Here is a 44,665-nt window from a genome sequence, read left to right as displayed (position 1 = left end):
CATTCCGAACAGAGAAGTTAAGCCCGCCAGAGCCGATGGTACTGCAGTAAAATGTGGGAGAGTAGGTCGGTGCCAAATCTTAAAGTTAAACCCCCGTGCATATGCATCGGGGGTTTCTTTGTTTATAGGCTTTTTGTACACCTGTCCAGTCTGAGTGTATCGAAGACCTGAGCACACTACTAATGGTTCGACAAGCTCACCAGGAAAAATATAACAATTAGCACTATAGTCGTATAGGTGATGCTGAACAACCAACGAGTTAGAGTGATTAATTTTCTGCTTTCTTAACCATATCTTTAATTACCTTATCCAACTGCTCAGTACTGTCAGAAAGCATATCACATATGTTGCTCATGTTTTGATCCAGCTCCATATTGCTGAGAATACCCGTTAGCCCCTGTATGTTGGCTAGCGGCCGGCGCAATACATGAGACTGCTCCCAACCTATTTGCTCCAGCATGGTAGTTTTGTCTGCCAACTCTATTTTTGTCTTCTCCAGCTCAGTGTTTGAATTTACCATTTCTGTAATGTTATGACCAAGGCAAAAAACACCTAAGGGCTCACCATTATCGTCCATCATGGCGCGGAACTCCCATTGAGTAACCACATAGCCGCCGTGCCCATCATGTTTACGTATGGTTGCTGGGAAGGACCTGTTTGGTTCGTTAAAGCAACGCACAGATGTTTCTTCGCAAACACGCCGATCGTCATTATGCATGGTGATAAAGTAGGGCTGGCCTACCAGGTCTGAATAACGGTAGCCAAAAGTACGTGCGTAATGCTTATTCACATAGGTATAAGTGCCGTTCATACCGGTTGTAATCACGTAGTAAAAAACCGAGTCTTCGAGCAGATGTATGGTAGAGGTAACCTTGTGCATTATTATTGTTAACAGCACGACACATTCCGTGTTTTAACTGCATCGTAAATTACTTACGGAAAGTATTAAAAATTCTTTTAATTGTAAAACCCCACTTAAAATCAACAAGAATGTTACATGCTCACTTAGCTTATGTATGCAGGTTTAGTGTTCAGTTTTTTGCGTCAAATCGAAAATGAACACTTGAGCTAATCGCTTATTTACCAGCAAGAACCACACTTTTTCACACCGTTTGCAATAGCTATTTTCATGATTATTTGCATTAAAGCAGATTTTTTTGTATATTAACTATTCAGCTGCTATAATGGTTTTCAGATCTATCTCAATTATGTTTCCTGAAAGCTCTGGCGATTCTCTCCCCAATTTTCCAAGTGTGGTCGGCATAGATTGCAAAATTTCCTATCTTAACGGCTCAAACCTTTTATACCAAAACTTATGAAAATTGCTATGCTCGGCTCCGGCTTTATTGCGCGGTTCTATGCCGATTCGCTGGTGGCGCACCGCCGTGTAGATCAGCTTTTTGCTGTGTACGGCCGGAGTGCAGATAAAGCCAAAAAGTTTGCTGATGATTACAAGCTATCCTTCCACAGCACCAGTATGCAGGAGGTGATTGAACACCCTGAGGTGGATGTAGTGGTAATATCTCTCCCCAACGATCTGCACCTTGCCGCCGTTGAAGCCTGCGCTAAAGCAGGTAAACATGTACTTTGTACAAAGCCGCTTGGCCGCACGGCGGCAGAGGCAAAACAAATGCTGGACCTTGTAGAACAGGCTGGCATTATGGGCGGTTACCTGGAAGACTTATGTTACGGACCAAAGTTCCTGAAATCGCTGGCAAGTGTTAAGGCAGGCGCCCTGGGCAGGATACTATGGGCCAAAAGCCGCGAAGCGCACCCCGGCCCGCACAGCAACTGGTTTTGGAACAAAGAGCAAAGCGGGGGCGGTGCCATTGTAGATCTCGGTTGTCATTGTATCGAGATCGCGCGTAACTATATTGGTAAGGACATCAGACCGGTTGAGGTGATGTGCTGGGCAGCTACCCAGGTACACCCTATTGATGCTGAAGATAATGCAATAGGTATGGTGAAGTACGCTAATGGCGCTATCGGCCAGTTTGAGGTGAGCTGGTGTTTCCGCGGCGGAATGGACCTGCGCGACGAGGTGATGGGCACCGAAGGTACCATCTGGCTTAATAACTTTTTACGTACAGGGTTCGATATGTTCAGTACAGGTAAAGGTGGCGGCTACGTTGCCGAAAAGGCGGAGAGCAGTAGCGGCTGGCTATTCCCGGTTGGCGACGAAGTAAATGAACTTGGATATAATCACATGTTTACCGACATGTTTGAAGCGATCGAGCAAAACCGTGAGCCGGCTGAGACCTTTTACGACGGGTATGTGGTGAACGCCATTATTGACGCGGCCTACGCATCTGCCAAAAGTGGTGTGTGGGAACCTGTTCAGCTTGAGGACTGGCGCGGTAATAACGATACCAAAATTGCTACTGAATTCGCCAGCTATGATGAACAATATTACCTTATCAAAGAAGAAATACTTCCGCACGGCGATAGAAAACTTATTCTGAAAGATAAAACCACTGGAGAGGTTATCGTAAGGGACTTGTAAGCTCACAGCTACCACCTAACCTCTGCCGCGGAACTTTAAAAAGCTTAAGTGCGTATGTCAAATAAAGAAAATATTCAACTCTTGCTCCCCCTTTAGGGGCTATGGGGTTAAAGGCTTAAGGCTTATGAACAGAAGAAACTTTTTATACAGCAGTGGTATACTGGCTGCTGCTATGCCGTTGCCGGGCTTGTTAGCGTTTGGTGAAGCACCGGCGTTATCAAACCCGGGCATACAGCTCTATATGGTAAGAGAGGAAATGGCGAAGGACCCGGAAGGCACCTTGAAGCAGCTGGGCAAAATGGGCTATACTCAGCTGGAAAGCTATGGCAGCGACAAGGGCGTGTTTTGGGGCATGAACAACAAGGCTTTTCAAAAGCTTGCCAACGGATACGGCCTTAAGCTGGTATCTACCCATCATAATCCGATGCCTGTTACGGAATTTGAGCAACTTGCCGCTCAATCGTCAGAGATAGGCATGAAGTATTTGATATGCCCGTGGCTGGGACCTCAAAAGTCGATAGACGTATTTAAACGAGCGGCTGATGATTTTAATAAGCGGGGCGAGATTTGCAAAAAGCACGGTTTGCGCTATGGCTACCATCCGCATGATTACCCGTACAAGCTGGTAGACGGGCAACTACCAATTGATGTGCTGTTGGCGAATACTGATAAACAGTTGGTAGATTTCCAGATGGATGTTTACTATACGGTCAGCGAAGGGCGCGATCCATACGCCTACCTGTTTAAGCACCCTGGCCGCTTTAAACTGATGCACCTGCGGGATGTACTGAAGCGGCGACTGCCAAAAGGCAGTAAGGAGGAATCGGCTTGTGATTTGGGCGAGGGTATTATCAACTTTCCTAAGCTTTTATCAGCAGCGCAACACAGCGGCTGCAAATACTTTTTTGTTGAGCAGAGCCGCTATGACCACGAAACACCGCTGCAAAGCGCTGCTAAAAATGCAAAGTATCTTAGCCGGAGCCCCCTAGCCCCCTAAAGGGGGAACTTTGAAAAGCTAGGTTAATTATGTTATTGAAGGACTTGTCCATTACCTGTTCCCCCTTCAGGGGGTTAGGGGGTAACAACAAAGCCCTTTGATAACTCAAAGGGCTTGTTCATTGTATGCAGTTTAGGTTATAGCAAAAATATTTTAAAGTAAATCTGTCCGTATTCTCCCCAGTCCTTCAATGCTGATTTAAGGGTAGTTGCCAGGCCTGCTGCGTTCACCGCTTTTCCCTTGTTAGGTACTTTAAGTGATGTTTCGGCAACCGGCAGGTCGGTAACTTTAGTAGCAAACCAGGTTACATTCTCGTGAGGCAAGGCTACACCCAATATCATACCGGGTAAGCCGGTGAAAGTTTCGGGGCCGCCGCTTACCGGGATCTCCTCAGAATAAAAAGCTACCACGTATATGGAGTCCATTACCACGGCATTGGCGCGGCGGCATTTGTAACCTGCTATTTCGCGGGTCTCGTCGGTTATCTTCCAGTTAATTCTACGTACGGTATCTTTTACCAGGAACAATTGCTCAAACACCTTTTTATTGGCCGTACTAATGGTGGTGTTCAGGTCGGTGAAGATGGTATTGTTTTGCTGCGCAATAGGCTCATTACCAAAAAAGTTGTTATTGTTTGTTTCTGGTGGTTCCTCAGGTGTAAACAGGGTTTTGTTATTGGTAAAAGTTAGCGTGCTTTTTAGTGTTTTAAACTGCGGCTGCGTTTTTTTGTATTGCTCCAGTGCAGGTGCCAAAAAACTCTCGTTGTCAGGCGTCATGCGTTTTTTCAGGAAGGCATACATATTTACCTTTTTCTCAAACTCAATAGTACCGCTGGTAGTAAAGTGGGCGTTTTGAGCCAGTAAGCTGCCGCTGAACAGGCAGGTAATAAGGGCTATAATTGATATTCTTTTCATGATCGTTATTTCTTTGCAGGTGCTCCGCCACCCATTTTGTTAAAGTCCCATTGTACCGAAAGCATAAAGTACCTGCGTATTGTAGTGTACCTGCTTTGAGAAATGTATAACCCGCTGGCATTGCGGCTAAAGCCAGAGTTTTGGTTCAACAAGTCATTACCGCTAAGTATTAACTTCAGGTTTTCTGCCTTGAAGAATGTCTTAGTGATGTTAGCGTTGATGATGGTTTGTTCAAATGGGGTATCAAACGACTGGGTTGCTGCCTGGTACTGGTATTCGCCATCTGCGCCCACTTGTATCTTACCGGGCAGGTATACATTAAACCTGCCGTTTGCATTAAAGCCGCGGCCGTTGTTGTTACGGTTGGGGTTAAGTGATGATTGACCACGGGTATACGTTGGACCGGCGCCAATATCAAAGGAAAATTTCTTTTGAACGTATTTATTAAAGTTTAAGCGGCCACTTATGGTGTTAGATGTTGTTTTATTCTCTGCACCATTTTTTAAACTGTAATAAGTATTGCCATTAAGGTTAGCGCTTAAGCCAACATTAAAATCAAGCGCCGCGATTTTCCTGTCAAAGTAAAAACCACCATAGTAGTTTGCCTGCTTCCTGTTCGGAAGGTTAAGGTACTGGATGGTGTTCTTGCCAGATGTATCGGTAGTGATATTGTTTACTATCGGATCTGTAGTGAAGGAGTAAGAGCCGTACCCCGACAAGTACTGGCCGGTAAGCGTTTTGTAGGAGTTGAAATTGATGTTAAAGCGGTGCGTAAATGACGGACCCAAATCCGGGTTACCTATTGTAATGTTCAATGGGTCATTGTTGTTACGGATAGGCTGTATCTGGTCAAACGTTGGCTGTGTTGGACTGCCATTGTAACGCAGGCTAAATGATTTTTGCTGAGAGAACCTGTACTGATAAGTAGCTGTAGGGTTCCAGTTGGTGAAGCTTCGTTTAAAGTCGTCTCCTGTTACCTGGTCTACCTGTTTAAAGCGCACGGCCGATACCTTTGTACCAAAGTTGATAGTTTGCTTACCCTTTTTATAGTTGAAGATAGCGCCACCCTGGTTAGCCAATTGATTGAACTTGTAATCGCTGCTGAGTGAATCTACAAGGGAATTATATACACCAGGTGAGGTTTGGTCGAATGATTTGCGGTCAGCCTCGCTATTGTTAATGTTCAATCCGTAATTAAGCACCACAGAGAAGTACTTGCTAAACGGTTCGGTATAGGTAACGTTGGTAAGCACTTTGGTGCTCATCATATCGTTAGTTTTATACTGGTCTATAACGCGGCTGCTATCCAGCAGACCCGCTTTAAAGTAGTCTGTAGTAGCATTAAGGTTACCCTTTGATTTGCTGTCGCTGGTACCTACAGTAAAGTTGACAGAGAAAGTACGGCCTGTTTTCTTTAGTTTTTTGTTGTAAAAAGCCGTTGCGTTAAATAATTGCGCATCGGTGTAGTTACGTAAGCTGCGATCCTGGCGGTTAAGTAAGGTATCATTCTGCATACTTTCAGACAGGTTACTACTGCGTGTACGGGAGTTTTTTAGCGTACCATCTACCGTCACCTTTAAGTTAGAGGTGGAGTCGATTTTTACCTGGTACATCGCGTCCAGTTTCTGACGGAACATGTAGTTGTTGTCGGTTCCGTCGGCATTGGTTTTTAATGAACGGCCCGGGAGGTCATTTTGTGTTTGGCTGTTATTTGTGCCATCAACCTCCAGCGAACCTGCTTTATAGTTGGTGTTGATAGACTGCTTATCAGCATCAAATTTTTTGTCGTAGTGTAAACCGCCGGTGTATGCTTTTGGCAGGCCCTGGCCGTTGTATCTTCCGTCGAAAGAATCCAGGTCATCGCCGCCGCCACCAAAGATGAATATCTCGCCGTTATCGCCAAACTGCAAACCGTCAGAGTTGCCCAGCTTGTTGTTATCTTCCCAGCCTAGCCCGGTTTTACCTGTGTTAGCTGCTGTAGCATAGCCCGAGAATTTTTCTTTGCCTTTAAAGCGATTGAACAAAGCCTGGCTTTCGTAAAAACCATCAGTACCAACACCGCCGTTTACCTTACCAAAGTAGCCGTTCTTTTTATCTTCTTTTAGTTTAATGTTAATGGTTTTGGTTTTTTCACCATCATCAATACCTGTGAAGGTAGCCTGGTCGCTTTTCTTGTCGTATAGCTGCACCTTGTCCACCATATCTGCACGAAGGTTTTTAGTAACCAGGGTAGGGTCGTCACCAAAAAATTCTTCACCATCTACCAGTACCTTTGGTACGGCTTGTCCCTGCGCGGTAATTTTACCGTCCTTATCAACCTGCATACCTGGTAGCTGCCTAATCAGGTCTTCTACTTTTGAATTTGGTTCTATCTTAAATGCAGCCGCGTTATACTCGGTAGTATCGCCTTTAATTTTTATGGCGGACACGGTACCTTTAATCAGTACCTCTTTAAGCAATCTGGACTTGAGCTGCATGTTGATGCTGCCAAAGTTGTGATCGGTATGGGCCGAGTCAAGCGTAAACTTTTCTACATAATCTGCATAATCCGGGTAGGTGACCATCAGGATGTAGTTTCCTTTGTTAAGCCCCGAGATACTAAAAGCGCCGCCGGTACCTGCGCGGGTAAACTTGCGTAAGATGGAGTCTTTAGCATTTAAAACGCTGACGCTTGCATTAAGTAATTTTGCGTTTGATGCGGAGTCGATAGCGGCACCTTTAACAGAGTAACTTTTTTGCGCAAATGCCGCTGCAGAAAAAAGAAAAAAGAGCAGGAGGGTAGAAATTGTGATCTTCATACTGATGGTTTACGGGGGAACAAGATATAACTAAATTCTTAGTAATAGAATTTTTAATTGTTAAAATCTGTTAAAAACATCATTAGGATTGTTAAATCACAATATTGTTACTAAAGCTTCACAATTTTTCCCTGGTATAAAATTTTGGAGTTTGCGCTAACAGTGCAGATGTACATACCCGGCATAACATTCAAACTTATAGCGTTTTGTAAGCCATTTAACGTTTTGCTAAAGCGAAGTATACCCATGGCATCGTACAGTTTCAACTCGTAGGTGTTCAACTCACCGGTAAGGATATTTAATTGCGTGCTTACAGGGTTTGGATATAGGGTGATTTGGTTCGATTGAAGCAAAATAGCGCTTGCAAGATCAGAGTAGATAGCGCTTCCATCTGTTTTGGTCAGCCGCGCGCGGTAATAGTTGATCCCCTTTTTAGGATTTGTATCAATAAACTGGTAGCTCAATGCTGTTTTAAGGGCCGAGTTGCCAATATCTGTATACATGTTAATACCGGTTTGTTTTTCCCAGGTAATACTGCTTAGGTTGAAAACGCTGCCCACGTTGAGCGTTAGTTTTATACTGTTGTTGTTATTTACCTCTGCCAGTATGTTTTTAACATAACAACCGGTACCCTGTGTAGTGGCATTAATGGTATAACTGCGTACTCCCTCAAAACCATTCCCCGTTGCGCTTACTGCAAAGTATTTAGAGGATTGCATACCGGTTGGAATAATAACGGTGGTGTCGGTAACTGTAGTAAGTTGCTGTAGCTGGTTATCTTTTAAGTTATAAACGATGTATTTGGTAGCGCCGGGCTGAGGGCTCCAATGAAGCAATGTGCCATCTGTACAGTCGAAGCCTACATCCAAAGCTAGCGGTTTGGAGATGATAAACTCTTTACTCAGATGATCATTACCGTTAATGCTCATCTTTAGTATGGCTTTGGTGAAAACGTCGGGAACGTTCCATTTATAATAACCTCCGGAGAGCGGGACGGAAGCAATGGCCTGCCAGGTGGCGCCATGGTCGTAGCTTATGCTCAGTTTTCCGTTGGTAGCTGTAAAAGTATTTTGCCACCGCAGGTAATTGTCTTCTGTTGCCAGAATTTTGTCGGCGGGTGATGGATACGTCCATTCAAAACTGTTTGCCTGCTTTGTATTGTAGGCAATATAGAACGGTTGGCTCGCGGTGATAACCCGGCTGCCATTAACCAAAATAGTATAAGTACCAGCTGCTGGATTTTTGAGCGTGATCTGTTCGGTATTATTTAGAGTATCGCGCTGTCTGGTTGCCGGCTTGGTGAGTGAGTCGGTATTCGGATAGCTGCTTAAAACCCAGGGCAACAGTGTTTCGCCGGCAGGAGTTTGTATTGACAGATCAAGATCATTAATGAGCGCATAAGGCGCATTCAGCGTAGCGGGTGCATCGTTCCACGCTAAAGCTATTTTCAACATACTGCAATTGGCTGGTACGGTTACCTGGTAAGTGGCTCTGGTTTGGTTGCTTACCGTGCCGGAGAAAAAGCGATTGTTGTTGATGGATCTTACCGCCTCAAGGGCATTCATTTTTCCATAACCGGTTTTGAAGTCTACTTCGGGTGTGCCAAGGTCATCGGCAGTATTAATCAGGATGCTTTTTAAAAGGGCGGCGGGTGGCTTTTTGTTAAACTTTAGCTTGTAAGCTTGTTGCATTAACGCTACCGTGCCCGATGCAAGCGCCGCGGCACCTGAGGTGCCATCTTCACCATCGGCAACGAGTTCGGGTTTTACCCGGCCGTCGTAGGTCGGGCCGGCGGAGCTTAGCGCCTCAGGAATGTTGGTGCGCCCGGTACCACCTACAACCAGTACGTTCTTGGCCTGCTTAAAGGTGCCAGACAGGTTAGCTACGTTTGCTAACCCATTGTACAGGCCTGTGGCAGGTGTACTTGTGCCAATATTGCCAGATGAAAAAACATGTATGAGGGTGTCATTCTCGTACAATTGTTTATCGTACGCCACAGCTTCGATACCATAATAATTTTCGATGCCGGTGCCGTAAGAGTGGTTTTGCAGCGCAATGTTAAAATTGGTAAAGTACGGTAGGCTGTCTGGCAGCAGTGTAATAAAGTCTGACGAAGTAAGCTTTACGGCAGGAGCAGCGCCCAGCCCTTTTATGTAAGATATGCCGCTGCCACCAATAAGCGTAGCCATAACAGTGGCGTGGTTAGATATAACATCGGACCGGGGCGCAGAAATAAAAGAGCGGCCAAGGAGATCAAGGTCGGTTTCGTCGTAGGTTTGTTCTTTCAGGCTCACGTTTATGCCTGTGCCGTTTAGCTCAGGGTAGGAATCTGTAACAGCAGCTATGCTGTTCACACCTAAATCCAGATTACCTATGGCAAGTTCTTCATGTGCCTTTCGAACCGGAGATGCAAAGATTATGTTTTCGTCCGCCAGTAAAGCGGGGAGTTGTTTCAGAGGGACATTTACAACGACGTTATTGCCGTTGGCAGAGACGATATTAGCAACGGCCCTGATGTTGTTAACGCTTGTTGCGTTTTGCCGCCGAAGCACCAGGGTAACTTGCCTATTGCTGTTTGGGTGCGATGCAGCTTGTAACGCGAGGTCATCTGTGGCTTTCCATAAGGCATTTGCGGGTGCAACGCTAAGCAGGTTTTCGCCAGTATTTATTTTGGACGTAGAAGCAGCAATGTAATAATCATAAGAAAGGCGTTTAACAAGCCGCAGTTTGCTGGCATCTGCAGGGCTTTTAAGTTGAACCAGGAAGTATTTATTGCTATCAGCTTTGTTTTGCTGGAGATCGGCCTTATTTGTATAAACGCTATTCAGCTGTTTTTGATATCGGGTAAGTTGCGCCCTAGATAAATTGGCACAAAGCGTCAAAACTAATAAAAGGCAGCTCCCTTTTTTTAACATAGCAGGCAGAAATAATAAAGGGGAATTTTCACTCCCCTTTACCAATCAATAAAATTAAACATTAACTGTGAAATACGTTTTGCTTAGTACAGGTAATTCAAAGCTATTTTATCATTTGAATTAAAGGTGCGATCGCCGCCGTTAGAGCAGGCCAGCATCCACGAAGCAGCATCAGCTCCGGCTGGTGTACCCGGAATTAAAACTGCACCCACGTTTGATGCACCTTCGTTTGTTGCAGTACCACCGCAGCTGTAAGAACGATCAAAATAATCGGTATGGCGGAAACCAATGCAATGGCCCAACTCATGTTGTAATACCGAGGTTAGGTAATTAACATCCGGATTAGTACCGTAAGCTTGTGCGTTAGTATTCATTTGTATTTGGCTGTAAGGATTGCCTTTACGAGTAGGGAAACCTGAAGAGCCTAAGGTGATGTAACCGCCGCTAGGGCCTTCGTTAAAGCCAATCACCTGGATCTGCCCGCCGGTGCTTACAAACTGGAACTTAAGTGTTAAGTTAAGTGCATTGTAGCGGGCAAGTGCGTTTTGTGTTGCCGTAGCATACACGGTTGGCAGGTTTGATACCGATACAGTTACTGTTCTTGGCAGGTTTTTTACCAGGTTAGTGGTACGGTACTGCTCAGCTTCGGCAACACGGAGGAAAGAGCTGGTAGCCGCATCAGCCATATTCTCATCGGTAAGCATAATGTCGCCTTCAACTAAATAGCCGCCGTTTACCTTGTGTACATCATCTGTACTAAAGCCCATGTTGGCAATGGATTGAAGCGCTTGGCTGGAAACTTCGGTTTTAGCTACTGGTGTAGCATCTGTAGTTTTAGTGTTTTTCTGGCAAGCTAATAATACGCTCGACAGCAGGGCTATTGATAAGCCTGTTCTTGTTAACAAATTAGTTTTCATGTAAGTGTAGAGTTAATTCAAGTTAAGTTAAGTGAGTGAAACAGTTAGATGTGTTAATTTTCGTGATTGTTGTTGACTGGCCGGTCAATTTCTAGTACGTTAATTGTAACGTGTAAGTTACGTATTTTTTAACAAAAAAGAAAAATCCTGATGAAACACGAAAAGGTTAAATAAGCTGTATAGCAAATTTAACCCATGGTAAATATTACCTGTAGGAAAGGAGACTTTACCGGCTAATGTTACGCCTGGTAAGTAAAAGGGCTTTTAAAAGATTTAAAATCCGGAAGCTCCAGATCTTTTGCAGATAGTACCGCATTTGCCTCGTTAATTCCCCACCCGATAGCAAGTTCAGGATCGTTCCATACTACTCCTGTTTCTGACGCCTTGTCGTAGTAGTTGGTTACTTTGTAGGTAAATATGGTATTGTCTTCCAGTGTTACAAAGCCGTGCAGGCAGCCAGCTGGTACCCATAGCTGCCGGTTGTTAGCCGCTGTAAGCTCAACTGCTACATGGCGCCCGTAAGTTGGCGAACCCACCCTTGCATCAACTGCAACATCCATTACACTACCCTGTAATACACGTACAAGTTTACCTTGCGCAAACGGATGTGCCTGAGCATGCAGGCCCCTTACAGTGCCTTTTTGTGACATAGACTGGTTGTCCTGTACAAAATCAGCTTCAATGCCCAGTTCAGCAAGGGTGCGCTTGCTGTAGCTTTCAAAGAAGTAACCACGGTCGTCTGTGAATACTCGTGGCTCAAGTATCAATACTCCGGGAATAATAGTTTCAGTAACGTTCATAAGTTAATCTACAGTTTTCATCAAAGTGTTAAACAATACAAACCGCTCGGCAAATTGTTGTTGATGAAGCTCCTGGAAGCCAAAAAGATGGGTGCGATAATAGTCCTGAAAATTTTCGATGGTGTCTGCTATAAACTGTACGCAATAGGTTATGCCATCGTTAGGAGAGTCAATAACGGTGAGTATTTGGTGTGAGCTAAAGCAGCCGGTGGCCATGATATCAGGAATATGTACTTCCCTCATCCAGGTGAGCCATTCCTGCTCAACAGTATCTTCCAGTATATAGGTATCGTTATAGATTATCATTCGGCAAAAGTAGTAAATGATTTTAGACGAAAGAATGTTGAATAACGACGGGAAAGCTTAGGACGAATTCTTATCGCCTCTTAAAAGCCTAAACCTCTTACGGGCTTCGTTAAGCCACAAACTACCCGGATAATCGGCAATTATTTTCTGATAATAAGTTTTGGCGAGATCGGGGTTGCTAAGACTGTTCTCGTAAATGTCGCCCAGCATGTACACCGCATCATCAGCCCAAAGGTTGTCGGGGTATTTATCTGCAATTTGTTTAAGAAGCGTAATAGCATTAGCATAATCTTGCTGTTGCATAGCAATTTTTGTTTTTGCCATCAATATATCAGCTGCAAGGCCGTTTTCAGGATATTTTTTGCCTATGCTGTCCAATGTTTTAATCGCTTTTTCAGTCTGTTCCGAAAAGATCAGTAAATCGGCCCTGGCATACATCTTTAATGCTGCGCCTGTACTGTCCGCTGCTAAGTTGTCAGATATCAATAATGATAAATTTAATGCATCATTAGCAATCAATTGCGTAGTGGCTGCTTTTAAAACATCCAGTTGGCCTCGGCTCCACGTAAAATCGCCCATATAATAGGCAAGCTTCGCATTTCTGAAAAGAGCCTCTTGCCCAATAGCCGTGCTAATTGCAGAATTGTCTTTCTCTACCTGGCTGTATTCCAATGTGGCATCCCAAGGACGGTTATTAAGCAGGTAGACGTCGCCAAGGTCAAGTTTACAGGTCGCAATGAGGTTGGGCCTTGCACCTTGAATGTTAACTGCAGCTTGTAGAAGAGATTGTGCCTCTTTTAACTTGTGAAGTTTAAATGCCTGTAGTGTTGCCAGTTTTTCCATGGCGAATAGTGTACCGCGGTTCCGGCCGAATTCTTCTAATAAAGTAAGATAATCCTGTTCCAGGCTAAGCAAATCTGCCTGGGTGTATTTACCACTGGTAACCTTTAGATTTCTGGTGTTTAAAATTTCAATCTTAGCAGAAACGTAGTTGGGGTTTTCTTTACCTTTTGAAATAACGTACTCATACCCTCGTATAGCAGCATCAAAAGCATTATTGGCTACTAATGTGCTGCAGAGTTCAAATACACTGCTTCCATCATCGTTTGTACGGCGGCTTAAAGCAAGCGCCTGGTTAAGCGCCTGGTCGTATTCTTTCTGTTGTAAAAACTGCCATGTAAGCAGGTTAATGTATACTACCTGCTGCGGATCTTTTTGTATGCGCTTAAATAAGCTAAACTTAAGCGCTTCATAATCCTGGCTTCCTTCATAAACTGTTGCCAATACGCTTTGCGCCTGGTTTATGAAAGATGGGTTTGACGGTAGAAAGTTAAGGTACTCTTCTGTTAGAGCAGGTTTATCTCGCTTATAGCGGTACAGATTGATCAGCTCAAAAGAAAAAAGTGCATCGTTGCGCAGCACTTTTCTGCCTTGTAAAAAGATGCGTATCGCGTAATCTACATTGGCATTTTGGTAAAACTGGGCGGCAATGGATGATATTTCATTCTGATCTGCCGGGAGGTTCTTTATCAGGTCCGAGTAAACAGCATCTGCTTTGTCTGCCTGGCCCTGCTGCGTGTATACCGATCCAAGCGCTATGACATACTCATTGCTGCCCGCGTGCCGCTTAATCATCTTTTTTGTGATGCTTTCGGCTTCGTCAAACTTTTTGTTGTTCAACAAGGCGCTTAAATATTGTTGAAAGTACAACTCGTTATCCTGTTTATACAACTTCAGATAAATATCCAACGCTTTCTGTTGTTCGCCATTTTGAGCATATTGGCGGGCAAGCAATAAATCATTATCTTGAGCAAAAAGCCTGGTGGCAGATACAAGTGTGAATATTAAAATGGCTAAAAACCGCTTCATTTATGTTGTATATTTATGTGCGCCCAGGCATTGTATATAACGTTGTTACAGGGTAAAATTGTAGTGACATTTAGATTTGCGTTGTTTTAAATAGGTACTTTGACCCTGATAATTAATAAGCCACATACAAATGCCCGGCCGCTTAAGAACTTTATTATTTTTTGCTATTGCTGTACTACTGGGTGCGTGTAAACAACAAGAAGACCAGCAAATACCTATTGGCAATTTTTTCAGAACGCCGGAAAAGAGCTTCTATAAGATCTCTCCCGATGGGCAGTTCGTGTCGTACCTCAAGCCTTATAAAGATAAACAAAATATATACATCAAGTCGTTAAAAACGGGTAACGAGCAAATGGCTACATCGTACACCGATTACTCTGTACGCGACTACTCCTGGACCTTTAACAATCAGATTGTATTTACCCAGGACATTATTGCTAACGATGAGTTTAGGGTTTTTACACTGGATGTTGCCAGCCTGAAGATTAAGAAGCTGCTTAACCTGAATAATGCGCGCATACGTATATTAAACCGCAATAGACTAAGACCTGATATTATTACCGTTGCTATAAACAAGCGTGACCCTGCTAACTTTGACGTGTACCATTTAAACGTTAAAACAGGTGAATTAAAGCTGTATTTACAAAACCCTGGTAACGTAACAAAATGGTACCCCGAGCCTGATGGTACCATCAGGCTGGAAAAGTTATCTGACGGTGTAAACGAAACTATACTGTTCCGCTTAAACGAACAAACAGCTTTTAAGCCCGTAATCAGAAATAACTTTAACGATAAGGTAGAGCCGATTGCTTTCACAGGTGAAAAGAACTACTTCTACGCGTTATCCAACGTTGATCGAGATAAAACTGCCCTGGTTGAAATTGATGCTGAGAGCGGTCGTGAAGTAAAGGTGTTGTATGCCAGCGCTAACGCGGACATTATGGATGTGGCCTATAGCAAAAATAAGCGCCGCGTGGAGTTTGTTTGGTGGGATGAAGCAAAGCCCCAAAAGCATTTCCTGAGCAACGATATCGAAAAAATATACAGCAGCCTTTCTAGCAAGCTTAAAGGTGATGAGGTAAACGTGGTAGATCGCGATAGCCTGGAGAATAAATTTGTCATTAATACTTATACTGACAAGTCGCCCGGAACCTATTATTTATATGAGCGTAATAGCGATAAACTAACCAAACTCGGCGACGTTTATAGCGGCCTTACCCCGTCGGCGTTTTGCGCCATGCAGCCGGTTAGTTTTAAAGCGACTGATGGGCTAACCATTAACGGATACCTAACCGTACCAAAGGATAAAGAGCGCAAGAATTTACCTGTGGTTGTAGTGCCGCATGATGGTATTTGGGGACGCGACTCATGGGGATATGATCCGGAGGTGCAGTTTTTGGCTAGCCGCGGGTATGCCGTTTTCCAGGTAAATTACCGTGGATCTGCAGGGTACGGCAAAGCCTTCAGGCGGGCCGGCTTTAAACAAGTTGGCGGAAAAATACAAAGTGATATAACTGATGGCGTACACTGGCTTATTGAGCAGAAAATAGCTAACCCTAAGAAAATTGCGATTTTCGGTGGGGGATTTGGCGGCTTCTCGGCGCTTTACGGTGTCTCGTTCCATCCGGAACTTTACAACTGCGCTGTGGTGAAATACGGCGTGATAAACTTTTTTACTTACCTGAAGGATGCACCTGCGTTTTATAAGCCTTATCTTAAAATGACCTATGAAATGATAGGTGACCCTGAGAAGGACGCAGAGCAGTTGAGGGCAATATCGCCGGTTTTCCATACCGATAAAATTAAAAGTCCGCTACTGATTTTTCAGGGCGCTAAAGATCCGAGGGCGAACATAAGCGAACTAAATCAGTTTGTTAGAGAGCTAAAGAAGCGTAATGTGCCTGTAACATATCAGCTTAAAGAAAATGAGCGCGCCTTCTTCCGTAGCGAGCATAATCGTATGGAAATGTATGCTGAAATAGAAAAATTTTTGGCAACAAATATGCAGGTTAAACCTTAACCTGCTATGACGGCGCCTAAAAAACACGTTTACCGAACCAACTTTACACTGATCACTGCTTTTTTAGTACTGATAACGGTAACGCTTGTCATTGCTATTTTTGTAAGCTATAAGCTCACGGCCAAGTATGTCGAGAATGAATTTACATCCAAGAAGATAGAGGTACAGGAACAAACCATAAAACCCTACAACGATTTTTTCCAGATCAAGATCCCGGAAATTACCTCTTACAACGGCTTTCTTGATTCGGCATCGGCCGCTAACTATGCTTCTACGGTGTTTAAAAGTTACCCTTTTGTACGCAAGGTACTTTTCTACGATATACAAATAGGGAAGCCAGTAAGCCAGGTTGTAGCAGATCAAGGCATATTTGTTAAGGCTGTTTACCGTTACAAGCCTAAGCACGGCAAAGTTTTCGGCCAGAAAGATATGTCGGTGGCTAACGACGATGACTTTAAACAGATGGCCTTAAAGCTGCACAACTTTATTAATGTAGCGGATACCACAAGGCTGCCCTCGCAGGATGAGATATTTCGCACCTTTTACAACGTTAACCCGGACAAAATAAGTTACCTCAACATTCCGCGCAGGGAGGATATAAAGATTTACCGGGCGGTGCTCAAAAACCGTAAATCGCAAAACTTTGGTAAGCAGAACATGCTTACATTTTCGCTTGACCCTCATTTTTTAAAGGTAAACAATACCCATCCCGAGCTTTACCAAGATGTTACCATTCAACCGGTTGTGTATGATCCGCTGGATGTAGAAAAGGAAAAGATCATTACAGAAGTTGCCTTGCCTGGTGCCTTCTCCAACTTCAAATTATACTTCAGTTCCGAAAGAAGCCACCTAAATCGCGAGATTGATAAAAGGTATCTTCCTATAGGTGCGGTGTTGTTCCTGATATACTTTTTCCTGGTGCTTATTAGCTACCTTATTTACCGAAACCTAAATGTTAACCTCAAAATATTTAAGCTCCAGTACGACTTTATAAACAACTTTACACATGAGTTTAAAACGCCTGTAAGTGTTATTAAAATAGCCGGCTCGAATTTAAGGGGTGATGGAGAGCTTAGTGAGCGGCAGCGTAAACACTATGGTAAAATATTGGACGAAGAAGCCGATAAGCTGAACGAATTGATGAATAAGCTGTTGTCTTTTACTCAACTGGAAAACCGCTCTATACGTATAAAGCGCGAGGAGATAGATATTCAGCACTTTGTTAAAGGGTATATAGATACTTTTAAGATAAAGTATCCGGACTTTAACCTCAAATATATTATGGATAACGTTAGTACCTTTTACAGCGATCCGGTATTACTGGGCAGCGTTTTCCAGAACTTAATGGAAAACGCGTACAAGTACTCGCATCCTGGTAAGAAGGAATTGCTGATCAGTATAAAACAGGATAAAAGAAATATCGTATTTTCATTTGCAGATAAAGGTATTGGAATGGATAAAAGTGAGCAGGGGGATGTGTTTAAGAAGTTTTACCGTATAGAGAACCAATATAATCAAAACGGAAGCGTTGGTCTCGGGTTGGCTTTCTGTAAGGAATTAATGAATTTTATGAACGGCAGCATTACGGTGAACAGTAGACCTAATGAAGGTTCAACGTTTATTGTTACATTGCCACTTGAAAGCTAAAGCGATACATACAAATAGCACATGAACAAAGAAATTAAGATAGCGCTGGTTGAGGACGACGAGAACCTGCGGTTTTTGGTAGCGGAACGCATGCAGAGCGAAGGCTACAAAGTGTTAGAATCTGGTAATGGCGTCGAGGCTGAAAAAATGATTCTTGTCGAGCAACCTGATATTGTTCTATTAGATTGGATGCTACCTGGCAGGCAAGGTTCCGAAGTTTGTGCTAGCTTAAGGGAAAAGGGCTTTGATAAGCTGGTAATTATGATGACCGCTAAAGCGCAGGATATAGATAAGATAGACGCCTACAACTTTGGCGTGTCTGACTACATCACCAAGCCTTTTAACATGGATGTGCTTGTTGCCATGATTGACAGCAAGATAAAGTTTTCTTTAAACAGCGGTGAAAAAACCGAGTCGCACAAGTTTGGCAATATGGAACACCTGCCAAATACCCACCTTTTAATACGTGACGGACGTAAGACCGAGCTTACAATTCTGGAGAACAGGATATTGCTTTATTTCCTGAAGAACAAGAATAAAGTGATCAACCGCGAAGAGTTGATGATGGAAGTATGGGGTTACAACGCCGATGTTAATACCCGTACGCTTGACATGCACATAGTACGCTTAAGGAAAAAGATTGAGAACAATCCTGATTCGCCAACTTACCTGCAAACAGTTAGAGGGATTGGTTACAAGTTCGTGTACTAGCAGCCTGTTAAGCGGACTTTTGGTATACTTTTGAAATGATAAAGTCTTTGTAGAAAGTTTTAACAGCTAGTGTTTCGTAATGAAACTTTGCGAATTGTCCTTTTGCATCTGGCAAGTGCCACGACTCTACTCCGCAGAGTAATTTAAAAAATGACAGCATGCTTTTAAGCATTGCCTGCTGCCACCATTTGCCGGTAAGCTGGAAATCAGTATACAACCATATTCCGGAAGGTTTGAGCATTTGGTGTATGTGGTTGAAGGTTGCCGGGAGATGTTCTTCGGTATAGTTGTCCAGTAAGAATGGGGTAATAACCACATCAAATTCTGTGTTTAATTTCAGTTCTTCAATGGCGGTGTTAACAAAGTTTACCTGGTTGGCGCCATAGCTTCTTTTCCGCGAAAGCTCCATCATATTTGCGGATATCTCCACATAGGTAATGCTTAAAGCATGGGGATGCACCCTTGCTATTTCTTCCAGTATCCACCCCGTTCCTCCACCGATAACAAGTATATTGCTGTGTGCAGGAATATGACCTAGTAAAAAGGTTTGCGCGTTAATAATCGCTTTCCCGAAAACCAACCCTGATAGCCGGTCGTAAAAGCATGCAGAATTATCATAATTAGCCTGCATTTTAGAAGAAGTTGAATATTACCAATACTACATACTGCAGCACCAGTACACCGTCCAGGTAAAAAAAGTAGTAGTATTCGTTCTTTTCCCATTTAGAACGGAAGATAAGCCAGCCCATTAAAGCCGCGGTAAGCGCAAGTGCGAAGAAGTCTTTGTTGAAGCCATTATTTCTGAACAAGAATAGCAGTACAATATATCCGGCAAGCAAAAACTGGCAAAATAAGTAAGCGTTCTTTTCTCCCCAGGCAACAGGGATTGTTTTGAGGCCGGATTGCCGGTCCTGGAAAAGGTCGCGTATATCAAACGGAACGGTTAGCGCACCAATAAGCAGGAAGCGCTTTGCTACCAGGATCATGGTATCGCGCATGCTCACATCAGCTATATGCAGGTTCTCTGCTTCCAGTATCGGCAGCAGTACACAACTGAGCGTCCATACTACTGTTATCAGGAATGGCTTTAGGCCAGGAATATTGCGCAACCCAAATTTTTGTTCGCCAACGGTAAACAGTGGTAGGCTATAGCAAAATGACAGTACCGACAAAAACACCAGCAATATGCGCGACTCCATTGATAGCAAAAAAAACAGCGGAATAAGCGACAACAGTGATACAATTGTAAAGGTCACCATCAAACGGTTGTGGCTGAAAAACCATCGTACACGCCTGTAAGGGGAGAGCTCGGGCCGCTTGGGTTTACTTAGCAGAATGCTGAAGTTGTAAATACCGAGGGTTGATGTAAAGAGAAGCCCGATAGCTGCGGGAACAGGCTTTGCATCAATCAGGTGAAAAGTTACCAGTGCCTGCGCTACTGCGCATAAAGACATGAATATATTACTGAAGAGCAAAAAATCTAATGCAGCAAGCAGTAATTTCTTCATAGATGCGAAAGTGTAGCTAGGCTTTGTAGTTAGGGTCTTCGGCGGCCCTTAGTGTAAATATAGTTATCTCGGGCAATATACCAACACGGCCGTCAAAGCCGGCGAAGCCATAACCAACATTCACATAAATTTGCTGATGCTTCTCCCGGTATAATCCGGCCCATTCCTGGTACACGTATTCTATCGGGCTCCATTGAAAGTCATTTGTACGGATACCAAACTGCAAACCATGTGTGTGGCCTGCAAATACTGCATCAATCTGCGGGTACTTTGGTAAAACTTCTGCGCGCCAATGCGATGGGTCATGAGACAACAACAATTTAACGGGCAGGTCATTAGTATTAACAACCGCTTTATCCATGCGTCCGTACTTAGGGAAACGGCTCATTCGCCCCCAGTTGCCTATGCCCAGCAGCCCTATCTCTTCACCATCAACCTTCAGGCGGCGGTGTTCATCTATCAGGATATCCCAACCCATATTTTTGTGGGTGGCAATTATAGCGTTATTGTTCTTCTGTTTAGCAGCTGGTGAACTCCAGTCGCTGTAATCGCCATAATCGTGATTGCCCAGTATGGAGTATACGCCTAACGGCGCTTTTACCTTAGTAAAAATGTCCTGGTAATCTTTCATCTCCCAGGCTTCTTTGTTAACAAGGTCGCCAGTAAAAAAAATAACATCCGTTTTCTCGCGCAATAACATTTCTACGCCGCCTTTTACGGCGGTTTTGTTGTAAAAGCTACCGGAATGGATGTCTGATATCTGCCCGATACGCATTCCGTCGAAAGCCCTCGGCAGGTTTGGCAGGTAGAGGTTTACCTGTCTTACATGATAATCATAACACCCTTTAGACATGGTCAGTTTAATAGCTGCCAGGGGTACCACACCTGCCAGCAAGCCGGCCTTCATCAAAAATTCTGAACGGGGGATGTTGTCGGTGTTTTCTTTAGCCGGCGCAGGTTGTTCCATTATGGGCTGTGCTTTATGCTTCTTTCTGCGTAAGATTACCCAACGGCGCACTTCATCTATCAGCATTGCTAAAAGGAAGCAAAACTTAAATATAAATACCAACGCGAAACCGAAGAGGAACGCGGCACGTATGCCGGCACCCAATGGTGAATAAACACCCAATAACGCGGCAGTGATCAGCGCAACGGAAAACACCCAGTAAGAAACTACAAAGCCGCTTTTCCCAGCGAACTTACGTTTGGGAAAAGCGGCTTTTAAACCTTTAAGCAGGTAAGCATCAACAATTAAAATAACGGGAATAAGGAGTATGGTAGCCAGCGAACCTTGCATCAACAAATGTTAAAATGAGCGGCAAAGTTAATAGCGATCGTCGTCATTATCAAGGTCGTCCTCATCCGGCTGCAAATTGAACAAGCTGTTGAACATATCCGAGAAGGCAAAGCCGTTATCAAGGAAACCTTTATTTAGCTGTGAGAATTCCGCAAGTCCGTGAAGAATGAACTCCATTAATAACAATTGCTGATTCTCGCTTAAGCGTGGATGAAACTTCTTGACAACGTCTTTTAAACCCGGTACGCTGTTCAAAAGCTTTTTATAATCCTGCTGAGGCAGATCGTCTACCAGCGAGATACTGTTGCCATCGCTAAACCAGTTTACAATTTCTGCATATGGGTTGGGCGCTTTCGATTTCTTGGCTTTTTCAGGATCAGGGAAAAATTGCAGCATCAGCGTTTTTATTGCCTTGCCAATTAATATATTGGCCACTTTGCCCGGCCCTTCTAATTCGCCTTCATATACCAGTTCAATCTTACCGGTAATTGCAGGGATTACACCCAGGAAATCAGAAATGCGCACAAAAGTAGAGCTTTCACCATTAATGATCATGCGGCGCTCGGCATTGCTGATCAGGTTCTCATAAGCGGAAATGGTTAAACGGGCTGATACACCTGATTTCTTATCAATGTATTCTGAATTACGTGCTTCAAAAGCTATTTGCTCCACCAAATCTTTCACTAGACCATCAGCTTCAACGTTAGTACGCTGCTCTGGCGATAATAATGCTTCCTGCTGGGTGATCTTACGGGAGATCTCCACCGTGCGCGGATAATGCGTAAGTATCTGGCTTTCTATACGGTCCTTAAGTGGCGTTACGATTGAACCACGATTGGTATAATCTTCCGGGTTAGCGGTGAATACAAATTGCAGGTCTAGCGGCAGGCGTAATTTAAAACCACGTATCTGTATATCGCGTTCCTGCAGGATGTTGAATAACGATACCTGTATACGCGCCTGCAGATCGGGAAGTTCGTTGATAACAAATATGCCCCTGTGCGCACGCGGAATAAGGCCAAAGTGAATTACCCGCTCGTCAGAGTAGGTCAGCTTCATGGTGGCCGCCTTTATGGGGTCAACATCACCAATTAAATCGGCAACGGTAACGTCGGGAGTGGCCAGCTTTTCTGTATAACGTTCGCTGCGATGTACCCACCCAATAGGTGTTTCGTCACCTTTTTCTTTGATGAGGTTATGTGCGAACCAGGAAATTGGCGCCAACGGATCGTCAAACAATTCCGAGCCTTCAACATAAGGCACATACTCGTCCAGCAGGTTTACCAGCAAACGGGCAATACGTGTTTTAGCCTGACCACGAAGACCTAGCAGTAAGATGTTGTGGCGTGACAGGATAGCGGTTTGCAGATCTGGAATAACGGTATCCTCAAAGCCGACAATACCCTCAAACCCGCCTTCTTTTTTTTGAAGTTGTTTAATAAGGTTAGCACGCAGCTCGTCTTTAACAGACCGGCTTACATAGCCAGATTGTTTAAGCTGCCCTAGTGTTGTTATATCTTTATAATTCATTCGTTAGTTTGATGTCATCGGTTTATATGATCTCACCGATAGATGATTGTTTTTGATTAGCCCTGCTTTATATGCTACTTCCCTTCAGGGGATTGAGGGGCTTACCTTACGTTTTTTCTTCTGTTCCTGGCGTAATCTTCAAAAATGTATTCGCCAAGGTTATTTAATGAGCTGTAGAATGCTTTACCACCGTTGGTCTCTGTAAACTTACGTACAAACTGCTGCAGGTAAGGGTCCTTAGCAATCATAAAAGTGGTAATTGGTATTTTAAGCCTTTTGCATTGCGCCGCCATGTTCAAGGTTTTGTTCACCACCTTTCTGTCCAACCCTATGCTGTTCTTATAATAACGGGTACCTTCCTTTAAACAGGTTGGCTTACCATCGGTTATCATGAAAATTTGTTTGTTGTGCGTTTTGCGCCGACGCAGCATATCTGTTGCCAATTCCAAACCCGCATAGGTGTTGGTGTGGTACGGGCCAACCTGCAAATAGGGGAGGTCCTGCAACGAAATTGGCCAGGCATCGTTACCAAATACAACTATATCCAATGTATCTTTAGGGTACTTGGTCCGTATAAGCTCTGCAAGGGCCATAGCAACCTTTTTAGCAGGCGTAATCCTGTCTTCGCCGTAAAGAATCATAGAGTGCGATATGTCTATCATCAGCACGGTTGAGGTTAGAGTTTTGTAATCCATTTCCTCTACCTCTAAATCCCGCTCCGTCATCATGAAATCGCCGCCTATACCATGGTTTACCTGCGCATTCTGTATAGATTGCGTCATGTCTATCTGGTCCAGGCTATCGCCAAATTCAAACTCACGCCGCTCGGCATTTTTTTCATCGCCCTGACCGCTTTGCGGTGAGCGGTGATTGCCCTTACCCGATTTCTTTAGCTTGCCGAAGATCTCCTCCAGTGCCGATTGCCGGATGCTTTGTTCTGTTTTAGCAGTTATGTTAAACTCACCGTTCTGCTTATCTTCGTCAAGATAGCCCTTCTGTTTAAGCTCATCAATAAAGTCGCCAATACCATAGTCATCATTGGTAATGCCGTATTGTTTATCCAACTCGGTAAGCCAAGATAATGCCTCACCGGCATCGCCCGATGTATAGTTAAGCAGCTCCAGGAAAAGTTTTAGTAATTCTTCAAATCCGCCTTTGGGGATCTGGTTGGGTTTGAAATTCGAAAATCCGTAACCACGCATGTTGTACCCTTTCTGAATATAAAGTAACGGATTATTTGCTGCAAAAGTTTCCCTTTCAGCCCAATAAAGTCAATTGTTAGCCTGTTATGACAATTAAGACAAGGATGCCATTACCTCGTCTATTTTGTACTCAGGATTGGCGCCCCGCTTGCTGGCAACAAATGCACCTACTGCGCATGCTTTGCATAGGATGTCCGGGACAGGTTCGTCGTTTATTAAACCCGTAATAAGGGTTGCCAGAAACGAATCGCCCGCACCCACTGTATCAGCTACTTCAACGCTGTAACCCGGATGCTCGAAAAACTGGAAATCTTTCCAGATAATAGCGCCTTTGTCTCCGCGGGTTACACATATAACCGTTGCGTTAAATTTGCTCTGGAATTCCATTATCATTTCCTTGAGGTCGCCGGTTTTGCTGCTGTGGATTAATAGCTGCGCTTCTTCCTCGTTCATTTTAATAACATTCGCCCGGGCGGCCAAAGCTTCGATGGTGCCAAGTGTAAAGTGCGGCGGGCGCAGGTTCACATCAAAAATCTTGATAGCGTCGCTTTCGTCAAGCACTTGTACAAGCGTGTCCATAGTGGTATCGTAGCGGCAAGCCAAGCTGCCAAAAACAATAGCACCTGCGTTACGTGCAGCAGTATTCAGCTCATCAGTAAACTGGATGTTGTCCCAGGATACCTTTTCCGGAAAAACGTATGTAGCCGTATTGTTTTCGTCCAGTTGCACGGCCACCTCGCAAGTGGGGAGTTGCTCATCCTGCTGTAGCAGGTTGCTGTAAAGGCCGCTTGTTTTTAGAAAGCCTGTTAGTTCCTCACCGGATGGATCGGCGCCTACTCTGCTGGCAAAAAGTACATTGTTGCCTTGCTGCACCAAATGGCGTGCAACATTCATAGGCGCGCCACCTGCCTTTTTACCATCGCCAAATGCGTCCCATAAAACCTCGCCGAAGCACAGTATCTGTTTATTCATATTTTGGGGCTGAAAACGTAAAGCTAATTAATTTTTAATGATTGGGCGTTTACTTAACGGGCGACTTGCAATTAATGTTTCTTAAATCTATATCTTTAAAATATGAAGAACACACTGCTTTGTTTAGTATTATCATTTGCGACAAGTTTTTGCTTTGCACAGGATAAAGAAGCTATACAGCAACTGATGCACGACCAGGAGATTGCCTGGAGCAAAGGCGACCTTGAGGGCTTTATGCAGGGCTATTGGAAATCCGATTCGCTGATGTTCATCAGCAAACGCGGACCAAACTACGGATGGCAGCAAACTTACGACGGCTACAAGAAAGGCTATCCGGACAAAGCGGCGATGGGGCGGCTTACTTTTAGGCTGGATAAGATAGAACTACTTGGCGAAAGAGACGCTTTTGTTATGGGCGCGTGGTCGCTTAAGCGGGAAAAGGACCAACCCGGTGGCTACTTTACTCTATGGTTCCGTAAAATAAACGGCGAGTGGAAGATAGTTTGTGACCATACTTCCTGACCAGACTAAATTATTGCCTCGGCTTTCCGGCGGCTAATTCCTTTTCTGCCCATTTTACTGCTAACCTTTCGCGGTATTGAGCGTAGTTTTTCTTAAGTCCCATCTTCAACAGACTATCTAAACCTCCCTTTATAGCGAGGTTGTAGATGCTTGCAGCTTTTCGGCTTAAAGAGGCATCCCATGCACGCAGGCTAAGCGAGTAAGACCCATCTATATACTTCATCCAGTGCCAGTAGCCTGTGGGCATAAATAACGTATCGCCATGCTCCAGGAAAGCTTCGGTACCTTCTACACCCTCTAAAGCTGGAAACTTTTTGATATCCGGATTTAGTACATCGTAATCCTCCAGCGCGTAGGTAGCGTTAGGGATGCAGTACAACCGGCGTTTCCATTTATTTTCAAAAAGTATCACATGCTTACGGCCGCCAAAGTGCGTGTGAAAGATATGTGGCAAATCAATATCATAATGCAGGAAAGTAACAGAGTTGGACCCTCCGAAGAACATAGCAGGCATGCTCTCCAGAAAGCCACCCATAAGGTCTTTAGGCAGCACAATATCATTAAGTAGTTCTGGCGCTTGCTTGAAAATGTTGAAGAAGAAAATACGTAGTTCAGTAGGGGTGGATCTTATCAGGTCGATGTACTCATCAAAAGGCATTTCTTTCACTGATGAGTTAATGGGCTTGGATGGATCGGCTTTGGAGTTATCATATAAAGGTACCACCTTTTTGCCGACAACCTCCTTAAGGTATTCCGGTGTCCATTTTTCACGTGCAGGCCAATTATTTGTAAGCCCCTTTATAATGAGCGGGCGGCGTGGTTTAAGATAATGCTTTCTAAAATCTTCAGCAGAAATCGTGTCGACAGTATCAATCGGACCTAGTTTAAAGCACATATAGGGATACAGGTTAAACCGCCAACTGTTATTAGTTAAAGGTTACCCCGATATATCAAAATAATAAATTTAAAATGAATAACCAGTTAAAATGGTGTTAAAGTTACGTAAGCACCACACGTGAACAAGTATAGCCACTTTCAGAGGTGGGGTTAATTTAACGGCAGTGTAAAGTAGAAGGTTGATCCAACACCGCTTTCGCTTTCGGCCCATATCTCCCCATCATGCTGTTTAATGATTTCCGCACTTAGATATAGCCCTATACCAAAACCGGATATGTGACGTGTGTGGTTCGATTCTACACGGTAGTACCGGTCAAACAACTTGTCCAGGTCTTGCTGTTTAATGCCCATACCTTCATCACGGATAGCAACTTTTACTATGTTGTTTTGCACCTCGTAACTAACGTCTATTTGCCTGCCTTTAGGAGAGTATTTTATAGCATTGCTGAGAAGATTAGCTAAAACCGAGCCTATCTTTTCTTTGTCGGCAAAAACATTTATTGGTTGGCGTGATAAATGCGAAATTTGATGGTTTTGGGTTGTCAATTGTACCTCGTCGATAACGTCATCCAGCAACTGGTCCAATCTAAATTGTTGCTTCTCTATCAAAATTTTACCAGACTCCAGCCTGGAAATGTTGAGAAAGCCGTTAATAAGGTTGCTCATTTTCTTAACCTGGGCGGTTGCTTTACTTAGCCCACCGGATATAAAAGGGTCTGTTGAATCTTTAAGCTTTGCTGTAAGTACCTGTATAATAGCTGATAATGATGTCAGCGGCGTTTTTAACTCATGGCTCGCAATACCTATAAAGCCGTCCTTTTGGCGTTGCAGCTTATGCACGTCTTCAAGGCTTTGCTCAAGCTGCCTCTCGCTTTGCTCAACACGCTGTTTGGCTAATACCAGATCGGTGACTTCCGCGGCAGTATTCATAACACCATAAATATTGCCTGCGGTATCATAAAGCGGAGTAAAGCTATAGTTAAAATAGTAGGGCTGTAGCTTGCCATCAACTACAATGTCAACCCGTTGGTTACGGGCGTGGAATGGCACGCCGGTAGTATATACATCATCCAGTTGAGAATAGATTTGCTGATTAGACAGCTCAGGTAATATTTCTGAATACAGTTTACCTACAACATCGTTTCCTTTCCCCCAAACATCCATAATGGATTGGTTTGCAAGTATGATGCGCATCTCCCGCCCCTTATACACACCTATCGGGAACGGCGCACTTTCTACCAGACTGCGAATCTGGTGCTCGCTTTCTGCAAGTTCGCGTATAGTATTCTGGAGTTGTTCCTGACTAATTACAAGCCCGTCATTAGCAGCAGTCAATTCTTCGTTGGTGGCTGCGAGTTCTTCGTTCAGCGCCTGTTGTTCCTGCTCACTCTGCTCCAATTCTGCGGTACGTAAAAGTACTTTTTCCTCCAACTGACTGTTCAGTGCAGCAAGTTTGCCCTGGGCAGACACCAATTGCATGTTTATTGATGCCAGTTCTTCATTCGCGGCTGTAAGTTCCTCATTTGTTGAGGCTAACTCTTCATTTAGAGCTTGCTCGTTCTTAACGGATTCACTGCTTATAAAATCTGTTTTAACCCGTTCAGATTCTAAAACACTGTCTATATTTATACAAGATCCGATATATCCTGCGAACTCCCCATCCTGAGTATATCTGGGTACGCCATGATCTATCACCCAGCAGAAACGACCATCGTGCCTTTTGAGCCGATACTCTATTCTGAATTCCTCGCGAGCATCAAATGCATGAAAATATGTTTTCAAACAGCGCTGCAAGTCATCCGGATGTACACCTTCTGTCCAGCCAGTTCCAACTTCCTGCTGCATTGATCGTCCTGTAAAATTTAACCAGCCAGTATTAAAAAAATAGCACAACTTGTCCACACCAGATATCCAGATTAGTACCGGGGCAGTATCGGCTATTATTTTAAATTGTTCCTCTACCGGAATTAAAGGCTGGTTTTGGCTCGACATTTTCTGTTATTAACACTCAACAAACAACAGCCTTTTACGAAAGTTTGGACTGTGGGTTTTATAACTTATAGTTTTAGAACTAAAGAAGTTTTAGCATGTTAAATAACAGCCGATCAGAAAGGTTTACCTTGTGATAAGGCTTTGTTCGCGCGTTTTATTGCAAGCTCTTCTTTCCAATCCATGTAACGTTTTTTGAAGTTTTTTTTCATGACGTCGTCAAACTTGCGTTGCAGGGTTAAATTGTATAAACTTTTTGCTTTGATAGCCCACGAGCTATCCCACGCACGTAATGATATAGAGAATGATCCATCAAGATATTTCATCCAGTGCCAGTAACCAGTTGGCATAAACAAAGTGTCGCCGTGTTCCAGAATTGTTTCCTGGCCTTCAATACCATCCAGTGCCGGAAATTTGCCAAAATCGGGGTTTTCAATGTCGTAATCTTCCAGCGCGTAAGTAGCAAACGGAATGCAATAAAGGCGTTCGCTCCATTTCTGATCAAAAAGAATCACGTGCTTGCGGCCATTAAAATGAGTGTGAAATATATGAGCGAGGTCAATGTCGTAATGCAAGAACGTTACCGAACCTCTTCCGCCGAAAAACATGTTGGGGTATTTGTCAAGGAAGCCGCCCATTAAATCGGTAGGGGACCGGTAGTCATCCAGTAACTTGGGAGCGTGCTTAATAGGGTCGAACAGAAATATCCGCAGATCTGTTGGTTCCCTTTGAATGAGATCTATGTAGTCACCAAACTTCATCTCTGCAGCAGAGGCATTTATCGGCTTGGATGGGTCTGCCTTACTGCTGTCGTAAAGCGGAACCTTAATGTCGCCTACTACTTCTTTAAGATAATCAAAGGTCCATTTTTGTAGTGCCGGCCAGTTCTTTGTTGCTTTGGTAATTACAAGCGGTTTACGCGGTTTTAAGTAGTTGTTTATAAAGTCCTCTTTACTGATTTGGTCTACTCTGTCTATAGCGGTTAACAACAAACTCATAATACAATTTCTTAACAAGCAAAATTATTAAATTAACAACTGGTATCGCCGCCAAAGTCTATTTTGATTTTTTGCTGACAAAAGCAAACCCGGCGTTTATAGCGTCGGGCTTGCTCTTAATTGTTTGTTTTTCGGAGTTATTCCTGCACTTAGTTCGGCATCAACACTGTATTTACTACGTGTATTACACCGTTTCTTTGGTTTACATCAGCAATGGTTACCCAACTTTTTCCGCCTTTTTCATCAACCAGGTAAACCTTTTTACCTTTAACCATTGCAGTTAAAACACCGCCACTCACGGTAGTTAGTTCTGCTTTGCCACCACCGGCTTTAATTTTCGCTAAAAGATCAGCTGCGCTTAGCTTACCGGCAACTACGTGATAAGTTAATATTTTGGTCAATGTAGCTTTGTTCTCTGGTTTAACAAGGTTATCTACAGTTCCTGCAGGCAGTTTGTTAAAAGCCTCGTTAGTAGGTGCGAACACCGTAAACGGTCCTGCTGATTGCAAAGTTTCTACCAAACCCGCTGCTTTCACGGCTGCGACCAAAGTAGTGTGGTCTTTAGAGTTTACAGCATTCTCTACAATGTTTTTGGTAGGATACATAGCTGCACCGCCAACCATTTTAGTTTGAGCAAAAGCTTTTGGAGCAAACGCTAAAGCTGCTATTGCCAGCGCTCCCATAATTAGTTTTTTCATTTTATGATGTTGTTTAAATTATATTGGGAGATACGCCTTAAGTGAAATAGCGGTTTCCGTTTTGCGCGCTACTTATAACAACCGGTGGGGATAATAAACTAAAAACCAGAGGGAGTTAGATATCGTACTACGCAAAGAATAAATCTGCTGCAATGCTGTCGGCATATAGCTTGCCGGATTTTGTAAGTGTAATAACATTATTGTTCAACAATAACTTATCGGAGTTAACATATTGTGCGGCTTCCTTTAAAAATATCGCGGAGGAACCAACTGCAATTGCTTCAAGCTTTTCAATGTCCACACCCCACATTGTGCGCAGCGACGTCATAATGTATTCATTTAACCTGTCGTTCTCACTTAATTGCTCAATTTCTGCCGGGATAGATGCCTGGGATATCGCATCAAGGTATTTTGCATTATTGGCAATATTCCATTGGCGTGTAACACCGTTAAACGAGTGTGCCGACGGACCTATCCCCAGGTATTTTACACCTTTCCAGTAGTTGGAGTTGTGCTTTGAGTGTTTTCCCGGTTTGCTAAAGTTAGATATCTCGTATTGATCGAAGCCCCGCTGCTCCATTTCATCTATCATAAAGGTGAACTGTTCAGCGCTTTGCCTTTCGTTCATTGGTGGTTGTCTTTTTTTACTAATAAAAGATGCCAATGCTGTTTGAGGTTCTACAGTCATGCTATACGCAGATATATGAGGTATATCTAATGTGAAAACCTTGTCAAGGTTATGCTTCCACTTTTCGTTAGTAAGCAGCGGATAGCCGTATATCAGGTCTATAGTTATATTTTCAAAGCCAGCGTCCTGCACCCGCATTATTGATGCTTCGGCTTCCTGGCTGCGATGCACGCGGTTCATCCACAGCAGGTCTTCATCAAAAAAAGATTGTGTGCCTATGCTAAAGCGGTTAATAGCAGTAGCCCTAAGTTCCATAACCTTAGAGGCGTTCAGATCATCCGGGTTTGCTTCAAGAGTTATCTCTGCGTCGCTACTGACGGTATGAGTTTTTGTAATTGTATCAATAAGCCGGTTTATGTCTTCAGCACCAAGTAACGACGGCGTGCCTCCGCCAAAATAAATTGTTTGTACAGGTTCACCGTTTAAATAGTCCTTTTGAAAAACAGCTTCCCTTAACAACGCCATAACCATGTCTTCTTTGTATTTAAGCGAAGTGCTGAAATGGAAGTCGCAGTAGTGGCAGGCTTGCTTGCAAAATGGAATGTGTATATAAATACCGGCCAATGCTTTTAAGAGTATATAATCCCATAAAGAATGGGATAGGTTAATGATGTTAATGTATTGATTATCAATGTTAAAAATGTTTTAATAGCCTTCTTAATCTTTTGTTTTTTATTCTATTTTATGTTACTTTTGTTACTCAGGTGTTACTATTCAGGTTTGACGAGTAACAAAAGTAACAAATAAACAGTAATTAATAAGTGATGGTAACTATTAGATACAAAAAGCTAAGCACAGGCAAATTTAGTGCTTATTTGGATGTCTATTCCAATACCGGTGAGGGTAAAGGTAAACGCAATTACGAGTTTCTTAAGATTTATGTAGATAAAGACTATTCTGATGCAGCAAGCCGCGTTAGCGAGCCTGATAAAGAAAAACTGAAGATTATTAAAGCACTTCGTAATAAAAGAGAGGACGAACTGAATTTCTCGGAGCATGGCTATAAGCAACCTGCCAAGATCAATTATTATCTTCAGGACTATCTTGATCAATGCCTTGCAAAGAAATTTAATTATAAACTGGAATGTCTGATCATTCATCTTGGAAAGTATTGCCCCAAACGAACCATATTATTCCAGGAAGTAGATGAAGAATTTTTAGATAAGTTTCAGAGTTACCTGCTTAATCAGGTTAGCAGAAATACAACTAATGCCTACATGTCCGTATTCAGGCAGCATTTCAATAAACTGGTAATTAAAGGGATTATTCAAACTTCTCCTTTTGGTAGTTTTAAGATTATCGAGGAGGAAGACTCGGAGCGCACCACGCTCACTATTGAAGAAGTAAGAACCTTAGCTAATTACGTTCCCAAAAGAGGAAACAGCCAGATCAGGGAAGCTTTTATATTTTCTTGTTTTACTGGTTTGCGGTTTTCGGATATTAAGAAATTGCATTACGATGAAATTGTTAACGAACAGCTGATTTTTCGACCGGCAAAAACGACAAAGAAAATTGTTACTGTACCATTGGCCGATGAAGCAAAAACGATTATTGCAAAAGTGGTCAAGCATCCTACAAATAAGAAAGTGTTTTGGGATTTGCCAACGAGTCAGGTGGTGAATGTTTACTTAAAATTCTGGGCATTGGAAGCCGGTCTGAAAAAAAACCTCCATTTCCATGCTGCCCGGCACACTTTTGCAACCATTGGCCTGACTTTTGGAATCGATATATATACCATGAAAGAACTGCTGGGACACAGTAAAATCGAAATGACCCAAATCTATGCTAAAATCGTTGACGAAAAGAAAAGAAACGAAATGTTGAAATTCCCTAAACTTTGAATATGAAAAAGGTTTTTTTTGAAATCGGTTTAGTAATAGCGTTTACCCTGGTCTACCTTTTGGTTCCGGGAATACGCTTGCCGCTGATTATTACCTTTGGCGTATTAGGCATTTGGCTATTGCCCGTCCAATTATTTTTATCGGTAAGTTTTAAAAACTGGCAGGATGAGCTTAGTGGCCGTTTTCATCATTTGCCGACACAGGAGCGTTTATTGCAGGTTAAGGGTACTTTTAATGGTCTTGACCCGATAGAAGTTAGCAAGCTTCGATTGTTTTATATCAATGTAAGTTTTTTTCACTACCTGCTGATGGTTTTCTATGGCCTGTCATTTTTGTTGATCGGCCTTTTGTTTTTGGGTTTCGGTGTCTATTCTAAAGGCACGTATTTTGTTGCAATAAGTCTTTTGGGATTTATTATTACCTGTTTTATCGGCTACGTCTTGATCGGTCAGATTTTTCCCGCCGGAAACAAGAAAAATATCGATGCTGTTTTCTATCTTTTTTGGAGCAAGGACTGGCAAAAACAACTTTTTGCACTTGGTCAGATAGACAAGGAGGATTTTCAGTTATTGCGTAAACCGCAGTCATTTTATGATTTTTGGCGGCAAGGTAAAACAATAGAAGAAAAGGAAATGGCATTTAAAAAATTAATAGATGACCTGAACAGGCACAGTAAAAACGGGCCACTTTTTAAATATAACGAGCAGGGAAAAATAGAGCTTACCGAAATTATACGTAATGGTGCACCGGACAAAACGCTGGCAGGTTTCCTTAAATACTGCATTAAAGACCGCAAAATACTTTCGGAGGATATTTTAAAAAAAAGTCACAGGGGATTATTGCATTCCGTTTTTATGATCGGTCAAAACAAAGGTCTTGTTGTATTGGAGAATGAAAGATTTAAAACTTTACCCGATGATTATGTCGAGGTATATAAATCAATCCTAAAAGAATAAACGTTTTGGATAGAACTCCATAATGTACCCAAGCATGACATAAAGTACGTTCGTACGATACCGCCCAATCGGTCGTATAGGTCTATTTTGTTCTATTTTTTTGCTTCCGTTAACCAAAACGGAGGTCGAATGAATATCAATGAAAACACCAGGGTAATAGATCTTAAAGTATCAGATCTGTTGACCATTTTAAAAGAATCCGCAACAGCTTTGCCCGCACCACTACCGGTACCGAGTGACGAAGATGAAATAGGCGGCTATGAGGTAGCAGAGAAAACTACAGGTTACGCACGCCAAACCCTTTACCAGTTAAAATCCGCAGGAAAGATTCCCTGTATTGTTCTTCCTAATGGTGGTGTCAGGTTCTCTAAAAAGGAGATCGTTAGCTGGCTGATGTCCCATAAAAGGCTAACCGACACAGAAATAGTCGAGAAAGCAGAAAATTTTGTTTTTAAACGCCGTTTGCGCAGAAAATAAAAGGAAATATGGAACAGGAATATCCTTATCTCCGAATCGGCACGGCCTATTACAAGATCGTTCAAAAGCCCCTCGCTTCGGGTGACCGCATGACACTGCTCCTTCCCTGGTCGGTAGAGTGCATTAAGCAAGATCATGGCAAGAGCTATCTGTCCGGCATACCGAAGTATGATGGCTTTTGTTTTGTACCATCACACCTGCATTACCAGCGCTTTATCGGCAATTTTTATAATCGGTATCATCCATTTATACATATTCCGAAGATTGGACAGCCGGAGCGGACGTTGGCCTACCTGGGTCATATTTTCGGCGACCAGCTCGAATACGGTTTGGATTATTTAAAAATCCTGCTCGAAATGCCGATGCAGATGCTGCCCATCCTTTGCCTGGTCAGCACCGAGCGGAATACAGGAAAGACCACTTTTTTAAATCTGCTGAAAGCGGTTTTCGGGGATAACATGACCATCAACACAAACGAGGACTTTCGTTCAAACTTTAACGCAGAATGGGCGCATAAGGTCATCATAGGAGTGGATGAAACTTTTTTGGAACGCCGGGAAGACTCCGAGCGCCTGAAAAATCTAAGTACTGCCACATTCTACAAATCCGAGGCCAAAGGACAGGACAGACAGGAAATCGAATTTTTCGGCAAGTTCATTTTATGCAGTAATAACGAGGACAATTTTGTACTGGTTGACCCCGGCGAAACCCGGTACTGGATACGCAAGATACCAGTACTGGAAAAGGAAGATCAGGGCTTGTTGCCCGCTCTTAAAAAGGAAATTCCTTTACTCATTCACTACCTGACAGGTAGGAAGCTGTCTACGCCAAAACAAAGCCGGATGTGGTTTACCGCCCAGCAGATCGCTACACCCGCACTCAAAAAAGTTATCCGGCAAAACCGGAACAAACTGGAGATGGAAATTGCCGGGCTACTATTGACAATAGCGGACGGAAAGGAAGTAGAGGAAGTGAAATTTTGTGTGGGCGATGTGCAGGACTGGCTGAATAAAAAAGGTTTCCGCAACCATGATACCACCGCTATCCGCAGGGTACTACAGAACGTGTGGAACTTGAAACCGGCTGCCAATTCCAACTCCTATAACCAGTACAAAATTGGGCTGGACGGTACTATCTATGAGAGCACACAGAAAGGCCGCTACTTTAACATGAGTATCAAAGTGATTGAAAAGATCAACGATTCCTGATGATTTGATGACAGGTAATGTAATTTATTGATAATCAAAAAAATACAGTCATCAAAACTTCATCAAAGTATCATCAACGCCAATTGCTGATGAAAGAAAAAAACACCAAAATGATTTGATGACAAATTTGATGAATAAATGATGATGAATAAATGATGATGAGTTAACTAATTGAAAAACAAAATATTAAGTGATGATTTCATCAAATCATCAAAAATAAACATTAAAGCGTATGAGAACATTGAGTTGCGGTGAAGCCCGGCAAATCCCGATCATCGAATACCTGGCAAAATGCGGTTACCAACCACAATTTATCAGGGGTAATAACTACTGGTACCTTTCCCCATTACATGAAGAAAGCCACGCTTCTTTTAAGGTTAATACCCGGCTTAACGCATGGTTTGACTTCGGCATAGGTGAGGGCGGTAATATGATTGATTTGGGTATCCGGTTATACAAATGCAGCGTAAAGGATTTTTTGCCGCTGCTCAGCAGCGGCTATACCCATCTTTCTCCTGATGCGAAAATGATAATAACTTTTACACCCGGACCAAAATCTCCGGCTGCCAAAGAAAATCATATCGAAATACTGGACGTAACGGAACTTCAAACCCCGGCGATGGTGGCCTATATCAAAAAAAGAAGTATCAGTCAGCCACTGGCAAAAGCATATTGTAAAGAAGTTCGCTTTGCCATCGCAGGTAAGAATTATAACGCTATCGGTTTTGCGAACCGCTCCGGCGGTTACGAATTGCGTAATGACTGGTTTAAAGGCTCGTCCTCGCCAAAGGATATCACCATACTTAAGAATCACAACGGCACGCAAGCGGTTTGCATAATTGAAGGTTTCATGGACTTTTTGTCACTATTACAATTGAAGCAATTGCGCAGGCCCGAAACCGATGTGATCATCCTTAATTCAGTCGCCCTGATTGGGCGGAGCATCGAAATACTGAAAAGTTACAAAGATGTATTTCTGTTTTTAAACAACGACAAGGCCGGACAAACCGCCGCAGAAAAGTTGAGACAAGCAGGTATCAACGGCATCGATACCAGCGAGTTTTACAAAGGCTATAACGATGTGAATGAATACCTGAGTGCCCAACAAAGAGGCGCTTTGCAAGCGCAGATCAGGGGCGAAGCGCCTGAAGAAAGGGGGCTGGGAATTGGGCGGTAAACCGCTTTTTTTTCACCAGCAAAATACCGCTTGCGGTATAGATGTATATCTATATAAAGGGCGAACGGCCAATGGCCGTTTTTTATCCGCTGTAAGGAGCAAGTTTGTGTTTTTGTTGCCACAAAAACTTCCCGGATGCCTACGGCACCGGGCAAACTTGCCTTTTGCGCCCGATGGTTGCAAAAGGGAAAAATGGAAGAAGGATTAAGGAATTAACCGATGGAAGCAACAGTAAAGACAAATAATAAACAACCGGTAACCCAGCCCAAAAACAAAGGTGGTGCACCGAAGAAAAGGGTTAAACGGGAGTTGATTATCCGCATTAGGATGACAGCGACCGAACGCTTTTATATCGATAGTAAAGCCAAGACCGCAGGCATGCGGTCAAGTAGTTGGATAAGGGCAGCAGCCAAAAGCGCTAAGGTGGTTCCTCGATTAACAGACGATGAGCGGCGCATCCTTTGGATGCTCGCCGAGCTTGCCAATAACTTAAATCAATTAACAAAGCTTGCGCATCAACTTGGACTATTAACTGTAGCGAGGGATTGCATTAAAATTTTGAACGAGATAGATATTACTTTAAAACGTCTCAATAACAATGATAGGGAAAGTGATAACAGGTAGCAGCTTTGGCGGATGTATTCGGTATGTGGTGCAAAAACATGATGCGGTCGTATTGGATGCCGCAGGCGTAAGAATGCAGCAGGTTAATCAGATCATCAATGATTTTAACCTGCAACGAAAATACAATCCCAATTTAGGAAAAGCAGTCGGTCATATTGCATTAAGCTGGAGCGTAAACGATGCCGCTAAGTTGAACGATGAGGTAATGGTGATGTTGGCGAAAGAGTATCTGAAAAAAATGAAGATACAGGACACGCAGTACTTAATCGTAAAGCACCGGGATAAAGATCATCCGCATATCCATATCGTTTACAACCGGGTAAGTAACAATGGTAAAACCATATCCGATAACTTTCAAAAGCAGCGGAATGTACAGGTAGCAAAAGAATTGACCTTAAAACATGGTCTTTACCTGTCACCGGGTAAAGAGCGTGTTAACCGCCAACAGCTAAAAGGCGAGGACAAAATCAAATATGAATTATTCGATGCCATCAAGGCAGCCAGCAAAAAAGTAAAAAATATCAATGACCTAAAGCAAGTATTGGCCAAGCAGGGTATTGTTACCCATTTGAAATTCAAAAGCGGCACTACGGAAGTACAGGGCATCAGTTTCAGTAAAGGCGAATACAAATTTAAAGGGTCAGAGATCGACCGCAGTTTAAGTTATGTAAAGCTTAACCAGGCCATAGAGCAGCAGAAGGTTAAACCGGAAAAGAGCTTGGCAGATCAGCTAAGGGAAGTGATGGAAACCGCAAAGCAGGAAAGAGAAAGCCAGGACAAGACTGAACAAACGGTTTATTTAAAGCCGGAACCTGAAACCCATTATTTGAGGCAATCGCTATCAGCAGGAGCGGATTTATTAGATGACTTACTTGGCAATATTGCAGACGATGATGATAGCCCGGAAAGAAAGCGGCGAAAGAAAAATGAACAACAACAAAGCAGAGGAATATCAAGATGAAAGAGATAGATGAACTAAAGCAAAGAATGGATAACAACGACGAGATAGTTGATAGCCTTGTAAAAAAGAATACAGAGATGGAAAAGCAGGTAACAAAAATTACCGATAATCCAGTCCCTGACTATTCAATTGCGATAAATACTATACTTACTGAAGTAAGGGAAATCAAGCAGAACATCAAACAGAATGACGAATTGACCTTGCTTAAACAGATCTATGAGAAATTGAGCAAGGTGCCAACATCCGTCACTAAACAAATACGGATATTATTATTTCCTGAAACCAATCAGGGCCAGTACTATAAAATCGTATTTGGTAGACTTATTCCTTGGGGTTTATGCTTCGTAGTTATAACATACCTATATTCTTTAGGTGGCAGAGCAATTGATGCATACGGCCAGCACAAGCAAAGTGAGCAATCAGCCCACTATCAACGCGCATGGATTTATTTAAAGCAAATCGCTAAAAAGAGAACTTTATCCGCTATGGATACCGCTTATTCAAAAACAGAAAATAAGTAAGCTAAATACTTATTGCAATTATTAAAACAACGCCCGTCCGAGCGTTCGAACATTTGTAAGCCATTAATAAGCAAGAAATGAAGAACTTAATGCGGTTTATCACATTAAAATAGGTATAAAGTTGCTGCTATGACCGTAAGAAATCTATTTTTACCTTATCAAGTTTAATTATCTCCTAACTCATATCCATGTCAGAAGAAGACCTTCAACATTTTCATAATCTTTTTATTGCAGCTGTCGCGGCTGTACCTGAAGATTATCGGCAAACCGTCCATTATGATGTCCGACAACTACTGCCCCGTATAGAGAATCGCGGCCAGCGTTATAATTTAAAACGTAAACTCATAGGCGACCACCTAATCAAATCCGGTGAACGTATTTTTTGCTATGAACTATATCACCGATTAAGATTAGCCATGATAGCTGACAACGGACCCGAAATATATGAAGGACTGCATCTGCAAGGGGAACTTCAGAAACAACAAATACAGCCTTTGCTGGAAAGAATGGGACTACTGGCACTGTCAGCAAATTTTGCGCCTGACTTCCTTCTGCATACACCGGGAAATGCCAACAACCATCCTTATGTGGTAGAAGTCAAGACTATCCGCTTCCTGGAGTCTGAAATGGTAGAGGATGACATCAAAAAGATTGTCGAATTTATGACCCGCTATGGTTATCAGCGGGGTATTTTTCTATCAGTTAATTTTGATTATCAGAGGCTCACTGAAATGATCAATGGAAATGCTGCCCTTCCGCTAATTGAGGGTATACAGGACGTAGCCAGTCGCATTTATATAATAGGACAGCAACATTTTGATGGCTCAGTATTTTCCCATACCCTCCAACAACTGCTGGGCTGGGTTTAATCCTGCCAGTTAAATTAACTCAAATACCTTTGATCATGCACCGAAAATTTAACTTTTCAAAAAGCAAACCCAAACCTGAAGATTATCTACCTAAAAACTTGCCGGAAGACCCCGATTACTATTATCATATAGAATTAATTACCGACTTATCCAATGATCAGCTGACATCCTTTGAACACAAACTGGAAAGTCACCCGTTTTATGAAGCACTAAAAAACAACTTTATTTTCAACAAAGAAAAAAAAGCACTTATTCATATTTTACATCGGGTAGATAAAAAGGAAATTGAAGAATTTTCAGAAAAGCAAAAACGTTATTACCCCATTTGCAGCAAGGAAGAAATTTACCGACTATCTGATCCAAAAAGCAGTGAGGACATGCTATTATTGCTACGGGCAGAAGAAGTAGCGGAGAATCCTACTTTGCAACGCATCTGTTTCCGGGCAATGGAGGAAAAAGGTGAAAGATGGAATTTTACAAAATATTTCGATTCTCCATTATTCAGCAAATATAAAAGTTATCTTAACCACGACACCAAACAAAAATGCTGGAACATACCCGCCGGATTTTTCCTGATGGCCGAAGCTAATGGTTCCTGCTGGCCGACCGAATTCGGTAATTTTATCACTGTTTCCTACCACCTCAAACAATTCTTTTATTATATGAACCTTTGGGAACATGGTGAGCGGTTGAATGTTCCGGAAATCGACTGCCAACGTGCTTTGTTGCTCGCCATTCGGACGATTATGCAATTTGAATCTCCCGATTTTGAACTGGATCCACGAGGCTTATTGCCAAAAAGGATCCATCGGATGATCAATAACATGACAAATTTTCAACTTACATTTATCATTGGTCATGAATTTGCCCATCATTATCTTGGCCACCTTGAAGGTAAATGTATTACCCGTGAGGAAATGCTTCATGCAGTAAGCGTTCCAGGTGAAAGACGATTTTATTCCACGATCCAGGAGCAGGAATTTGATGCAGACTACTACGCCATCGCATCCACTACCCTCGATGGCCAAATGAAAGAACTGTTACTGGCCGAAGCCTGCGCTGCACTGTTTTACTTTGACATATATGAATGCATCCATGCTTTTGAAAGCCCTTTTCCGAACAGTCATCCCCCTGCACTGGAACGGATTCAGGTACTCCGTGAAAAATTTCCCGAACTCCGCATGTTCAACAATAGCCTTGATTTTAAAATCAATAGGAACAGGAAATTAAAAGAGTCACTTAACGACCAGCTCAGTTGGTTGTACGCAGACTTGGAACGGGACGGTTCCGTTTACCTTCCCAGTTACAAAAGAAAAATCATGAATGACAGGCTGGATTTTTAGCAATGTAAGGTCGATCTTGATTTACCCTGAATTCTCTTTTTAGTTATTTAAAACTGCAATACCACAAGGCAAACCATTGTTTTTTAGCCTACATTACTAAAACCCTACCTAAATTGTTTTCACCTTTCAGATTGTACATAACAAAAGTCCCCTTATACTCGCTGTTTGGGGACTTTAACCTAAACCTTATCACAATTGGACAAAAGAGTTTGTCCCTTTAGATGTTGGCAATTTAATATTTTTAAACTACTTCTGGTTATTTGCCCTTTAGGAGTTCGTTTTTCTCTTTTTCGGCCTGCAATAACCTTTCATATAATTCAACTATTTTTTCAACGGTATTAAAAGTTGGTTGATAGTTCAAGGAACTGGCAATTAAAGTCGAATTATCGCTACTGGTATTGTGAAATGTATTTGAAATAATATTGAAGACAGCTTCCTCAGTAAAAGCTTTAATTGCTTCAGAAGACAAGCCCAAAATCTTAGCAATCTTTTCTAATGCTTCGCCGTCAACATCTGCACTCTGCTCAATTTTTGACACGGCTTGTTGGCTTATACCTAATTCGTGCGCAAGGGTTTCCTGCTTCATCCCTTTTAGTTCACGAATCTTACTAATTTTTCTACCGATATGTAAGGTTGGTTCTGCCATAAGTCAAATGTATTGTTAAAATGTAAATGTACAAAACAACAGCTTTATTGTAAAGTACAATTGCTTATGGTTCGGTACGGTTAAGTTTCGCTATTCTTTTGTTTTACCGGTTAATGGAGGCCGGTGTAAAAAGAGTTTTATGAATAACGCACCGTATGCACCCTGGGAACATTACCCTAAGACACTTCGCCATTACGAAGTTGAAAATCCAATGTCTGTAGTAGTCGATTTTTTTAGTGCTGATTCAGTAAAAGGCCACGGCAAGCGATTAAAGGAATGGCGTTATTATGTAGTTAATGACGAGCATTATGATGAAAAGCGACATGGCCCCGGCACCTTGCTTTTTATTTATGACCTCAATTTGAGGATTTTGGAAGCTATGTACTTGCTGTTAGTTAGTTACAAAAACTTCTCTTATCAGCGGAAACAGCTCACGGAGGAGCAATTGGAAGAAGAAAAAGAACAATGGGAATACTACCCTAAAAACCTTTCCTTAAAAGAACAGCTTGAACCCTATAAGGCAGTTAAGAAAGTTTTTAAGAAAATTAAGCCACAGGAATACCGGGATCAGTTACATGAGTGGTCACACGTAGCTCTATACAATAATACGGATGTCGAATCTTTATATGCAGGTGAGGTCATTACTGTTTATGAAAACTTAATTAAGCTTTATTCAGCGGCGTGGCTAATCAGTCAGCGAGAGGGCGGTCGTCCACAGCTAAAGCGTAGCAAGTTTGAAAGTAGCTTAACAGAAACATCTACCAAACCAATTGTGCTAAGGTCAATAAGCCCTGAACCAACAGCAGCCGAAAAATTGGCACTGGAAGAAATTAAAAATCTTATACTAAAATGCTGCCCGCAGATTCAAATGATTATTCATTTAGGAACACACCCTAAGCCGTTTACATTTTACCTACTTATCCTGATAAGCGATGATGAAAAAACACCCGAGCATGAAGTCAGTAATAAGATAGAAGACAATTGCCAGTACCTCGCTCATGTACATGCGATAGTCCATAAGGTGAACAGCGCAAAAGAAGCTTTAAATATTGGCAGGCGCTTTTGGTCAACTGTTATGAAAAAGGGATTTGTTCTATATCAGTTCCCTGAATTAATATTGCCAGCGCACTCAGAAGTAACTAATGAGATATTATTAGAACGGGCAAAGTTCAATTGGGAAAGATGGGGAAAACAAGGTGGCGAATTTTTAAAAGGCGCAGAATTATACAGGGCCGATAACAAATTCAGGCTTGCAGCCTTTCTTTTGCATCAATCTGTTGAAAGCGTTTTAAAAGCTATTATACAAGCCGTTATAGGTTACCGGGTGCAAATGCATAATTTATCGCGATTGCTAAGGCTTACATTGTTATTTACGGATGAATTAAAAGACGTATTTGAACTTGATACCACCGAGGGGGCACAACTATATCAATTGCTACAAAACTCCTATTCGCAATCACGATATAGCAGTTCATTTGATCCTGACGGAGATTCATTGAGAATACTATCTAAACAAGTAACAAAATTCAATAAGGTCGCGGAAAGAATTTATAAGCAATATATAGAAGATATTAATTGTTGACAGCCTCAGCAGTATTGGCAGGCGGGCATTCGTTCGCCTTGCCTTGCTTCTGAAAACTGTTGACCGTAAAGATGGTACCGCTAAGCACCCAAAAGTAGCATGTCGGGCAATTGATTTAAATCGTCCGACCTTGCTGCTGAAAAGCAAAGCAAAACGACACGTACACCCGTTGGAACCATGCAGCTAAGGCAGGCGGCTTCATTCCACCTCGCGCTATCGCGCCGGGTTTCATTACGCCGTCAGCCTCGCTGCCTCTGGCAGGAGTGAAACTCGTTCCTCATAACACACCTGCTCTCCTTCGCAAAAAAATTAAAAGTTAGTATTTGTTATCCTTCCAATATTTGGATTAAATCGTTATTAACATAGAATAACTCTTTACCATCTTTTATGGGACTTAATATTTTTGCATCAACCAATTCGTTGAAGTATTTTGTTAGGGTTGTCCTGGATGTTATATTTAATTGATCACCAATGAATTTAGGTTTGATATATGGCTGACTGAAAATTAATTCATTTACCTCTTTATTATACCATTTTATTAAACCTTTGGCATGGACCAACGTTGAATCCATTTGTGCAAGTATGCTGTTAATTAACTGGCTTGTTAATTGGGCTGTCTTTTCTACTGCTTCGAGCATATATAGCATCCAGGGTTTCCACGAGCCTCGTTGTGTGACGATACCCAAGTTATAGTAATAGTCGTCTTTATTAACGATGATATATTTAGATAGATAAAGTACGGGTTGATTTAATAAGCCCGCATGTACAAGATATAATAGGTTTAAAATACGTCCAGTCCTGCCGTTTCCGTCGGGAAAAGGATGTATGGCTTCAAATTGGTAGTGAGCAAAACACATTTTAAGTAAAGGGTCTGTAGGATACTTTTCATTATCATTTAGATAGATCAATAAATTATCCATTAGTTTTTCTAGTATTCCAGCCCCCCTTGGTGGAGTGTAGATTACTTCACCCGAACGAAATTCGCTTTGTCCACGCTGTATTATAGTTAATGATGCCGGTGATCGTAACCCCGATGATGTATTTTTGATCTGTCTAAAAATTCCTAAAATACTTTCTAAGTCGATAATGTTATTTTCCTTTATAAGTTGATAACCAGTCCATAAAGCTTCACGATACCGTAATACTTCTTTTGTTGCAACATTTGCTTTGTCTTCCTGCACTGTGTCTGAAACGGCTTTATATAAAGCGTCTTCTGTTGTGAAGATATTTTCGATAGCTGTAGAAGCTTTAGCTTCCTGTAAAGCAATCGTATTCACCAGCATCAAAGGATTGGGTAATCTCATAATGCTACTGTTTACTGCCGCCAATGCCCTTGAAGCAGTCACCAGTTTCTTTAAAATTTCAACATCATTTTCGATTTCCGAAGTTGGTGGTAATAATGGTAAATCGTTAAATGGTTTGCTCCGGTCGTAGGCCATATAAATGTGTCCAATTTTTAACTGCATTTGAACATGATACAAATAAACAAAACATTTTAGAACAATTGAAATGTTGTGTCCATTTTTTAATGGATTATGAACATATTGTTATTTAGATAAAAAAATATGAACACAAAATGATTACATGTTCATTTCTACACAACAAATGGACATATAAATCAATAAAAGTAGGTGTTGTATGTTATGGAGATGTTGACCACCTGATTCCGGGCCAAACTGACCAGGCAATTAGCTGACGTGGGGCGTGCAGCAAACGCTATAAAAGCGTGTACAAAAATAGTTATTTAAAAGGTATTTTCATT

At 42.5% G+C, this 44,665-nt stretch carries 38 protein-coding genes and 1 rRNA gene; 18 read left to right on the top strand and 21 right to left on the bottom strand.

Features of this window, described 5'->3' with window-relative positions; all coding sequences use genetic code 11:
* Positions 1-78: ribosomal RNA gene (gene rrf, locus DYU05_RS21565) — 5S ribosomal RNA — on the top strand; the annotation flags it as partial.
* A gap of 190 nt (positions 79-268) precedes the next feature.
* On the opposite strand, the gene DYU05_RS20780 is transcribed toward rrf, so the two are convergent.
* A complete protein-coding gene (locus DYU05_RS20780; protein ID WP_117385097.1) occupies positions 269-880 on the bottom strand; it encodes a PAS domain S-box protein in 612 nt (203 codons plus the stop codon).
* A gap of 435 nt (positions 881-1,315) precedes the next feature.
* Here DYU05_RS20780 and DYU05_RS20775 point away from each other — a divergent pair, with 435 nt between their 5' ends.
* Together DYU05_RS20775 and DYU05_RS20770 are read left to right on the top strand one after the other, a co-directional pair.
* Positions 1,316-2,503 (top strand): Gfo/Idh/MocA family protein, encoded by a 1,188-nt coding sequence (locus tag DYU05_RS20775; protein ID WP_117385096.1) that lies wholly within the window; start codon positions 1,316-1,318, stop codon positions 2,501-2,503.
* 124 nt (positions 2,504-2,627) lie between these two features.
* Positions 2,628-3,500, top strand: coding sequence for a sugar phosphate isomerase/epimerase family protein (locus DYU05_RS20770; RefSeq protein WP_117385095.1), 873 nt, complete (start codon positions 2,628-2,630; stop codon positions 3,498-3,500).
* A 137-nt stretch (positions 3,501-3,637) separates the two neighbouring features.
* Here the strand turns inward: DYU05_RS20770 and DYU05_RS20765 are convergent, their stop codons facing one another.
* The 7 genes from DYU05_RS20765 to DYU05_RS20735 form a co-directional block, all read right to left on the bottom strand.
* On the bottom strand, positions 3,638-4,414 hold the full coding sequence (locus tag DYU05_RS20765) for a GLPGLI family protein (protein WP_117385094.1): 777 nt from the start codon (positions 4,412-4,414) through the stop codon (positions 3,638-3,640).
* A 5-nt stretch (positions 4,415-4,419) separates the two neighbouring features.
* Positions 4,420-7,212: a TonB-dependent receptor gene (locus DYU05_RS20760; RefSeq protein ID WP_117385093.1), complete on the bottom strand. Its 2,793-nt coding sequence runs from the start codon at positions 7,210-7,212 to the stop codon at positions 4,420-4,422.
* 110 nt (positions 7,213-7,322) lie between these two features.
* Entirely contained in the window at positions 7,323-10,127 is a 2,805-nt protein-coding gene (locus DYU05_RS20755) for a S8 family serine peptidase (protein WP_117385092.1), read from the bottom strand.
* 83 nt (positions 10,128-10,210) lie between these two features.
* A complete protein-coding gene (locus DYU05_RS20750) occupies positions 10,211-11,044 on the bottom strand; it encodes a M57 family metalloprotease (protein WP_117385091.1) in 834 nt (277 codons plus the stop codon).
* Positions 11,045-11,283: 239 nt separating this feature from the next.
* Positions 11,284-11,844, bottom strand: coding sequence for a dTDP-4-dehydrorhamnose 3,5-epimerase (gene rfbC, locus DYU05_RS20745; protein ID WP_117385090.1), 561 nt, complete (start codon positions 11,842-11,844; stop codon positions 11,284-11,286).
* 3 nt (positions 11,845-11,847) lie between these two features.
* Complete coding sequence (locus DYU05_RS20740; protein ID WP_117385089.1) at positions 11,848-12,150, bottom strand: DUF4286 family protein; 303 nt, start codon at positions 12,148-12,150, stop codon at positions 11,848-11,850.
* Between the two features lie 57 nt (positions 12,151-12,207).
* Positions 12,208-14,019: a tetratricopeptide repeat protein gene (locus DYU05_RS20735; RefSeq protein ID WP_117385088.1), complete on the bottom strand. Its 1,812-nt coding sequence runs from the start codon at positions 14,017-14,019 to the stop codon at positions 12,208-12,210.
* 130 nt (positions 14,020-14,149) lie between these two features.
* On the opposite strand from DYU05_RS20735, the gene DYU05_RS20730 reads away from it, so the two are divergent.
* From DYU05_RS20730 to DYU05_RS20720, 3 genes are read left to right on the top strand one after another with little or no spacing between them, the layout of a single operon-like run.
* A complete protein-coding gene (locus DYU05_RS20730) occupies positions 14,150-16,039 on the top strand; it encodes an alpha/beta hydrolase family protein (RefSeq protein WP_117385087.1) in 1,890 nt (629 codons plus the stop codon).
* Between the two features lie 6 nt (positions 16,040-16,045).
* Entirely contained in the window at positions 16,046-17,686 is a 1,641-nt protein-coding gene (locus DYU05_RS20725) for a sensor histidine kinase (protein WP_117385086.1), read from the top strand.
* Positions 17,687-17,707: 21 nt separating this feature from the next.
* Entirely contained in the window at positions 17,708-18,397 is a 690-nt protein-coding gene (locus DYU05_RS20720) for a response regulator transcription factor (protein WP_117385085.1), read from the top strand.
* A 7-nt stretch (positions 18,398-18,404) separates the two neighbouring features.
* Here the strand turns inward: DYU05_RS20720 and DYU05_RS20715 are convergent, their stop codons facing one another.
* The 6 genes from DYU05_RS20715 to DYU05_RS20690 all read right to left on the bottom strand — a co-directional run bounded on the left by DYU05_RS20715 (position 18,405) and on the right by DYU05_RS20690 (position 24,906).
* On the bottom strand, positions 18,405-19,028 hold the full coding sequence (locus DYU05_RS20715) for a class I SAM-dependent methyltransferase (RefSeq protein ID WP_117385084.1): 624 nt from the start codon (positions 19,026-19,028) through the stop codon (positions 18,405-18,407).
* A 1-nt stretch (position 19,029) separates the two neighbouring features.
* Positions 19,030-19,905, bottom strand: a complete 876-nt coding sequence (locus DYU05_RS20710; RefSeq protein ID WP_235854077.1) for a UbiA prenyltransferase family protein — start codon at positions 19,903-19,905, stop codon at positions 19,030-19,032.
* Positions 19,906-19,921: 16 nt separating this feature from the next.
* A complete protein-coding gene (locus DYU05_RS20705; RefSeq protein ID WP_117385083.1) occupies positions 19,922-21,202 on the bottom strand; it encodes a metallophosphoesterase in 1,281 nt (426 codons plus the stop codon).
* A gap of 27 nt (positions 21,203-21,229) precedes the next feature.
* Positions 21,230-22,732 (bottom strand): sigma 54-interacting transcriptional regulator, encoded by a 1,503-nt coding sequence (locus DYU05_RS20700; protein WP_117385082.1) that lies wholly within the window; start codon positions 22,730-22,732, stop codon positions 21,230-21,232.
* 101 nt (positions 22,733-22,833) lie between these two features.
* Positions 22,834-23,934 (bottom strand): vWA domain-containing protein, encoded by a 1,101-nt coding sequence (locus DYU05_RS20695; RefSeq protein WP_117385081.1) that lies wholly within the window; start codon positions 23,932-23,934, stop codon positions 22,834-22,836.
* A gap of 93 nt (positions 23,935-24,027) precedes the next feature.
* Positions 24,028-24,906, bottom strand: coding sequence for a carbohydrate kinase family protein (locus DYU05_RS20690; protein ID WP_117385080.1), 879 nt, complete (start codon positions 24,904-24,906; stop codon positions 24,028-24,030).
* Positions 24,907-25,008: 102 nt separating this feature from the next.
* Between DYU05_RS20690 and DYU05_RS20685 the strand changes: the two genes are divergently transcribed.
* Positions 25,009-25,428 (top strand): YybH family protein, encoded by a 420-nt coding sequence (locus DYU05_RS20685; protein ID WP_117385079.1) that lies wholly within the window; start codon positions 25,009-25,011, stop codon positions 25,426-25,428.
* A 10-nt stretch (positions 25,429-25,438) separates the two neighbouring features.
* On the opposite strand, the gene DYU05_RS20680 is transcribed toward DYU05_RS20685, so the two are convergent.
* The 5 genes from DYU05_RS20680 to hemW form a co-directional block, all read right to left on the bottom strand.
* Positions 25,439-26,323: a cupin-like domain-containing protein gene (locus tag DYU05_RS20680; RefSeq protein ID WP_117385078.1), complete on the bottom strand. Its 885-nt coding sequence runs from the start codon at positions 26,321-26,323 to the stop codon at positions 25,439-25,441.
* A gap of 152 nt (positions 26,324-26,475) precedes the next feature.
* On the bottom strand, positions 26,476-28,317 hold the full coding sequence (locus tag DYU05_RS20675) for an ATP-binding protein (protein WP_117385077.1): 1,842 nt from the start codon (positions 28,315-28,317) through the stop codon (positions 26,476-26,478).
* 113 nt (positions 28,318-28,430) lie between these two features.
* Positions 28,431-29,312, bottom strand: coding sequence for a cupin-like domain-containing protein (locus tag DYU05_RS20670; protein WP_117385076.1), 882 nt, complete (start codon positions 29,310-29,312; stop codon positions 28,431-28,433).
* Positions 29,313-29,461: 149 nt separating this feature from the next.
* On the bottom strand, positions 29,462-30,010 hold the full coding sequence (locus DYU05_RS20665; protein ID WP_117385075.1) for a fasciclin domain-containing protein: 549 nt from the start codon (positions 30,008-30,010) through the stop codon (positions 29,462-29,464).
* Positions 30,011-30,137: 127 nt separating this feature from the next.
* The gene (gene hemW / locus DYU05_RS20660; RefSeq protein ID WP_117385074.1) at positions 30,138-31,262 is read right to left on the bottom strand and encodes a radical SAM family heme chaperone HemW; all 1,125 of its coding nucleotides are present in this window, start codon (positions 31,260-31,262) and stop codon (positions 30,138-30,140) included.
* A 200-nt stretch (positions 31,263-31,462) separates the two neighbouring features.
* Here hemW and DYU05_RS20655 point away from each other — a divergent pair, with 200 nt between their 5' ends.
* The 10 genes from DYU05_RS20655 to DYU05_RS20610 all read left to right on the top strand — a co-directional run bounded on the left by DYU05_RS20655 (position 31,463) and on the right by DYU05_RS20610 (position 40,675).
* Positions 31,463-32,539: a site-specific integrase gene (locus DYU05_RS20655; protein WP_117385073.1), complete on the top strand. Its 1,077-nt coding sequence runs from the start codon at positions 31,463-31,465 to the stop codon at positions 32,537-32,539.
* Positions 32,540-32,541: 2 nt separating this feature from the next.
* On the top strand, positions 32,542-33,495 hold the full coding sequence (locus DYU05_RS20650) for a hypothetical protein (protein WP_117385072.1): 954 nt from the start codon (positions 32,542-32,544) through the stop codon (positions 33,493-33,495).
* A gap of 129 nt (positions 33,496-33,624) precedes the next feature.
* Entirely contained in the window at positions 33,625-33,972 is a 348-nt protein-coding gene (locus tag DYU05_RS20645) for a helix-turn-helix transcriptional regulator (RefSeq protein ID WP_117385071.1), read from the top strand.
* Positions 33,973-33,980: 8 nt separating this feature from the next.
* Positions 33,981-35,180 (top strand): primase-helicase family protein, encoded by a 1,200-nt coding sequence (locus DYU05_RS20640; protein ID WP_112651016.1) that lies wholly within the window; start codon positions 33,981-33,983, stop codon positions 35,178-35,180.
* 232 nt (positions 35,181-35,412) lie between these two features.
* Complete coding sequence (locus DYU05_RS20635; protein ID WP_117385070.1) at positions 35,413-36,357, top strand: toprim domain-containing protein; 945 nt, start codon at positions 35,413-35,415, stop codon at positions 36,355-36,357.
* Positions 36,358-36,576: 219 nt separating this feature from the next.
* Positions 36,577-36,981 carry a plasmid mobilization protein gene (locus tag DYU05_RS20630; protein WP_117385069.1) on the top strand — a complete coding sequence of 135 codons (405 nt, stop codon included), beginning with the start codon at positions 36,577-36,579 and terminating at the stop codon, positions 36,979-36,981.
* Positions 36,956-37,942, top strand: coding sequence for a relaxase/mobilization nuclease domain-containing protein (locus DYU05_RS20625; protein WP_117385068.1), 987 nt, complete (start codon positions 36,956-36,958; stop codon positions 37,940-37,942). The genes DYU05_RS20630 and DYU05_RS20625 overlap by 26 nt, the downstream gene beginning before the upstream one ends.
* Positions 37,939-38,463 carry a hypothetical protein gene (locus DYU05_RS20620; RefSeq protein ID WP_117385067.1) on the top strand — a complete coding sequence of 175 codons (525 nt, stop codon included), beginning with the start codon at positions 37,939-37,941 and terminating at the stop codon, positions 38,461-38,463. Before DYU05_RS20625 ends, DYU05_RS20620 begins: the two co-directional genes overlap by 4 nt.
* A 188-nt stretch (positions 38,464-38,651) precedes the next feature.
* Positions 38,652-39,332: a hypothetical protein gene (locus DYU05_RS20615; RefSeq protein WP_117385066.1), complete on the top strand. Its 681-nt coding sequence runs from the start codon at positions 38,652-38,654 to the stop codon at positions 39,330-39,332.
* A gap of 35 nt (positions 39,333-39,367) precedes the next feature.
* Positions 39,368-40,675, top strand: coding sequence for a M48 family metalloprotease (locus DYU05_RS20610; protein ID WP_117385065.1), 1,308 nt, complete (start codon positions 39,368-39,370; stop codon positions 40,673-40,675).
* A gap of 256 nt (positions 40,676-40,931) precedes the next feature.
* Here the strand turns inward: DYU05_RS20610 and DYU05_RS20605 are convergent, their stop codons facing one another.
* Complete coding sequence (locus tag DYU05_RS20605) at positions 40,932-41,321, bottom strand: helix-turn-helix domain-containing protein (RefSeq protein ID WP_117385064.1); 390 nt, start codon at positions 41,319-41,321, stop codon at positions 40,932-40,934.
* A 139-nt stretch (positions 41,322-41,460) separates the two neighbouring features.
* On the opposite strand from DYU05_RS20605, the gene DYU05_RS20600 reads away from it, so the two are divergent.
* Entirely contained in the window at positions 41,461-42,903 is a 1,443-nt protein-coding gene (locus DYU05_RS20600; RefSeq protein ID WP_117385063.1) for a HEPN domain-containing protein, read from the top strand.
* Positions 42,904-43,229: 326 nt separating this feature from the next.
* Here the strand turns inward: DYU05_RS20600 and DYU05_RS20595 are convergent, their stop codons facing one another.
* Positions 43,230-44,342: a Fic family protein gene (locus tag DYU05_RS20595; RefSeq protein ID WP_117385098.1), complete on the bottom strand. Its 1,113-nt coding sequence runs from the start codon at positions 44,340-44,342 to the stop codon at positions 43,230-43,232.
* Positions 44,343-44,665 lie beyond the last annotated feature (323 nt).

This window comes from Mucilaginibacter terrenus, assembly GCF_003432065.1.
In the GTDB taxonomy this organism is placed as follows: Bacteria; Bacteroidota; Bacteroidia; order Sphingobacteriales; family Sphingobacteriaceae; genus Mucilaginibacter; species Mucilaginibacter terrenus.
Note: the sequence above shows the minus strand (reverse complement) of the source record. Positions and strands in the feature narration are given on the sequence as shown.

Excerpts from the sequence above, each read along its gene's own strand:
- DYU05_RS20780 (WP_117385097.1), bottom strand. The coding sequence starts at position 880 with ATGCACAAGGTTACCTCTACCATACATCTGCTCGAAGACTCGGTTTTT.
- DYU05_RS20775 (WP_117385096.1), top strand. The coding sequence starts at position 1,316 with ATGAAAATTGCTATGCTCGGCTCCGGCTTTATTGCGCGGTTCTATGCC.
- DYU05_RS20770 (WP_117385095.1), top strand. The coding sequence starts at position 2,628 with ATGAACAGAAGAAACTTTTTATACAGCAGTGGTATACTGGCTGCTGCT.
- DYU05_RS20765 (WP_117385094.1), bottom strand. The coding sequence starts at position 4,414 with ATGAAAAGAATATCAATTATAGCCCTTATTACCTGCCTGTTCAGCGGC.
- DYU05_RS20760 (WP_117385093.1), bottom strand. The coding sequence starts at position 7,212 with ATGAAGATCACAATTTCTACCCTCCTGCTCTTTTTTCTTTTTTCTGCA.
- DYU05_RS20755 (WP_117385092.1), bottom strand. The coding sequence starts at position 10,127 with ATGTTAAAAAAAGGGAGCTGCCTTTTATTAGTTTTGACGCTTTGTGCC.
- DYU05_RS20750 (WP_117385091.1), bottom strand. The coding sequence starts at position 11,044 with ATGAAAACTAATTTGTTAACAAGAACAGGCTTATCAATAGCCCTGCTG.
- rfbC (WP_117385090.1), bottom strand. The coding sequence starts at position 11,844 with ATGAACGTTACTGAAACTATTATTCCCGGAGTATTGATACTTGAGCCA.
- DYU05_RS20740 (WP_117385089.1), bottom strand. The coding sequence starts at position 12,150 with ATGATAATCTATAACGATACCTATATACTGGAAGATACTGTTGAGCAG.
- DYU05_RS20735 (WP_117385088.1), bottom strand. The coding sequence starts at position 14,019 with ATGAAGCGGTTTTTAGCCATTTTAATATTCACACTTGTATCTGCCACC.
- DYU05_RS20730 (WP_117385087.1), top strand. The coding sequence starts at position 14,150 with ATGCCCGGCCGCTTAAGAACTTTATTATTTTTTGCTATTGCTGTACTA.
- DYU05_RS20725 (WP_117385086.1), top strand. The coding sequence starts at position 16,046 with ATGACGGCGCCTAAAAAACACGTTTACCGAACCAACTTTACACTGATC.
- DYU05_RS20720 (WP_117385085.1), top strand. The coding sequence starts at position 17,708 with ATGAACAAAGAAATTAAGATAGCGCTGGTTGAGGACGACGAGAACCTG.
- DYU05_RS20715 (WP_117385084.1), bottom strand. The coding sequence starts at position 19,028 with ATGCAGGCTAATTATGATAATTCTGCATGCTTTTACGACCGGCTATCA.
- DYU05_RS20710 (WP_235854077.1), bottom strand. The coding sequence starts at position 19,905 with ATGAAGAAATTACTGCTTGCTGCATTAGATTTTTTGCTCTTCAGTAAT.
- DYU05_RS20705 (WP_117385083.1), bottom strand. The coding sequence starts at position 21,202 with ATGCAAGGTTCGCTGGCTACCATACTCCTTATTCCCGTTATTTTAATT.
- DYU05_RS20700 (WP_117385082.1), bottom strand. The coding sequence starts at position 22,732 with ATGAATTATAAAGATATAACAACACTAGGGCAGCTTAAACAATCTGGC.
- DYU05_RS20695 (WP_117385081.1), bottom strand. The coding sequence starts at position 23,934 with ATGCGTGGTTACGGATTTTCGAATTTCAAACCCAACCAGATCCCCAAA.
- DYU05_RS20690 (WP_117385080.1), bottom strand. The coding sequence starts at position 24,906 with ATGAATAAACAGATACTGTGCTTCGGCGAGGTTTTATGGGACGCATTT.
- DYU05_RS20685 (WP_117385079.1), top strand. The coding sequence starts at position 25,009 with ATGAAGAACACACTGCTTTGTTTAGTATTATCATTTGCGACAAGTTTT.
- DYU05_RS20680 (WP_117385078.1), bottom strand. The coding sequence starts at position 26,323 with ATGTGCTTTAAACTAGGTCCGATTGATACTGTCGACACGATTTCTGCT.
- DYU05_RS20675 (WP_117385077.1), bottom strand. The coding sequence starts at position 28,317 with ATGTCGAGCCAAAACCAGCCTTTAATTCCGGTAGAGGAACAATTTAAA.
- DYU05_RS20670 (WP_117385076.1), bottom strand. The coding sequence starts at position 29,312 with ATGAGTTTGTTGTTAACCGCTATAGACAGAGTAGACCAAATCAGTAAA.
- DYU05_RS20665 (WP_117385075.1), bottom strand. The coding sequence starts at position 30,010 with ATGAAAAAACTAATTATGGGAGCGCTGGCAATAGCAGCTTTAGCGTTT.
- DYU05_RS20655 (WP_117385073.1), top strand. The coding sequence starts at position 31,463 with ATGGTAACTATTAGATACAAAAAGCTAAGCACAGGCAAATTTAGTGCT.
- DYU05_RS20650 (WP_117385072.1), top strand. The coding sequence starts at position 32,542 with ATGAAAAAGGTTTTTTTTGAAATCGGTTTAGTAATAGCGTTTACCCTG.
- DYU05_RS20645 (WP_117385071.1), top strand. The coding sequence starts at position 33,625 with ATGAATATCAATGAAAACACCAGGGTAATAGATCTTAAAGTATCAGAT.
- DYU05_RS20640 (WP_112651016.1), top strand. The coding sequence starts at position 33,981 with ATGGAACAGGAATATCCTTATCTCCGAATCGGCACGGCCTATTACAAG.
- DYU05_RS20635 (WP_117385070.1), top strand. The coding sequence starts at position 35,413 with ATGAGAACATTGAGTTGCGGTGAAGCCCGGCAAATCCCGATCATCGAA.
- DYU05_RS20630 (WP_117385069.1), top strand. The coding sequence starts at position 36,577 with ATGGAAGCAACAGTAAAGACAAATAATAAACAACCGGTAACCCAGCCC.
- DYU05_RS20625 (WP_117385068.1), top strand. The coding sequence starts at position 36,956 with ATGATAGGGAAAGTGATAACAGGTAGCAGCTTTGGCGGATGTATTCGG.
- DYU05_RS20620 (WP_117385067.1), top strand. The coding sequence starts at position 37,939 with ATGAAAGAGATAGATGAACTAAAGCAAAGAATGGATAACAACGACGAG.
- DYU05_RS20615 (WP_117385066.1), top strand. The coding sequence starts at position 38,652 with ATGTCAGAAGAAGACCTTCAACATTTTCATAATCTTTTTATTGCAGCT.
- DYU05_RS20610 (WP_117385065.1), top strand. The coding sequence starts at position 39,368 with ATGCACCGAAAATTTAACTTTTCAAAAAGCAAACCCAAACCTGAAGAT.
- DYU05_RS20605 (WP_117385064.1), bottom strand. The coding sequence starts at position 41,321 with ATGGCAGAACCAACCTTACATATCGGTAGAAAAATTAGTAAGATTCGT.
- DYU05_RS20600 (WP_117385063.1), top strand. The coding sequence starts at position 41,461 with ATGAATAACGCACCGTATGCACCCTGGGAACATTACCCTAAGACACTT.
- DYU05_RS20595 (WP_117385098.1), bottom strand. The coding sequence starts at position 44,342 with ATGGCCTACGACCGGAGCAAACCATTTAACGATTTACCATTATTACCA.